Origin of the sequence: Mesobacillus zeae (genome assembly GCF_003570705.1) — a bacterium.
Classification (GTDB): domain Bacteria; phylum Bacillota; class Bacilli; order Bacillales; family Cytobacillaceae; genus Mesobacillus_C; species Mesobacillus_C zeae.
In genome coordinates, this window is record NZ_QWVT01000044.1 from 1 (window position 1) to 57,115 (window position 57,115).

62 protein-coding genes, 1 tRNA gene, 3 pseudogenes and 1 other annotated feature (1 of these 67 cut by a window edge) are annotated in these 57,115 nt (G+C 42.3%); of the genes and pseudogenes, 20 read left to right on the forward strand and 46 right to left on the reverse strand.

Going from position 1 to position 57,115, the window contains the following annotated elements:
- The 5 genes and pseudogenes from D1970_RS23175 to D1970_RS20045 all read right to left on the reverse strand — a co-directional run.
- Positions 1-294 (reverse strand): annotated as a pseudogene (locus tag D1970_RS23175) (transposase); the annotation flags it as partial.
- 270 nt (positions 295-564) lie between these two features.
- Positions 565-1,146 carry a TetR/AcrR family transcriptional regulator gene (locus D1970_RS20030; RefSeq protein WP_119114624.1) on the reverse strand — a complete coding sequence of 194 codons (582 nt, stop codon included), beginning with the start codon at positions 1,144-1,146 and terminating at the stop codon, positions 565-567.
- Positions 1,147-1,345: 199 nt separating this feature from the next.
- Complete coding sequence (locus D1970_RS20035) at positions 1,346-1,729, reverse strand: DoxX family membrane protein (RefSeq protein WP_259339725.1); 384 nt, start codon at positions 1,727-1,729, stop codon at positions 1,346-1,348.
- Positions 1,730-2,093: 364 nt separating this feature from the next.
- Positions 2,094-2,282 (reverse strand): hypothetical protein, encoded by a 189-nt coding sequence (locus D1970_RS20040; protein WP_119114626.1) that lies wholly within the window; start codon positions 2,280-2,282, stop codon positions 2,094-2,096.
- 81 nt (positions 2,283-2,363) lie between these two features.
- On the reverse strand, positions 2,364-2,678 hold the full coding sequence (locus D1970_RS20045) for an N-acetylmuramoyl-L-alanine amidase (protein WP_119114627.1): 315 nt from the start codon (positions 2,676-2,678) through the stop codon (positions 2,364-2,366).
- Between the two features lie 237 nt (positions 2,679-2,915).
- On the opposite strand from D1970_RS20045, the gene D1970_RS23180 reads away from it, so the two are divergent.
- The gene (locus tag D1970_RS23180; protein ID WP_119114629.1) at positions 2,916-3,182 is read left to right on the forward strand and encodes a hydrolase; all 267 of its coding nucleotides are present in this window, start codon (positions 2,916-2,918) and stop codon (positions 3,180-3,182) included.
- 87 nt (positions 3,183-3,269) lie between these two features.
- Here the strand turns inward: D1970_RS23180 and D1970_RS20060 are convergent, their stop codons facing one another.
- Together D1970_RS20060 and D1970_RS20065 are read right to left on the reverse strand one after the other, a co-directional pair.
- Positions 3,270-3,506, reverse strand: a complete 237-nt coding sequence (locus D1970_RS20060; RefSeq protein ID WP_119114630.1) for a phage holin — start codon at positions 3,504-3,506, stop codon at positions 3,270-3,272.
- A gap of 16 nt (positions 3,507-3,522) precedes the next feature.
- Positions 3,523-3,870 carry a hypothetical protein gene (locus tag D1970_RS20065; RefSeq protein WP_119114631.1) on the reverse strand — a complete coding sequence of 116 codons (348 nt, stop codon included), beginning with the start codon at positions 3,868-3,870 and terminating at the stop codon, positions 3,523-3,525.
- 1,135 nt (positions 3,871-5,005) lie between these two features.
- Here D1970_RS20065 and D1970_RS23185 point away from each other — a divergent pair.
- Positions 5,006-5,317, forward strand: a complete 312-nt coding sequence (locus tag D1970_RS23185) for a site-specific integrase (protein WP_259339724.1) — start codon at positions 5,006-5,008, stop codon at positions 5,315-5,317.
- Here the strand turns inward: D1970_RS23185 and D1970_RS20075 are convergent.
- Positions 5,315-5,387 (reverse strand) — tRNA-Val (locus D1970_RS20075). The genes D1970_RS23185 and D1970_RS20075 overlap by 3 nt on opposite strands.
- A 266-nt stretch (positions 5,388-5,653) precedes the next feature.
- Here D1970_RS20075 and D1970_RS20080 point away from each other — a divergent pair.
- Positions 5,654-6,244 carry a DsbA family oxidoreductase gene (locus D1970_RS20080; protein ID WP_119114632.1) on the forward strand — a complete coding sequence of 197 codons (591 nt, stop codon included), beginning with the start codon at positions 5,654-5,656 and terminating at the stop codon, positions 6,242-6,244.
- 49 nt (positions 6,245-6,293) lie between these two features.
- On the opposite strand, the gene D1970_RS20085 is transcribed toward D1970_RS20080, so the two are convergent.
- A complete protein-coding gene (locus tag D1970_RS20085) occupies positions 6,294-6,794 on the reverse strand; it encodes a GNAT family N-acetyltransferase (RefSeq protein WP_119114633.1) in 501 nt (166 codons plus the stop codon).
- A gap of 321 nt (positions 6,795-7,115) precedes the next feature.
- Here D1970_RS20085 and D1970_RS20090 point away from each other — a divergent pair, with 321 nt between their 5' ends.
- On the forward strand, positions 7,116-7,337 hold the full coding sequence (locus D1970_RS20090) for a WYL domain-containing protein (protein ID WP_119114634.1): 222 nt from the start codon (positions 7,116-7,118) through the stop codon (positions 7,335-7,337).
- A gap of 34 nt (positions 7,338-7,371) precedes the next feature.
- Here D1970_RS20090 and D1970_RS20095 read toward each other — a convergent pair whose 3' ends face one another.
- From D1970_RS20095 to D1970_RS20105, 3 genes are all read right to left on the reverse strand, one after another.
- On the reverse strand, positions 7,372-9,327 hold the full coding sequence (locus D1970_RS20095) for a TRAP transporter permease (RefSeq protein ID WP_119114635.1): 1,956 nt from the start codon (positions 9,325-9,327) through the stop codon (positions 7,372-7,374).
- The gene (locus D1970_RS20100; RefSeq protein WP_119114636.1) at positions 9,317-9,847 is read right to left on the reverse strand and encodes a DUF1850 domain-containing protein; all 531 of its coding nucleotides are present in this window, start codon (positions 9,845-9,847) and stop codon (positions 9,317-9,319) included. Before D1970_RS20100 ends, D1970_RS20095 begins: the two co-directional genes overlap by 11 nt.
- Positions 9,848-9,995: 148 nt before the next feature.
- Positions 9,996-10,997, reverse strand: coding sequence for a TAXI family TRAP transporter solute-binding subunit (locus D1970_RS20105; protein ID WP_119114637.1), 1,002 nt, complete (start codon positions 10,995-10,997; stop codon positions 9,996-9,998).
- A 1,926-nt stretch (positions 10,998-12,923) separates the two neighbouring features.
- Here D1970_RS20105 and D1970_RS20115 point away from each other — a divergent pair.
- The 3 genes from D1970_RS20115 (at position 12,924) to D1970_RS20125 (ending at position 14,715) form a co-directional block, all read left to right on the forward strand.
- Positions 12,924-13,646, forward strand: coding sequence for an alpha/beta hydrolase (locus tag D1970_RS20115; protein WP_119114639.1), 723 nt, complete (start codon positions 12,924-12,926; stop codon positions 13,644-13,646).
- 131 nt (positions 13,647-13,777) lie between these two features.
- Positions 13,778-14,290, forward strand: coding sequence for a YjcG family protein (locus D1970_RS20120; RefSeq protein ID WP_119114640.1), 513 nt, complete (start codon positions 13,778-13,780; stop codon positions 14,288-14,290).
- Positions 14,291-14,292: 2 nt separating this feature from the next.
- Complete coding sequence (locus D1970_RS20125) at positions 14,293-14,715, forward strand: GNAT family N-acetyltransferase (protein ID WP_119114641.1); 423 nt, start codon at positions 14,293-14,295, stop codon at positions 14,713-14,715.
- Between the two features lie 40 nt (positions 14,716-14,755).
- Here D1970_RS20125 and D1970_RS20130 read toward each other — a convergent pair whose 3' ends face one another.
- Positions 14,756-15,043: a hypothetical protein gene (locus tag D1970_RS20130; RefSeq protein WP_119114642.1), complete on the reverse strand. Its 288-nt coding sequence runs from the start codon at positions 15,041-15,043 to the stop codon at positions 14,756-14,758.
- 169 nt (positions 15,044-15,212) lie between these two features.
- On the opposite strand from D1970_RS20130, the gene D1970_RS20135 reads away from it, so the two are divergent.
- The gene (locus tag D1970_RS20135) at positions 15,213-17,513 is read left to right on the forward strand and encodes an ATP-dependent helicase (protein WP_119114643.1); all 2,301 of its coding nucleotides are present in this window, start codon (positions 15,213-15,215) and stop codon (positions 17,511-17,513) included.
- 39 nt (positions 17,514-17,552) lie between these two features.
- Here D1970_RS20135 and spoVIF read toward each other — a convergent pair whose 3' ends face one another.
- The 5 genes from spoVIF to D1970_RS20160 all read right to left on the reverse strand — a co-directional run bounded on the left by spoVIF (position 17,553) and on the right by D1970_RS20160 (position 20,352).
- The gene (spoVIF, locus tag D1970_RS20140; protein ID WP_119114644.1) at positions 17,553-17,810 is read right to left on the reverse strand and encodes a sporulation-specific transcription regulator SpoVIF; all 258 of its coding nucleotides are present in this window, start codon (positions 17,808-17,810) and stop codon (positions 17,553-17,555) included.
- Between the two features lie 155 nt (positions 17,811-17,965).
- On the reverse strand, positions 17,966-18,322 hold the full coding sequence (gene spoVAE, locus D1970_RS20145) for a stage V sporulation protein AE (RefSeq protein ID WP_119114645.1): 357 nt from the start codon (positions 18,320-18,322) through the stop codon (positions 17,966-17,968).
- Between the two features lie 40 nt (positions 18,323-18,362).
- Positions 18,363-19,379 carry a stage V sporulation protein AD gene (gene spoVAD, locus D1970_RS20150; protein WP_119114646.1) on the reverse strand — a complete coding sequence of 339 codons (1,017 nt, stop codon included), beginning with the start codon at positions 19,377-19,379 and terminating at the stop codon, positions 18,363-18,365.
- Positions 19,380-19,853 (reverse strand): stage V sporulation protein AC, encoded by a 474-nt coding sequence (spoVAC, locus tag D1970_RS20155; RefSeq protein ID WP_119114647.1) that lies wholly within the window; start codon positions 19,851-19,853, stop codon positions 19,380-19,382. It lies immediately after the preceding gene.
- Positions 19,854-19,869: 16 nt separating this feature from the next.
- A complete protein-coding gene (locus D1970_RS20160) occupies positions 19,870-20,352 on the reverse strand; it encodes a YhcN/YlaJ family sporulation lipoprotein (protein WP_119114648.1) in 483 nt (160 codons plus the stop codon).
- Positions 20,353-20,648: 296 nt separating this feature from the next.
- Between D1970_RS20160 and cysC the strand changes: the two genes are divergently transcribed.
- On the forward strand, positions 20,649-21,242 hold the full coding sequence (cysC, locus tag D1970_RS20165) for an adenylyl-sulfate kinase (protein WP_246370104.1): 594 nt from the start codon (positions 20,649-20,651) through the stop codon (positions 21,240-21,242).
- Between the two features lie 875 nt (positions 21,243-22,117).
- Here cysC and D1970_RS20170 read toward each other — a convergent pair.
- Entirely contained in the window at positions 22,118-22,480 is a 363-nt protein-coding gene (locus tag D1970_RS20170; RefSeq protein ID WP_119114650.1) for a DUF1360 domain-containing protein, read from the reverse strand.
- 124 nt (positions 22,481-22,604) lie between these two features.
- On the opposite strand from D1970_RS20170, the gene D1970_RS20175 reads away from it, so the two are divergent.
- Complete coding sequence (locus D1970_RS20175; protein WP_119114651.1) at positions 22,605-23,108, forward strand: CotY/CotZ family spore coat protein; 504 nt, start codon at positions 22,605-22,607, stop codon at positions 23,106-23,108.
- Between the two features lie 277 nt (positions 23,109-23,385).
- Here D1970_RS20175 and D1970_RS20180 read toward each other — a convergent pair whose 3' ends face one another.
- Positions 23,386-24,261 (reverse strand): hypothetical protein, encoded by an 876-nt coding sequence (locus D1970_RS20180; RefSeq protein WP_119114652.1) that lies wholly within the window; start codon positions 24,259-24,261, stop codon positions 23,386-23,388.
- Positions 24,262-24,441: 180 nt separating this feature from the next.
- Entirely contained in the window at positions 24,442-25,212 is a 771-nt protein-coding gene (gene fabI, locus D1970_RS20185) for an enoyl-ACP reductase FabI (RefSeq protein ID WP_119114653.1), read from the reverse strand.
- Positions 25,213-25,479: 267 nt separating this feature from the next.
- Here fabI and D1970_RS20190 point away from each other — a divergent pair.
- Positions 25,480-25,593: pseudogene (locus D1970_RS20190) on the forward strand (ABC transporter permease); the annotation flags it as partial.
- Here the strand turns inward: D1970_RS20190 and D1970_RS20195 are convergent.
- From D1970_RS20195 to D1970_RS20220, 6 genes and pseudogenes are all read right to left on the reverse strand, one after another.
- Positions 25,586-26,486 (reverse strand): annotated as a pseudogene (locus D1970_RS20195) (cation:proton antiporter); the annotation flags it as partial. The pseudogenes D1970_RS20190 and D1970_RS20195 sit on opposite strands and share 8 nt — an antisense overlap.
- A 15-nt stretch (positions 26,487-26,501) precedes the next feature.
- Positions 26,502-27,881, reverse strand: a complete 1,380-nt coding sequence (mgtE, locus tag D1970_RS20200) for a magnesium transporter (protein WP_246370105.1) — start codon at positions 27,879-27,881, stop codon at positions 26,502-26,504.
- 109 nt (positions 27,882-27,990) lie between these two features.
- Positions 27,991-28,896 (reverse strand): RluA family pseudouridine synthase, encoded by a 906-nt coding sequence (locus D1970_RS20205; protein WP_119114654.1) that lies wholly within the window; start codon positions 28,894-28,896, stop codon positions 27,991-27,993.
- A gap of 23 nt (positions 28,897-28,919) precedes the next feature.
- Positions 28,920-29,714 (reverse strand): NAD kinase, encoded by a 795-nt coding sequence (locus tag D1970_RS20210; protein WP_119114655.1) that lies wholly within the window; start codon positions 29,712-29,714, stop codon positions 28,920-28,922.
- 42 nt (positions 29,715-29,756) lie between these two features.
- The gene (yjbM, locus tag D1970_RS20215) at positions 29,757-30,395 is read right to left on the reverse strand and encodes a GTP diphosphokinase (RefSeq protein WP_119114656.1); all 639 of its coding nucleotides are present in this window, start codon (positions 30,393-30,395) and stop codon (positions 29,757-29,759) included.
- 57 nt (positions 30,396-30,452) lie between these two features.
- Positions 30,453-30,818, reverse strand: a complete 366-nt coding sequence (locus D1970_RS20220; RefSeq protein ID WP_119114657.1) for a UPF0738 family protein — start codon at positions 30,816-30,818, stop codon at positions 30,453-30,455.
- A 117-nt stretch (positions 30,819-30,935) separates the two neighbouring features.
- Between D1970_RS20220 and D1970_RS20225 the strand changes: the two genes are divergently transcribed.
- From D1970_RS20225 to D1970_RS22545, 5 genes are all read left to right on the forward strand, one after another.
- Positions 30,936-31,538, forward strand: a complete 603-nt coding sequence (locus tag D1970_RS20225) for a CYTH domain-containing protein (protein WP_119114658.1) — start codon at positions 30,936-30,938, stop codon at positions 31,536-31,538.
- A 26-nt stretch (positions 31,539-31,564) separates the two neighbouring features.
- On the forward strand, positions 31,565-32,188 hold the full coding sequence (locus D1970_RS20230) for a lytic transglycosylase domain-containing protein (RefSeq protein ID WP_119114659.1): 624 nt from the start codon (positions 31,565-31,567) through the stop codon (positions 32,186-32,188).
- Between the two features lie 168 nt (positions 32,189-32,356).
- Positions 32,357-32,761, forward strand: a complete 405-nt coding sequence (locus D1970_RS20235; RefSeq protein WP_119114660.1) for a globin domain-containing protein — start codon at positions 32,357-32,359, stop codon at positions 32,759-32,761.
- Positions 32,761-33,636, forward strand: coding sequence for a ClpXP adapter SpxH family protein (locus D1970_RS20240; RefSeq protein WP_119114661.1), 876 nt, complete (start codon positions 32,761-32,763; stop codon positions 33,634-33,636). Before D1970_RS20235 ends, D1970_RS20240 begins: the two co-directional genes overlap by 1 nt.
- A gap of 299 nt (positions 33,637-33,935) precedes the next feature.
- Positions 33,936-34,112, forward strand: coding sequence for a hypothetical protein (locus tag D1970_RS22545; RefSeq protein ID WP_181213293.1), 177 nt, complete (start codon positions 33,936-33,938; stop codon positions 34,110-34,112).
- A gap of 30 nt (positions 34,113-34,142) precedes the next feature.
- Here the strand turns inward: D1970_RS22545 and pepF are convergent, their stop codons facing one another.
- From pepF to D1970_RS20270, 6 genes are all read right to left on the reverse strand, one after another.
- Positions 34,143-35,960 (reverse strand): oligoendopeptidase F, encoded by a 1,818-nt coding sequence (pepF, locus tag D1970_RS20245; RefSeq protein ID WP_119114662.1) that lies wholly within the window; start codon positions 35,958-35,960, stop codon positions 34,143-34,145.
- 85 nt (positions 35,961-36,045) lie between these two features.
- Positions 36,046-37,287 (reverse strand): competence protein CoiA, encoded by a 1,242-nt coding sequence (locus D1970_RS20250; protein ID WP_181213294.1) that lies wholly within the window; start codon positions 37,285-37,287, stop codon positions 36,046-36,048.
- 219 nt (positions 37,288-37,506) lie between these two features.
- Entirely contained in the window at positions 37,507-39,018 is a 1,512-nt protein-coding gene (gene cls, locus D1970_RS20255; protein ID WP_119114664.1) for a cardiolipin synthase, read from the reverse strand.
- 99 nt (positions 39,019-39,117) lie between these two features.
- A complete protein-coding gene (gene mecA / locus D1970_RS20260; RefSeq protein WP_119114665.1) occupies positions 39,118-39,789 on the reverse strand; it encodes an adaptor protein MecA in 672 nt (223 codons plus the stop codon).
- Between the two features lie 279 nt (positions 39,790-40,068).
- Complete coding sequence (gene spxA, locus D1970_RS20265) at positions 40,069-40,464, reverse strand: transcriptional regulator SpxA (RefSeq protein WP_119114666.1); 396 nt, start codon at positions 40,462-40,464, stop codon at positions 40,069-40,071.
- Positions 40,465-40,897: 433 nt separating this feature from the next.
- On the reverse strand, positions 40,898-41,467 hold the full coding sequence (locus tag D1970_RS20270; protein WP_119114686.1) for an N-acetyltransferase: 570 nt from the start codon (positions 41,465-41,467) through the stop codon (positions 40,898-40,900).
- Between the two features lie 166 nt (positions 41,468-41,633).
- On the opposite strand from D1970_RS20270, the gene D1970_RS20275 reads away from it, so the two are divergent.
- Positions 41,634-41,819, forward strand: coding sequence for a hypothetical protein (locus D1970_RS20275; protein WP_119114667.1), 186 nt, complete (start codon positions 41,634-41,636; stop codon positions 41,817-41,819).
- Between the two features lie 87 nt (positions 41,820-41,906).
- Here the strand turns inward: D1970_RS20275 and oppF are convergent, their stop codons facing one another.
- The 5 genes from oppF to D1970_RS20300 form a co-directional block, all read right to left on the reverse strand.
- Positions 41,907-42,848, reverse strand: a complete 942-nt coding sequence (gene oppF, locus D1970_RS20280) for an oligopeptide ABC transporter ATP-binding protein OppF (RefSeq protein ID WP_119114668.1) — start codon at positions 42,846-42,848, stop codon at positions 41,907-41,909.
- A gap of 22 nt (positions 42,849-42,870) precedes the next feature.
- Positions 42,871-43,905, reverse strand: a complete 1,035-nt coding sequence (locus tag D1970_RS20285) for an ABC transporter ATP-binding protein (protein ID WP_119114669.1) — start codon at positions 43,903-43,905, stop codon at positions 42,871-42,873.
- A 17-nt stretch (positions 43,906-43,922) separates the two neighbouring features.
- The gene (opp3C, locus tag D1970_RS20290) at positions 43,923-44,951 is read right to left on the reverse strand and encodes an oligopeptide ABC transporter permease (protein ID WP_119114670.1); all 1,029 of its coding nucleotides are present in this window, start codon (positions 44,949-44,951) and stop codon (positions 43,923-43,925) included.
- Positions 44,951-45,880, reverse strand: coding sequence for an oligopeptide ABC transporter permease (opp3b, locus tag D1970_RS20295; protein WP_119114671.1), 930 nt, complete (start codon positions 45,878-45,880; stop codon positions 44,951-44,953). The genes opp3C and opp3b overlap by 1 nt, the downstream gene beginning before the upstream one ends.
- 136 nt (positions 45,881-46,016) lie before the next feature.
- Entirely contained in the window at positions 46,017-47,696 is a 1,680-nt protein-coding gene (locus tag D1970_RS20300) for a peptide ABC transporter substrate-binding protein (protein ID WP_119114672.1), read from the reverse strand.
- A 264-nt stretch (positions 47,697-47,960) separates the two neighbouring features.
- Between D1970_RS20300 and D1970_RS20305 the strand changes: the two genes are divergently transcribed.
- Complete coding sequence (locus D1970_RS20305; protein ID WP_119114673.1) at positions 47,961-48,311, forward strand: DUF3899 domain-containing protein; 351 nt, start codon at positions 47,961-47,963, stop codon at positions 48,309-48,311.
- Between the two features lie 77 nt (positions 48,312-48,388).
- Positions 48,389-48,615, forward strand: a binding site (T-box leader).
- A gap of 57 nt (positions 48,616-48,672) precedes the next feature.
- Complete coding sequence (gene trpS, locus D1970_RS20310) at positions 48,673-49,662, forward strand: tryptophan--tRNA ligase (RefSeq protein WP_119114674.1); 990 nt, start codon at positions 48,673-48,675, stop codon at positions 49,660-49,662.
- 152 nt (positions 49,663-49,814) lie between these two features.
- On the opposite strand, the gene D1970_RS20320 is transcribed toward trpS, so the two are convergent.
- From D1970_RS20320 to D1970_RS20345, 6 genes are all read right to left on the reverse strand, one after another.
- Entirely contained in the window at positions 49,815-50,561 is a 747-nt protein-coding gene (locus D1970_RS20320; RefSeq protein ID WP_119114676.1) for a YjbA family protein, read from the reverse strand.
- 78 nt (positions 50,562-50,639) lie between these two features.
- Positions 50,640-50,936, reverse strand: coding sequence for a YuzI family membrane protein (locus D1970_RS20325; protein WP_374978572.1), 297 nt, complete (start codon positions 50,934-50,936; stop codon positions 50,640-50,642).
- A gap of 128 nt (positions 50,937-51,064) precedes the next feature.
- Positions 51,065-51,820, reverse strand: a complete 756-nt coding sequence (locus tag D1970_RS20330; protein WP_246370106.1) for a DUF2268 domain-containing putative Zn-dependent protease — start codon at positions 51,818-51,820, stop codon at positions 51,065-51,067.
- Positions 51,821-51,986: 166 nt separating this feature from the next.
- Positions 51,987-52,961: a serine hydrolase domain-containing protein gene (locus tag D1970_RS20335; RefSeq protein WP_119114677.1), complete on the reverse strand. Its 975-nt coding sequence runs from the start codon at positions 52,959-52,961 to the stop codon at positions 51,987-51,989.
- Between the two features lie 246 nt (positions 52,962-53,207).
- Positions 53,208-54,449, reverse strand: a complete 1,242-nt coding sequence (gene fabF, locus D1970_RS20340) for a beta-ketoacyl-ACP synthase II (protein ID WP_119114678.1) — start codon at positions 54,447-54,449, stop codon at positions 53,208-53,210.
- Between the two features lie 123 nt (positions 54,450-54,572).
- A complete protein-coding gene (locus D1970_RS20345) occupies positions 54,573-55,505 on the reverse strand; it encodes a beta-ketoacyl-ACP synthase III (RefSeq protein ID WP_119114679.1) in 933 nt (310 codons plus the stop codon).
- A gap of 190 nt (positions 55,506-55,695) precedes the next feature.
- Between D1970_RS20345 and D1970_RS20350 the strand changes: the two genes are divergently transcribed.
- A complete protein-coding gene (locus D1970_RS20350; RefSeq protein ID WP_119114680.1) occupies positions 55,696-55,956 on the forward strand; it encodes a hypothetical protein in 261 nt (86 codons plus the stop codon).
- A 68-nt stretch (positions 55,957-56,024) separates the two neighbouring features.
- Here D1970_RS20350 and D1970_RS20355 read toward each other — a convergent pair whose 3' ends face one another.
- Both D1970_RS20355 and D1970_RS20360 read right to left on the reverse strand, forming a co-directional pair.
- Positions 56,025-56,219, reverse strand: a complete 195-nt coding sequence (locus D1970_RS20355) for a ComZ family protein (RefSeq protein ID WP_119114681.1) — start codon at positions 56,217-56,219, stop codon at positions 56,025-56,027.
- Positions 56,220-56,254: 35 nt separating this feature from the next.
- A protein-coding gene (locus D1970_RS20360) for a BMP family ABC transporter substrate-binding protein (RefSeq protein ID WP_119114682.1) crosses the window boundary here: on the reverse strand, positions 56,255-57,115 show its 3' portion. It continues 90 nt past the right edge of the window; 861 of the gene's 951 nt are visible here — the last part of the coding sequence; its start codon lies beyond the right edge, outside the window; the stop codon is at positions 56,255-56,257.

The following is a 57,115-nucleotide window of genomic DNA, read 5'->3' on the forward strand; positions in this document are numbered from 1 at the left end:
CCGTTTTCTATCTGTTCAGGGGACCAGGTGAGCTGGAGCTTCTCCTGAATCCTATCAGCCATTTGTTGGGTCCACTTTCCCTTGGGACGGCAAAATAGACGCCGATCTGTGTACTCTAATTGTGCTGATTTGCTATCGTAAGATTTTATTGAGTCTGAATTGCTCCCCAACTCTCTTGCAATGGTGGAATGGTGGCGCCCAAGTTGTTTTGCAAAAGACCTTGTGGAATATCTAGTCTGATGAAGTACTTCTTAGTTTACCTCGCTCAAATGTAGTAAGACGGGGATAACTCATACTCATCCCCCATGTAAAAAGTTGTGTGGTAACTTCTATTTTACACGAAGCGAGTATGGGCTTTTTATGTTTTCATTTAACTGTCGCACTTGATATTACAATTCATCTTATTAAAAAAATGGATTCTAATTGAACTAAACTGTACCTTCGTATTACGAACAATTAAATAAATTTAGAACAAAGGCCATATTTAGTTATTCCATTAAAGGGTTCAGCTACTATCGGGATTACAACTCATTAAGTTGAGTAGCATCATTCAGATAAATTCCTCTAAAAATTATTTGAATTTTTTTGTGTAACCCCATTTTGATATATATCCGATATTTGTTCAGCCAGAAATATAGGGCTTTCCTTTCCATTTAATACGAATCGTAAAGTTAAGCTCTCCATCGTTGCTAAAGTAGACTCGGCTAAAATCCCAATACTTACTTCCCTCCTGAGGTATCCATTTTCCTGCTCCTGAGTCATAATTTGGATTAAAGAATTTATTATATCTTTTCTTATTTCTTCAATGTAAGGATTCATTAAATAAACGGCTCGTGTATAATCGGGATTATACGCCATAAATTTGAATATTCCTTCCCACCTTCTACAGATATTAGTTTGATCATTCAGGTTCTTTTTTTCAATTATAAATTGTTGAATTAACTTGTTCTTCCAGTTCTCAAGAATCTCCATATAAAGAATTTCCTTATTCTTAAAGTATATATAGAAAGTTCTTTGCGAAAAACCAGCATTGGCTACAATATCTGATATTTTTGTTTGATGAAAACCAACTCGCGCAAATTCATGAATCGCTGAATTCATAATGCTTTCTCTGCTTTTTTCAGCCTTGTTAGGGTCCCGAGCCACTTAATAATCACCTATCTCCTATATAGAGTATTAATGAATTTATATTTCAGTAACTTTCGAGTTACGTATAATGCATTACATAACTAAGTCTTTCAATACTCTTAAATTTTATTCTTGTGTTTACATCAATGTCAATAAAAAAAGAGAGTGGCAACCCACCCCCTTGTATGTAACACTTATTTAATTAAGCAATAATCGTTTAAGAACGCTTAGATGAATCCGTTTTTCTAAAAAGCAACATAAATCTTTCCCGGTAGTTTAATACCAAAACCAAATGAACTAGGAACATAACTACTCCTAAAACGGTTAATGACGGATTTAGCACTAAAATAAAGAAAAGAATATTTATGGTAATTGGTGCTAATACAGCTAACGCCAAAGGTGCTAGAAGATCAGAGAATAATAAAATACTTCCAACTAACTCTGTAATTTTCACAAAGGTCATGAGACCTGAAGCCACCTCTGCATCTATTAATTGCTGTGCCATTCCTGTCATCGGAGGCAAAGGCATAAAACCAAAAAAATAGCCGAGTGCGGAATAAACATAGAAAATAGCGAATAGATAACGAAGAACCAAAGACACCTTTTTCAAAATAAATTCTCCTTTTTTAATATAACTTTTAATACAATAAAGATTTCAGACAGCACTTTAAAGTGGTCATACTAACTAACTTCTTAGTTAGTAACTCTCGAGTTACTTATATTGTACTATATAAAAACAAGTTTTTCAATACGGATTATTTTAATCAGATAATAAAATATACAAACATATTAAAGATATTGAATTGAATTTAATTTATGATGAATGTTTATTTAAGCCCCTCTCATGGAGAAGGGCTTTATATTTTCATTGTTTGCTCTTTTCCATATGCCAACCCAGAAATGCTTCTTTGACCTTAGCAAAAGCAGTATTAATCTCATATTGATCGATGCCTCCAATGACAATGTCATGCCAATTTTTGCTGGTTTAGCATTTGGCTTTGGTTTAGATACTTGCTCTTGACTGGGAAATACCGAGCTCCTTCCCGCCTACAGGCTGCCCGGACAACACACTCATACATATCCTCTCGATAAGCCTTGCCTTTTAACTTGGCAGCATTCGGACCATCAACGAAATCAAAATCTACAATCGTCATGCCGCAAGCTCCAGTTTCTCTGTGCATGAAATAATAGTCTTTACCATTGGTCCCCTTACGGTCAAATGTTCTTCTTACTGGTTACCCAGCCTTTTCAAATTCCTCAGCTAGAATTTTTTCAAATTTACCGTTGGAAAATATAGAGTGTATAAATTCCGCCCCGGAACCGCCACCAGCATTGAAATGATGGCTTATTTCAAACGGTGATTTAGAATCTCTAACTTTTTTAGTTCTTGGGCCCGGGTCTAAAGTTACATCCATTGAGCGAGATAATCCTGACGTAATGCCATGCTCATTCAATCGCATGTTCACATACAGTGCAGCTTCTAGGCTATATTTCTTTTCCTTGATTCCGTTTGCTCCTGGATCTGTGCCACCATGCCCAGCGTCTTGTATATTTGTTTGTCATTGATAACCCTCTCCTTTTTAATAAAATTGCTCTGTAAAAAAAGATAATGTTGATATTTTTGCAAAAAAAAAGGAATCTTTGCATTCCTTTTCCGATTTCTTCAATATCAGCACTCGTCGAAAAAATGTACGTTGGTACCACTCACTTAGCACATTCGTTTTAATTTCACCTTTCATATGTTATTAACGTAAGACAACATAATTTGATAGGAGGTGTATTTGATAATGAGTAACCAAATTTCAAAATGCTGTCATGGAAGTTCTAGTCGTCGTAGAAATAGATGTAATAAATGTGTATGCGATATTTTAAGAAGGTTGCGCACTAGAACAGAAGTAGACGTTTTCTTATCTGGTGGTGTAGTCCTAGAAGATGTAATCTTCGTAGACTTTGACAACAGAAATTGCTGTGCTACATTTAGGGATGAAGAGGACGAACGAGGTACTATTATTTTTGTAGATTGTCGAGACATTCAAGCTCTTCGAGTCGAGTAAAAAATCAAGGGTTCCTTCGTTTATTGAAGGAACCTTATTGACTGTTTTCACAGAGCCATAAAGTAAAAAGCCGTCCCGGAGGACAGCTTAAAGTTTGTTATTGCGTTCTAAAAATTCCTTTTGTTCTTTCGCCTTCTTGGAAACGTAGGTGTTTTTCCAAATGGCATAAAAGTTAATCGCAAGGGCTGAGCCAGCAGAAACCATGAAAACAAAGGCTTCGATGCTTATTTGTGTAAACCATTCCACCGATACACCTGTTGAGCCCACAAACAAAAGGACAGCTGATAAAAAGCCGCCCAACAAGGTGAAAATATCTTTATTCATGTTTAAACTTCCTCCTCTATTTTGTGATAAAGTACATAACTAAGCTGAAAATGAAGCCAATGGCTGCAGTACCCACTGCTCGCCAAAGCCAAGTAATGTGCCCTTCCAGTTTTGTAATGCCCTCTTTTTGGATGGATATTTTTTCTTCATAGTCTTTTTTACACTCCACCATTTTTTCCGCAAAGTCTGACTTAAGATCATCCAGTCGATTGTGAGCACTCTTTGTACTCTGCTCAATCTGAAGGGCCAACTCAGACACTTTCGTAAAACCGTCCATTTTACTGTTCATGTTCTTGACGTTTTCTTCAAGCCTGGCCAACGCAGTTAATATTTGCTTGCTTTCATCCACGATTTGAGCCTCCAATTCCTTCTCCTCCCAACTTCTCTTTGTTAAATAAAAAAGAGGACTTCTCAGCCCTCATTACAACACGATTATTCAATTAAATCTTCTCTCCCTTGTCCTGTTAAGTATGTTTCAATGCCCACCTGTAGATCGGGCCTTTTTGTAGTGACAAATAGAAATGTGTACGCACCGTCTATGATTCTTTGGGCCATATACGCAGCCATCAAAATCCAATCCACTCCCATCTAGAATAAGATCGTCAAGCGCTGATTGGATCAGCTGAACTTTTTTTTCTAATGGAGACGGTTCTGGTACTGGCTGCGGTGGGTACTTTTCTTCTTCTGTCGCTGTCTCAACCCAGTTTCCAATTAAAAAAACTCCGTTATTCATCTACTGCTTGTATTGATAGGGAACCACAGCCCACGCTGTACAACGATTCAGAAATCGAATACATTTCAATTCTTACATCAAGGCCAACAGACCAACGCGCAAATCTGGAAAGCCCGCTTCCATCCAAGCTTGTAGGCATCGAGAAAACGTGACTTGTCGGTCCTTTTGGCCTATAACCTATCGGCAGTATTGCGATTGTAATTTCATTTGTCCCAATATTTTTCACTGCCCCTCGCAGATAGACAATACCGTCCCTTTTTGCTATTGTAGCCCTGGTGATCCTGCGGCATAAGGCACGACACCATTTTGCAAAGTAGCTGTTTTCCAGTCAAGAAGCTCGGCACTTCCAACCTTTGTCAAGGCGTTCCAGACTCCGCCTGTCATAGTCCTAAAATATTTTGCAAGAGGAACTCCCTCATTGGCGAATTTTCATGTCACTTGCCTTGGCTGCTGGATTAAGACGAGGTGAATTATTAGGACTTGAATGGTCTCATATTGACCTGGGCAAAGGTGAATCCAAGTTAAACAAATTATTACAAGGGATTCGGGCGGGAAATCTAAAAAGTTAAATCGGGTTATATCCCTTTCTCCTTTAATGACAGAGGAACTTAAAAGATTTTATATTCATTGGAAAAAAGAAAAAATGAGGATGCGTGATCTGTGGATTGAGGATGAACATGAGTTTGTCTTTTGCAATGAGACCGGAAAACATTATTACCCCTCTATACCTTCAACCTGATGGAGGCGCTTTACGAATCGGACCGAAGTGCGTTATATTCGCCTCCATGATCTGCGACATACTTCAGCAACACTTTTAATTAGCCAGGGCGTTCATGCAAAGATCATTTCTGAAAGATTGGGGTATGCTGATATTCGGATTACGATGGATACTCATGGACATGCTTTACAGACCGCAGATGAGGAAGCTGCAAAAAAAATTAGACTCTATTTTTTCTCATCAAAAAAACAGCGGATGAAAAATTTCGTCAACAATTCGTCAAAAACCGGGCATTACCCGGTTTATCCAAGAAAATATAAAAAGCCTAGACCCCTTGGGGCTCTAGGCTTTCAACGATGATTCCTACTGGGTTCGAACCAGCGACCTCTACCCTGTCAAGGTAGCGCTCTCCCAGCTGAGCTAAGGAATCGATTTTGTTTGTCCCGGTGAGGACATAAATAAATATATAATGTTTCAGAATGAAAGTCAACAGTTTATGCTAACTTTTTTACCGCCTGTCTTTAGCCACTAAAAATTATAAAGGAAAATTTTATTCATGGTCGTTTTGATGGCCCGTAAGCATATTGTTGGAAAATTCGGACCCAAGTAACTAGAATTGATGTAACTTTGATTGGAGGTTTGATGATGAGTCTAAAGGTGCGCATTTATTCTGATTTTGTTTGACCGTTTTGCTACATAGCGGAGGCTCCGCTTAAGAAAGCAATAGAAGGAAAAGATGTGGAGATTGAATGGATGCCGTTTGAACTGCGTCCCCTCCCGCATGAAACACATTCACCCAAAAGCGAGTATATCCAGTCTGGCTGGAACAGTTCGATTAAACCGATGGCAGAACGCTTTGGGGTAAAGATGGAACTTCCGATGCATCTTGATCCGATGCCTCATACCCATCTTGCACATGAAGGCTTCCAATTCGCCAAAACGGAAGGACTGGGCAATGAATATGCCGAAGCAGTGCTGCAGGAGTTTTGGGAAAATGGGAAAAACATCGGTGATATTGAAACACTTGGAAGTATTGCAGAAGCAGTCGGCCTTGACCGTAAAAAATTTGAGGCAGCATTGAAAAACCGCAGCTTTGAGCAGAGACACAAAGAAACGCTGAGGCACGCCTACGAGGAAGCACAGATTACTGCCGTCCCTACCATTTTTATTGGCAGCAGGCGCGTTCAGGGGCTGCATACGAAAGAAATGCTTGAAAAAATTATCGGACAAGAAGCAGAAGATGATAGCCCAAACACAGGTGACTCATGCGGAATTGACGGCTGCTGATTAAAAAGATAGAACAGACAAAAAGGACCCGCGAGGTCCTTTTTGTCGTTTACACAAGGTATAAATTCATCATGTCTTCATCGTAGTAGCATCCATCAATCTTCAAGGCCCGCCGGTCGTTTCCGTACACCTGAAAGCCACAAGAAGCATACAGTTTTTTCGCAGGTTCATTTTCTGACATCACAGACAGATAAATTTGTTCAATGCCTTCGTATTTCCGGGCTCTCTCGATTATTTCCTTCATAAGTGCTTTCCCCACTCCTTTTCCGCGGGCTTCAGGAGTGACATACATTGCGAAAATGTTTGCCCTGTGCGCAATTTTTTTCTTTTGTTCCCTTACCAAGGTCACCACTCCGAGAAGTCCGCTTTCATCCTTTGCTGCAAGTGTTATAGAAGCTTCGTTACCAAGCCTATTGGCAAAAGCATCGTCGGGCATTTCTTTTTCTTCCTCATAGCTTGAAGAAAATGCTTCCGGATTATTTCTTAATGCTTCCAGCCTTATTTCTCGATACTCATTCACATTTTCCTTACTTAATGCGATTATTTTCATTAACAAACTTCCTCCGTTTTAATTTTTTCTCGGGTCCTCGAGGCTCTGTGTTCCAATTCTCGGTTCCTCTGCGTGGGAAATACTCTATTCTCCCGGAAAATGAGTTCATTCTCCCCAAAATGTCTTAAATTCTCCCCGAAAAGGACGTTACTCTTCCCTAAAAATGTTTGACTCTCCCCACAAAGTGCCTGATTCTCCCCATTAGACAATAATTGTAAAAATAAAACACCTACAATAAGAACAAACATTCGTTTAAAATTGAATAAAGAACACAAGTTCGCATATAATAATTGTATATCAACAAAAAGGAGCTGTATCACGATGAACGGAATTTTACGTCGGGCAATCGAAAATAAACAGCCTGTGGAAATGATTTATGTGTCCTCGGACAATAAAATGACCCAAAGAAAAGCTTTCATACAAGAATTTAACGAGGATTATGTAAAGGCGTATTGCTTTCTTCGAAAGAGCACGAGGGTGTTCAAACTCAGCCGGATCCTTTCCATCTCTCCTTACAAGCGTCCTCTAAGAAAAACGAGTTGAAAAAGGAAGCCCTGTTTCCAGGACTCCCCCCATATCAGCCTGCTTGCTGGACATCAACCCTATCGTCACGCTTGATGACGTATTGCAGGGTCAGAAGCAGAACAAATGAACTTAAACCGATTATATCGGTAATCTTCCCAGGATAAATCAGCATCAATCCGCCAACCACTCCAATGATCCGTTCAAACCAGAAGAGTTTCCGCACCCAGAAACCGATTATTCCTGCTCCGACTGCCATCATACCGGCCAGGGCGGTAAATACGATCCAGACAATGTAGGTCCAGGTTGTATCAATCATTAATAACTCCGGTGAAAGGACAAACATATACGGGATAATAAAAGCGGCAATGGCCAGCTTTGACGAGGCAATACCCGTCCGTATTGGTTCTCCTCCGGAAACCCCGGCTGCCGCAAAGGCTGCAAGCGCAACCGGCGGAGTAATATCCGCAATGATTCCGAAATAGAAGACAAACAAATGTGCAGAAAGATCCGGGACTCCAAGTTTGATAAGTGCAGGAGCAGCGATAGTCGAGGTAATGACATAATTTGCTGTAGTCGGCGAACCCATTCCAAGGATCAACGCTGCAATCATCGTAAGTATGAGTGTTGGGATCAAGAGCCCCCCCGCCAAATCTACCAAGCCATTTGCCATTTTCAAGCCCAAACCTGTTTTGGTGACAACCCCGACAATAATACCGGCAGCTGCAGTCGCTGCAGCCACACCAAGTGCCGATCTCGCACCGTCTACAAGCGCATCAATGATATCCCGGAAGCTCATTCTCGTTTCTTTTTTGAAACCGCTTAATACAACTGCAGCAACGATGGACCACAGAGCAGCATACATGACAGTCATGCCGGTCATCATCAATACCATTACCGCAAGGATTGGCAGCAAAAGATAAACCTTTGACATTACCTCTTTTTTGTTTGGCATTTCATCATCCCGCAGGCCTCGTAGGCCGACCCTTTTGGCCTCGAAATGCGTCATGATCCAAATGCCTGTAAAATATAGCACCGCCGGGATGGCTGCCGCCTTGGCGATATCCCAGTAGGTGATTCCACCACCGATAAATTCCACCATCAGGAAGGCGGCGGCTCCCATGATTGGCGGCATTAGCTGGCCGCCTGTCGATGCTGCTGCTTCAACAGCCCCGGCGAAATCTTTCCGATAGCCGAGGTTTTTCATCATTGGTATCGTAAAAGCACCCGAGGTCACCACGTTTGCAACCGAACTACCGCTGATAGTACCCTGCAATGCACTTGAGAAAATGGCAACCTTTGCAGGTCCTCCAATTCTTTTTCCGGCAATTGATACTGCCAAATCATTAAAGTACTGTCCCACACCTGTTTTCACAAGGAATGCGCCGAACAGCAAGAACAGGAAGATGAAAGTGGATGAAACGGCCAGCGGCGTACCGAGTATCCCTTCGGTTGTAAAGAACATTGTTTGAATCAGTCGTTCAGGCTCTAGTCCCCTATGCGCGAAAAAGCCAGGCATATACGGTCCAAAAACAGCATATCCAATGAATAATAGTGCAATGATCATAATCGGCAGACCCACTGTTCGCCTTGTTGCCTCAAGGACAAGCACAATCGCAAGAAGGCCGATATATAAGTCCATATCCGTCAAGCGTCCGACGCGCAGCACAAGATCATCCATCATCAGCGGCCAGTATGCCCCAACGGCTACTGCACCAAGTGCGAGAACGATATCATACCAGGCAACCTTATGCCGTGGTGCATTCTTCTTTCTTGCAGGGAATAATAGAAAAATAAGTGAGAGGGCAAACCCCAAGTGGATGGAACGCTGCAGCTGGGCAGTTAAAACGCCGAAAATGGCCGTGTAAAGCTGGAATAGTGAGAAAGATAAGAGGCCAAGAAAAACAATCCAGCCTAGAACGCCCTTCAGTTTCCTTGTTCCGGCTTCCGGATCATACTTTTCAAGCAGCGCCTGTTGTTCCTCAAGTGACAGTGTTTTATTATTTTCCATTAAGGATATTCACTCCTTCCAATTGCTGTATAAAGCTGAGTTTTTTTATTTGCACCCGTACCCAAGTACCTGGTTCGATATAATTTGTAAGCGCATACTTTTCGTCAATGCCAATCAAAGTGTGATTGGCCCTTACCTTACCTACTCGAAGATCGTAATAAGGAAAATCCCTTTTCATGTTTTTTATCCTGTACTTTCCATCTTTCACTTCAAATTTCTCACCTTTAGCGGCATCAGCAGGCATGCCAACCGCAAAGTCTTCATATTCCAACTCATACTGCCTTATCATATTATCCCCGGTTATTTTATAGCTTTCTACCACACTCGTTAAGTGTATGGAATGTGTATATTGCATCTTGAACCCATTTTCGTTCCCCATTGGCATAAATGCCAATATATCATCCGTATCTTCATACGAGAATACGAGTGACTGCCTCCAGGGAATAAAAAGAATAATAAGGGCACACGAGATTAGGAGCAGGATGACAAGAATCCTCTTCTTTCTTTTCACTATCCGCATGTCACATTCCGCCTGTTAAATTACTTCCATACAAGGAAAAAATAGACCGACTTTCGGCCTATTCCATCTTTCTGGAAAACTCTTGAATTAGGCTACCGAACGCAGACTTCATCATCTTGGGCCTGCACCCGGAAACCTTTCATTTATTTTACTTGGATGCCTTGATTCCTTTTTCATCAAAGTACTTTTGCGCTCCCGGATGGACATCAATGCCCACACCATTCAGCGCGTTTTCTGGCTTGATCAGCTTCCCTTTAGCATGGGTAATTTGATCAAGGTTTTCAAACAGGGCCTTCGTAATGTCATAAACAGCCTGTTCAGACATATCTCCTCTTGCAACAAGCATCGCCTGGACTGCTACAGTAGGCACTTCTTTGTTCAATTTGTATACACCGGCAGGAACCTTATCAATTGTATAATATGGGTACTTTTTAATAAGCTTCTCCGCTTTGTCTGCTTCAATTGGTACGATAACTACTTTTTCAGTGGCCGTCATTTGCTCAACGGCTCCCGTCGGGGTACCTGCCGTAACGAACGCAGCATCAATTACACCATTCTGTAATCCGTCCACCGACTCATCAAAACTTAAATCCTGCTTTTTGATGTCATCAAATTTCATTCCATATACTTCAAGAATCTGTTGTGCATTGGCAACCGTCCCTGATCCAGGAGCGCCTACCGATACTTTCTTCCCTTTCAGGTCACTCATTTTCTTAATCCCTGATTTCTCAGTCGTAACTAACTGAATTGTTTCAGGGTAAAGAGTCCCGATGGCCTTTACATTATCCACCTTACTGCCTTTGAACATTTCCTCGCCTTCTTTTGCATAGGAAGCGATATCCGTTTGCGTGAAAGCGATTTCGCCATTGCCGTCTTTAAGGGACTGCATATTTTCTGCAGATGCACCTGTCGTTTCAGCATTTGATTTGATTCCTGTCTCGTCAGTAATAATCTTTGCAAAAGACCCTCCGAGCGGGAAGTATGTACCGCCAGTTCCGCCTGTCAGAATGCTGACAAACTTAGGCTTTCCTCCCTTGCCATCGCCACTTGCCTTTTCTGTTTTTCCGCCCTCTTTACCTCCGCATGCCGCAAGTACCATTGAGATGGAAAGAAGAAGAATCATTGACATCACAAAAGATTTTTTCTTCATATTTAGAATTAACCCCCTGTTCTAAATTTTTATAATATTCCAGCTTATATTAAACATGTTTAATAAAGTTGTCAAACTAAACATTATATAATTAGGGAAAAATAGGACTTGTTTCCCTAACTCAGCATCCTTCTTTTAGGAAAATACTAATTTACTATAGTTAGAAGTTCTTTATTAGTTTTATATGGAATTTTCTAATCGATAAATCATATCCCTACTTAATTAAATAAGCTTCGGATTTATAAACAAGGAAGGATCCCGATTTTTTAGTCTGTTTTCGCTATAAGCTTTTGGAGGCAGGTGGTGCCAATAGTATTCAGCTGCTTCATCAGTGAAATCTTTATTTCTTGTATACTGCATTTCAAGACTTTGATTTTGAACCACGCTTTTCAGTTTCTTTATTTCTCCAGTGGCAATTGACTCCACCGGTCCTTTTTAGGCACCCTCTACCGCCTTCATGCCTAATAAAAAGAGATCAACTTCCCTCGCTTGCGGGAGAACATGAAAAAGGATCTTCCCTGAATCAAGTCCTTTACCAAGCAAATGAATAGTTGCTCTACAAAATCAGGTTGGCCATCAAAAAGTGCCCAGAAGTTACAAGAATTTCCCCGGTAATAAGGCGATATACCCATGTGGATATTGATTGGATTATGTTGAACAATCCACTCACACAATTCTCCTTTAATATAACTTGATCCAAATACAATATAGCAGTCGGATTTTTAAAGCTTACTTCACCAGCTTTAAGTGCCAGGGTTTTTACTTTTTAAGGCGTAAACGAAAGTTTACCGAAGACGGTCTCCTCCACTTTTAAGAAGTGAGAAAAATACTCTTTCATAATGTCGCTTCTTTGATAAAATCCTTCTGACCTCCCAGGAAATGCGGAGTGGCATTCCTGAAAAGCATAAACCTCTTCAAATTTCTCAGAAAGCATACGGATCAAATGCAGGTGACGAGGCTGATTACTCGTGAAAACTGTAGGAGTAAGAGCCAAACATTTTCGCCCGGAAACCTAATTTAATCCCGAGATTCTCCAATATTTTTTAATGTATCTTAATTATAGGAATAACAAGGATGTGAAACTGTTAGTGGCTTTTTTGTCCAGAAGGCTGGTGAGGATTTCAAAATTTGACGGTATTCTTCTTTTTGTTCTTGTTTCGTTAAGCGTCCTAAATACGTTGGATGTGTATGTGAATGCAAACCAACAATATGGTCCGTCTGATACCATTAAAAAGCAATCCAGAATGGGGCGGTCACGGAAGATGTCTCCCTCGAAAATTCAAATGATTTCATCAAGATCTATTATGAGACAATGAATCGGAACCGTGCCAATGACTCTTATTTTTTTAAGGAATCCTATTTTTCATCATATGATGAATCAAAGCACTTTTTATCATCTTAAGTTATTGATTGCAAAATACGAAGATCTCGTTATTGGCGGGGCTACTTTGCTTACCGGAAAACAAGCAACTCATTATCATCTTTGAGCATCAAGTACTGAATTTCTTCCATTAAGGGCCATTAACCTTCTTTTCGATTATATGATTCAGCTTTGTATATAGACACAGGCTGATTTCCTTCATTTAGGAGACAGAACAAATGGTAACGATGAACTCTTATGATTTATATTGTCATTTTCAAATAAAAATTACTATGTTTTTTATATTGGCAAACATGTTATTAACCAAGAGGTCTATAACGAATTAAACGAAATGAAGAAATCAACTGAACAATTCCCCTCTTTTTTCCAACCTATCGATATTTCTGATTCTTTCCGTGCTCCCTTCTCTTTAGCCTCAACAAATAGCAAAGTGTAATTAACAGAATCAGAGCATGAGCTGATAAAGGATTTTTCTTACTTGTTATGCTACAATATCTTAACAAGTAAGAAAATTTTGTTATTACCTGTAGCACTGGAGGTCTCCGATGGAATATCCAAGAGGTACTATTCAAGAATTCACATTAAATAGCGAAGCATTAGGGGAAGAAATGACCCTGCTTGTTTACTTGCCGGCTTCCTATACACCTTTATACAAGTACTCTGTCTTAATTGCCCAAGACGGCAGGGATTATTTCCAGCTTGGCCGAATTGGTAGATTAGCAGATGAGCTTCTTGCAAATGAAGAAATCGAAAATATGATTATTGTCGGGGTTCCATATAAATCTGTAAATGATCGGCGCAGAAAATACCACCCAGAAGGCGAGCAGCATCAGGCGTATATCCGTTTCCTTGCTCATGAACTCGTGACGTTCCTCGATCAGGAGTTTCCGACGTACCAAATGGGTAAAGGCAGAGCATTAATAGGAGATTCACTTGCAGCTACTGTATCCCTTATGGCTGCGCTGGATTATCCACACACTTTCGGCAAAGTCATTCTGCAGTCTCCTTTTGTCAATGAAACGGTACTCACTGCCACTTCGGAGTTTTCCGATCCTTCACTGCTTGGCATTTACCATACAGTAGGGCTGGGAGAAACCGATGTGACCACGACTGCTGGCAAGAAAGAAGACTTCCTATCACCTAACCGGGAACTCTCAAAGATTCTAAAGAAACGTTTCAACGCGGAGTATGAAGAATTCAATGGAAACCACACCTGGACATATTGGCAGCCGGATTTGCGCAAAGCATTAAAAAGCATGTTTTCTTAAGTTACTTTTAATAAAACATGCAGTTTTTCATATTATAAATTTTGAAAATTTGTTATAATGCGGGTAAACTTCCCACTTGCAAGACCCTAAAAGTTTTCAAGCTAATAAATAGAGATATTGGAGGTAGTTATATGAAGTTTGGAATTGTTATTTTCCCATCAAAAAAAATGCAGGATTACGCAAATTCTTTCCGAAAACGCTATGACGCGCACTACGCCCTCATTCCGCCACACGTCACACTCAAGGCTGGCTTCGAAGCGACAGAAGAAGAAATCGGGCCGATTACTAAAAAGATTAGCGCTATCGCCGGAAACTTAAATCCTGTCCAGCTGAAAGTAACAAAGTTCAGTTCCTTCTCACCTGTTAACAATGTCATCTATCTAAAAGTTGAACCTTCTCAGGAGTTAGAAAACCTGCATAATAAGCTAAATGCCGCATTTGATAACATTCAAGAGTATAAATTTGTTCCGCATGTCACGCTTGGCCAAGACATGTCTGATGCCGAACATGCCGATGTGTATGGCACTATGCGCATGAATAACATCAATTTTGAAGAGACAGCTGACCGTATCCACCTTCTGTATCAGTTAGAAAATGGCTCGTGGACAGTCTACGAAACTTTTCGGCTTGGCAAGGACGCATGACAATGGAAGTTAAAATCGTCAAGGATGAACAAGGACTGGCTGATACATTCGAAGTTCGAAAAAAAGTCTTTATTGAGGAGCAGAATGTTCCTGAGGATGAAGAAATTGACGAATTCGAGTCCGGGTCTACCCATTTCATTCTTTACCTTGACGGAATCCCGTCTGGAGCAGGCCGATTCCGTATTCTCGATGGAGCAGGCAAGGTAGAACGAATATGTGTCCTCCAGTCCGCAAGAAATACAGGAGCCGGTACAGCCATCATGGATAAAATCGAGGAGTACGCTAAATCAAAAAGTACTGAAACCTTAAAACTCAATGCACAGACCCAGGCAATTCCTTTTTACGAGAAACTCGGATATCAAATTGTTTCCGAGGAATTTATGGATGCGGGCATCCCACACCGAACCATGAAAAAATCTTTATAGTAAAAGAAAAGGCCCTGCATGAAATCGCAGGGCCTTTCTTTTATATGGATACTGAGAAATAATGTCCTTTTCCCGTGACTTCGGCAAAAGTTTTTTTCAAAACTTCATGATTTACCTTGCGCTTGTAAGATTTCTGCTTATTTGCCATTGTTGCAAGCTGCCGGTGCGTATCCGGCTCTGCTAAATCCTGCCCTTTTTGGACAGGGGCAAGTTTGCGGATTGCATCTATATTACCAACTGGAAAAGGGTTGTAATTCGTTCCGATTTCTCTATCAGCGTACTGCATATATTGAAAACTAGTGTTAGTAATTGGAAGAAAATATCCCATCGTTCTCCCCCCCCAAACAATCTATTGGCTCTTTTGACCTATCTATTAAACTCTTCTTCTCTATTCCCTTGTTTATGAGGGTCGTAAACAAGATTTTTAAACTTCTTTTCAATGTACGCATCTGGTATGATTGGAAATGTGTAATTTTGGGCGGAAGAAGGAAGCTGACATGAAAACTGCAAACTATAAAAACCAATATATTAAGCTTGATACCTTCGCTCGCCAGGGGTGGCAGCGGCTCTATGATGATGGCAAACGAGGTTTACTATCATGCCACCAGTGCGGAAGCCCTGTCCGCTTATATCTTGGCATAACAGAAGAGCCATACTTTCGCCATCATGCAGCCAATGGAACTAATTGCAGTGATGCCGATATCATAGAGGCTGATACGATTAGCGATATTCAGGAAGAAGGCTTTATTGAACATAATGGGTTTCGAATTCCCAAATCACGTACTGTCGGAATAAAGGAATCTCCCCTTGCATATAAGGGTGCACAGTCACTTATCGCATCAAGACAATTCACGCCTCCTCTGTCTGTGACACCAGATACCGTAAACAAATATATTCAAAAGCTAAGCAATTCGGGGATTTCTTTTGACAGAAATCAGGAAGAAGCGGTCATTTCTGACTCAGGCCCCCTGCTAATCCTTGCAGGAGCCGGCAGTGGAAAGACAAGAGTCCTTACAGCAAGGACGGCATATATGCTTGAAGAAAAACAAGTTTCCCCAGACTCGCTGATGCTAGTTACTTTCACAGCAAAAGCTGCTGCTGAAATGAAAAACAGGCTTACGCGTTATCCTGAAATGGACCAAGGTCGGGTATCCCGAATTGTAGCTGGTACCTTCCACAGCATCTTTTATCGTATCCTTACCTTCCATAACCGCGGTATGTGGTCGGGTGAACGTCTGTTGAAAAAAGACTGGATGCGTGAACAAATATTGAAAGAGGGCGGAAGGGAGCTTGGTTTCGATGACAAGGAATTTGCCTATGACTTGGCTCTTCAGCAGATTGGTCTCTGGAAGAACTCTATGATTCTCCCTGGAAAAGTAAAATCGGAAACCCCATGGGAAGAGAAAGCGGCTTTATTGTACAAGCATTATGAGGATTCAAAGAGCCGTCAGTCCCTGTTTGATTTCGATGACATGCTGCTCGGCTGCCACCGGCTTTTCACCGAGAATCCCAAGCTGCTGGAACAGTACCAGAATCGATTCGGACACTTCCTAATCGATGAATTCCAGGATATTAACAAAGTGCAGTACGAGCTGATCAAAATGTTGTCAGCAAAGACAAACAATGTTTGCGCTGTTGGTGATGATGACCAGTCGATCTATGCATTCAGGGGCAGTGACCCGTCCTACCTGCTGCAGTTCCGTGAAGAGTTCAAAGGGACAAAGGTTGTCATCCTGGACCAAAACTACCGCTCTCCACATGAAATTGTTGAAACAGCCAATATAATTATTAAAGACAATACAGCTAGGCATAAGAAGGAAATGAAAGCCGGGTTTCAATTAGGTTACAGCCCTGTTGTATTTTATCCTTATGATGAGGAAGAAGAAGCAACCATGATTGTGACTGATATACAGGAACGGATTGAAAAAGGAGCAAGCCCCGGTGATTTTGCGATCCTGTTCCGGACCAATACAGGAGGAAGAGCCATATTTGAACGCCTTGCTTCATCCAGCATCCCATTTCGGCTTGACCAGGACAGCGAATCTTTTTACGAGAGGTTCATGGTGAAAGGAATGCTCGCCTACTTTAGGTTGAGCCTCGATGAAGACGATACTGAGGCGCTTAAAAACATTATGCCTTCGCTTTTTTTGAAGCCTAGTGTTTACCGTGACGTCCAGGCAGAAAGCATCCTTAAAGACTGTTCCATTCTCGCAGCCCTTTCACAAGTGAAGACAGGCTTTGCTTTCCAGGAACAAAAGCTAAAAAAACTGGCAGCTGTTGTCAAAAAGCTTGCGGACATGTCTCCATCCGCGGCAATTGAATGCGTGGAGAAGGATCTTGGCTTTCAGGATTTTATCAAAAAAAGGGGCAGCGAGGGAAACAAAATGGACAAAGGCTCAGATGATATCCGGGACCTCAAAGTCGCGGCCAGGAACTTTGCCACCCTTTCAGATTTTCTTGACCATGCCGACCATATGAAAAAAATGAACAGCGAAATAAAGAAGTTAAGTAAAGCTTTTCAGGAAGCCGTTACGCTTAGCACCATTCACCGTTCAAAAGGTCTGGAATATCAAACTGTATACGTGATCGGCGCAGTCGAGGGGAGCCTCCCTCATGATTTTGCACTGGATTCTCAGCGAAATGGGGACCCTGCCCCTCTTGAAGAGGAACGGCGACTATTATATGTTGCTGTCACAAGAGCCAAAGAGCGCTTGTTCCTTTCTGTCCCGCTTAACAGGAGAGGACGAAAAGCAAATGTCTCACGATTCCTCTCTAAGTTAAAGAAAGCTACAGTCTAAAACAGGACCCGCAATTACCGGGTCCTGTTTCTTTTAGAGCTATTTTTTTTGGTTAATCATCTTTGCAATTGAATTGAAGTCAAGATTCTTTCCATCCTTGACGATCGATTGCACGATTTTTTCTTCCATGTCTTTTGGCACTGGCTTGTTAGCAATTTGCGACACTTTGCGGATAACACCGCGCACGGTATTCTCATCCTTAAAGTTGGCATTTTGCAGCGAGCCGGCCAAATCGAGTATATCCTTCATGTTTACCCCAGTTTTCTTTTCAACATTTTTAAAGAAGTGATTATCCATTGATTCTTCACGCTCCTCCATAAACTACTGATATACTATGAAAGGAGCTTAAAATGGTGAAAAAAGAGCTGAAAAATGGAGCAAACATATCCATAAACTTACTGTATAAATGCTCTTCCTGTTGGATCTGATACAGTAACAACAGGGTTAAAGTGTTATCCTTTAGGCTTGAACAGCAATGCCCCGATAAAACCAAAAACAATTGCAGCTGATATCCCCGAACTTGTCACTTCAAACATACCGGTCAAAACCCCAACTAGCCCGTGCTGCTCTGCCTCCATAAGCGCTCCGTGGGCCAGTGAATTCCCGAAGCTGGTGATCGGAACAGTAGCACCCGCACCGGCAAAGTCCACAAGAGGTTCATACAATCCGAAGCCATCGAGTACAGCACCAGCCACGACCAAGATGCTCATTGTATGGCCTGGCGTCAGATTTGCCACATCAAACATCAACTGGCCTATTACGCAAATCAGTCCGCCAACAACAAAAGCCCAAAAAAACATGGGTAACAATTTCATTCCTCCTATCTTATTTCATTAACGAGATGAACCTTTAATCGCTTATTTCAATTGAAACAGCATGGGCAATGCAAGGTATCGTTTCCTTTTGCTGGAATGATAAAGGGGAAAGGAGCGCTCCAGTTGCAACAACCAGGATTTTTTTAAATACTCCTTTTTGCATCTGCTTCAGCAAATGTCCGTAAAGCACAGTTGCCGAACAACCAGCTCCACTTCCGCCTGACATGACAGGCTGATCATCGCTATAAATAAGAAGTCCGCAATCCTGAAAACGCTCCCGCTCAAGCGGAATTCCATACTTTCTTAGCAGCTCATATGTGGTCTCTTGGCCAACCCTACCAAGATCGCCCGTTACGATTAAATCGTAATAGCAAGGGTCCAGCTCCAAGTCTTTAAAATGGGCAATGATCGTGTCAGCGGCTGCTGGAGACATGGCTCCCCCCATATTAAAAGGGTCAGCCAAGCCTAAATCGATCACTTTTCCAATAGTAGCTGATGTTGTCACCAGCTTTCCGGTTTTATTCTTGCTGTTAGAAAGTACAGCTGCACCTGCGCCAGTCACAGTCCACTGAGAAGTAGGTGGTTTTTGTCCGCCGTACTCTGTCGGATAGCGGAATTGTTTTTCGACAGCGGCATTATGGCTTGAAGCACCCGTTACAAGCTTTTTAGCTCCATCATTATTGATGATGAAAGAACCGAGTGCCAACCCTTCCATCGAGGTCGAGCACGCGCCAAACAGTCCGAAGTAAGGAATCCCTAGCGTACGGGCAGCAAAACTTGATGGAGTGATCTGGTTAATCAAATCTCCTGCAAGCAAAAATTGCATTTCATCGGATGTGCTGCCTGATTTCTTAATCGCAGTAGTGACCGCTTCCTCCAACAGCAGTGTATGAGCTTTTTCATAAGAGTCCTTCCCCAACCAAAGATCTTCATGAAGAATATCAAAATCAGCCGCAAGCTGGCCGTTTGCTTCAAATGGCCCTACTGCAGTAGCCGAAGCCTCAATGACAGGACGATTCCCAAAAACCCAGGATTGTTTACCTTTTAGCATTTACAGAACCCCCCAAATCGATAGCAGTGTTCGTACCAAAGCAACCACGAAAGCCGAAAATACGCCAAACAGCAGGACCGTTCCTGCGAGTTTGAACATGTTTCCTCCAACCCCAAGTACAAAGCCTTCTGTACGATGTTCGATGGCAGCGGAAATGACCGAGTTTCCGAAACCAGTGACCGGCACGGCGCTGCCAGCACCCCCATATTGACCAATATGGTCATACACGCCAAAGCCAGTCAATAACATGGAGATAAAAATCAATGTTGCCACAGTAGGATTTCCTGCTGTTTGCTCTGTAAAATTAAAATAATAGATATAAAAATAAGTGATTGCCTGTCCAACTGTGCAAATTAGGCCTCCTACAAGGAATGCTCTCAGACAATTCTTCAAAATTGGCTTTTTTAATTCATGTTTTTTTTGCAGTTCCTGATATCGCTCCTGAACCGGCGACAATTCTTTTTTCTTCCCCATACGTACTGGCTCCTTTCTATGTCATCTCTTTTTTCAGTTCAATGATTTTTTGAAGCTGTTTCTCAGCCTTATCTTGCGGGTAACCGGGGTCCTTCATTTTGTCCTTAAGCTCAATCGCTTCAATGAAGATTTTAAAATCGCTTGATACGATGAAGCTTTCTTTTGGATAATTTTTTTCCAGCTTTTTGTTGATGTCCGCTTCTATTTGCTTCATCATCATTCTGTGTAAATGCTTCACTTTATAGACAACCAGTGTTTCTTTCTCCCCTTTTATAACTGCCACATCGTAAATTTGGGGCATTGATTGGATGTCTTTCTTAACTGTCGCGGCTAGGTCATGTTCCTTCCGACTCTTTTCATTGATATGAATGGGTTCTGGATTGACCGGCTTTACCATTGATATCCTACTTTCATCCGAGGTTCTATCCTGACAGCCAAGGAGACTGATGGAGACCATTGTACCGAGGAAAGCGCCAATTAGTACCTTTAATCTTCTCATCGTAAATTCCTTCCTATACGTATTCACTTAATCCAACACCTATATTCTCCTCTTCAGTTCATTCTTTTATGAGCCTTTTTTACCCACAAATTTTCCCAAGTTATGTTAAAAGAAAATTGACAGGATAAAATGAACCCCTGCCTTCCCATTGCTTCATGGATTCCAAGCTTCAGTTTTGGAACAATCAAGAATTCCCGAATTAGTGTTTCCGCTTCTAATGTCCATACATAGAGTATGTTAGAGTTTGCTGAAATCTCTGGAGAATTGAAAAAAGATTCATGAAAGGATGCGATCAATTGAAGTCTGAAAATGTAACTTGGCATGCTGCCAACATTCTTAAAGGCGACCGGCAAAAAGTATATGGACATAAAAGTGGCGTACTGTGGCTTACCGGTTTGTCCGGGTCCGGAAAATCAACGATTGCCGTTGAAGTGGAAAAAAGATTATTTGAACGGAACCTAAAAACGTATCATTTAGATGGAGATAATCTCCGTTTTGGCTTAAATAAGGATTTAGGCTTTTCTGCTGAAGATAGAAGAGAAAATATCCGGAGAGTGGGGGAGCTTGCAAAGCTATTTGCTGATGCAGGGATTCTGACCATTACTTCTTTCATTTCTCCGTATCAATCAGACCGCAATCTTGCCCGCGATCTGCTGGAAGATGATTTCATCGAAATTTACCTAAAATGCAGCCTTGATGTATGCGAACAAAGGGACCCAAAAGGACTTTATAAAAAAGTGAGAAACGGAGAAATTAAAGGGTTCACCGGAATCGACGCCCCTTACGAAGTACCAGGAGAGCCAGAGCTGATCATTGAAACAGATCGGCTGACTGTAGAGGAAAGCGTAGAAAAAATCATGGACTACATGGAAAAGCGATGCTTATTCTAAAGAAAAGCGAAAGCACCCGATTAGCGCCGTATGGACTGGAGCCACCCGACTGAGATAAAGGAAAATGAAATACGGAAGCGCCTTGCTAAGGGGCGACAAGCATAAGACGGGCCGGCGAGCAGGTCGTTTTTTGACCTTCTTGACGGATTGGCTTATGACTCGAGCCCCTAGGCGCTGCAGTTGGACAACACGAAGAGCGTTAGCGATTCGATGTTGACTTATAACGCTAAGGGCGCGCACGTCCTGTGCGCAACGCCTTACTTGCACATCCTGTGCTTCGTCGTAGGGAGGTGGGCGAAGTCCACTAGGCGCTGGGTGCTAGCTGGACAAAGAAAAGCGAAAGCACCCGATTAGCGCCGTATGGACTGGAGCACACCGGCTCGAGATAAGGCGAATTTTCAATCAGAGAATGGGGGGTTTTCACTGATTGTTAGATGAGCCGATCGCGCATTAACGGGCAGTTAGGAACCTACTGCCCGTTAATGCGCGATAAAGGAAAACGAAAAGTGGAAGTGCCTTGCTCTGGGGCGACTAGCATAAGGCGAGGAAACCGCTATGCTGAAAAAAAAAGAAAAATTCGGCAGCCTACAAAGAAGCGCTACCGGTTTTTCTTTCTTTGTGGTACACCGCCGCATCTGAGACATGAATTAAAATCTTTGTACAAACGCGGAACCCTTCTCTCTAAGTTTTTCCGGTGTTCCATTATGCTTTGTTAACTCTTTTCCTCTTTCCGCAGCCACATTCTTTTTTTACTTTTTTTGTTTCCTGGCTTGGCTGTGCCTTTTTAACAGAAGAATGACTCTGTTTTCTTCTCATATTACAGCCTCCTTTTCGATCCATAATATTCTATGAACCAAGTACTAAGACTGCTCACTTCACTCGCCTATAAGCTTGGTGACAATCACTTCAATTATTGAGCCTATAGCAGCAACTGACAGGATCATTATGGCTGGCCAGCCTACGTCAGGATACATAAAGAATATCACATACAGAAAAGCGCTTACCCATATTCCTGTACACCAGTGGCAACTCAACAGCTCACCTAGCCACTTTTGCAGGCCCTTTCCTTTTGGCACCAGGTAAATATTCTCATGGCCATCTTCATCCCTTTCCACACTTTCTCCAATGAAAGGGGACCTCAGAAACTCAGTGATTTTATCATAAACAAGTAACCTTGTTAGCCGGAAGGAAGCAAGCCCCAGTATTACGAATGACCAAACATCATTTCCCAAAGACATTTATAACACCTCATTCGAATTATTGTCAGCTATCCAAAAATAGGCTATTTTCTTATTCCACTTTTCGTATTTCATCATAGTCTGATAATGAAAATAACCTAAATCATCCAAGGAGGAAAATCCCATGAGTTGCAATTCCGAATGCTTCACAAACAATTGCGTTTGTGACACTTTGCTGGCAATTGTGGAGGCACAAGATAAAGTCGACGGACCGACCGGCTGCACATTCAGTTGTGACAATGCAATCAACGAATTAGTCGGTGGCGTTGCAAACGGTGGCTTTAATACAATTCCAATCATTCTTACATGCAAAAACACATGCTTGCCATTTGTCGGTGTGGGCGGATTGATTGACCCGAACCCAACCCCACCAGTTTCAGGACGTGTTTTTGAATTCCCTGTCTCACCTATCTTCAGAGTGAATGATGTTGACCCAGAGACATGCTGCGCAACGCTTGAACTCTTAAGTACAGAAGATCCGATCGTTGTCAGTCCCAGCTTTAATCCAGATCCATTTGAAATTCTGAATGACCTAACTGGTGAGGTGCTTGAAGATACAGGATCCTGTATAACTGTTGATTTGAATTGCTTCTGTGCTGTGACATGCCTGTCGCCTATCACAGTTTAACGGAAGGAGAAACGCCAAGCTCGTGCCCTAAAAAAGAGAAAAGCTTGTCAGCCGGCAAATTTAAACAGCTACATGCAGGTTCAAGCTTTTCCCTTTTTGGGTATGGCATGTTAATAAATCAATTCCAAACAACATTTGGAAGGGCTTAGCACAAGCTATCAGAAGCCCTTTTTTGGTCTACCCTTTCCTCCTGTTATGCATATTCTATAAAATAGCAAATTAACACAGTAAAAAGGGATTCCTCTCCATGGAATCCCCTTCTTAGTGTCTTTGCCGCCTACAGAACTCTTAAATCTTGAATATCATCTATTTCCACAATTTTATGCCTTCTCCCGATTTTTAGCTTCACTTTGTTTCCTCTTTTGCTGATCACCTGTGCCCTTAACATTTTCTTGTTATACACTATTTCGCACATTGGCTTGGCTAATACAGGCGGATAACGGACCAGCAGCAAAATTTGTTTCTTAACTGTCTCGGATGAATTGTTTTTATCCTCCACATATGTGTGGCTAAAAGATTCAACGCTTTCCACCTGAAAATCAATTCTCTCACCTTCGAGAACTGGAACTCTCCCTGTCCCATGCTCTGTGTCCGGCACTATGTTAGACTCATCTTCTGGTTCTAAGTCAAATTCAACTTCTTGTTCTCGCTCATTTTCTAATTCCACGCACTTTTCCATCTCTAATTCCAAATTCTGTTCTGTGTCCGATTTATTACACAGCTCTATCTCAGCTCCTTGCTCTGTGCATGGTCCCAACATTATGGTATATTCATCCTCTAACAATCCTTCTGAATCAAATTCAGGTCCCTGGAGGAGAATCGTACCTGCCGTCTCTGTCTTCACAGATAGGGTTGTCTCTTCGTCCCTAGACTCTTCAGCTTCTGTATAGTCAGCCTCTAACACTAAATCGGCAACACTTTTTACATCAATTACATCCCGAACGAGATCTCTAGTATCAAACTCAAACTCGATGGAAAATCTACCACTTTCATTCATTTCCTCAGGGATAATGTCAACGGTGTCCTCAACTGTTCTTTTAGGAACATGATGGTAATTGCCTTGCATCGAGAAATCGTCAATGTTAAAATCAGGATGAATTATATACAACAAGGGTTTTTCAGCCACCTTCTTCCGAGACTGTTCACTTTCCATTTGGCACCCTCCCATTCCTCAAGGTTTCACGCATTGACATTATATGCATTAGACAAGTTTGAGTTGAATCTTACTCTTTAAATAACTGGTTGTACTGAATTACACTTAGAACCAAAATATAGCGCCTAAAGTATACAAAAAAAAATTGTGCCCGCTTTATAGAAAGCGAGCACAATTTTTTTAGCCAAGTATATGGTATCCGGAATCAACATGAATGTTTTCTCCAGTAATTCCGCGGGACAAATCACTGAACAGGAATAGTGCCGTATCGCCAACCTCTTCAGGGGTCGTGTTTCGACCAAGCGGCGCCATTTCTTCAATCCGCTTAAGGATTAGGTTGAAATCACTGATACCTTTTGCTGACAAAGTCCGGACCGGCCCAGCCGAAATGGAATTAACACGGATGTTTTGACTGCCTAAATCCGCGGCCAGGTAACGAACGCTTGCATCTAGAGAAGCTTTTGCGACACCCATTACATTGTAGTTTTCCATGACACGCTCTCCTCCGAGGTATGTCAAAGTTACAATGCTTCCTCCTTTAGGCATTAGTTCTTTCGCTTCCTTTGCAACAGCTGTCAAAGAATACGAACTGATATTGTGGGCAAGCATGAATCCGTCACGAGTGACATTCAGATATCCCCCTTGCAATTCTTCTTTATTTGCAAAGGCAATGCAGTGGGCCACACCGTCGATATTGCCGACAGCCTGCTTAATTTCTGCGAAACACTTGGCCACTTCTTCATCATTTGTTACATCGCATGGAAGTACATGGTAGCTTTCATTCAAAGAAGCTGCCAGATCTCTCACACTGCCTCCAAGCCTTTCACCTGCATATGTAAAAATCAAATTTGCTCCAGAATCATGAAGTGATTTTGCAATTCCCCAAGCAATGCTCCTCTTATTTGCCACACCCATGACAACAAAGGTTTTCCCGTTCATTGAAAGATTCATAACCTCATCCCCTTAATTACCACATGTTATTAGTACCTAGTACTAATATTACACTAACAAGCACAAAAAAGAAAGCCTGCTGGAAGGAATTAAACGGTTCTACTTCAAATTCCTGCGCCATGATTCAAATGGGAACCTTTACAGTTGGACATACGTTCCATAAGTAAATTTTTTCCTTATCAATCCACCAACAGTTGGCAGGCTCCGCCTACATATAAAGCAGTATGGTGTAATACACCTCGGAAAATATTACCTCCAAGAATTATTACGGAAGGGTCCGCGATTATCCTGGCAGGTGCCATACCTTCAGCTCTCATGGCTGTGGCCGCTGATCTGGTAATGGGCTGGCTAGAACGCAGGCTCAGCCCTAATTCTCGCTGAACAGAGACCAAATATCCAGCTAGCCCCTACCATTACAAAGAAAATAGGAATCAAAAATCCATATCCAAAAGAATCAAGCTTTTGTACCATTTCTTGATTGGGAGCGAGCAAAGATACGAGCACGCCTGCCAGAAATGCCCCCAGGATGTTTTCTGCTCCGACCGTTTCCGAAATGGCGACAAGGACAATCAGCAAAGCAAAGACCGCCCGGGTGCTAATCTGGGTTGTCCCTATTGACAGTGCCTCGACAACCTGGCGATTTTTAAATCTTTTCCCTACAAAATAAAGCACTACTCCTGCTTCAAACAGAAGGAGTAACAGCCACATGCTGCTCCCTCCATCTCCGTAAATAGAGACAAAAACGGCAAGCAAAAGCATTGTCGCAAGATCGGCAATCACCGCTACAAGCAGGATGATCTGTCCGATATTGATTTTCATGATATGCGCTTCTTTTAAAGTCGGTACCACTACACCAAGTGATATGGTTGAAATGATAAGATTCATTAATAGCAGATTATCAATAAAGCCAGCTAGGACAAATAAATAGGACAATCCGGCCGAAATAGTAAAAATCCCGGCGAAAATGAGTGCGGAAATGACAAAATTAAGACCATTCGGGAGTCTTTTGCGCTTTTGCCCCCCATGAAAACGCGCTAAAATCAATTTCAAGCCCGCTCAGAAACATGAGAAAAAGAAAACCTAATGTCGAAAGGGTAGCAAGCCATGTATCTTCGTGAACAACATTAAATCCGCCCTTACCAATGACAAGACCTATCAATATTTCCGCAACAACGACAGGAATGAAACGAAGCCTGAAGCGGTGAAGCAAAATGGGTGTTTAAAGCCGTTAAAATGACAATGACCAGAGAAATAATCGATCTTTGCTGCTCCATGGCATCATCCCCTTTCTATTTAGTCAAATACCCCATAAAGGCAGTAGCAATCCCAAAATAAATCAGAATGCTAATAATATCATTTATGGTCGTGATAAATGGTCCGGAAGCGACGGCAGGGTCAATCTTCATCTTATGCATGAAAAGAGGAACAAGAGAACCTGCCAGAGTTGCTACAATGAGTGTGCAAAAGATTGAAATCCCGACAAGCGCACCCAGGAAGAGATCCCCCTGCCAGAAATAAACGACAAACGTGACAAGTATTCCGCACGTCAACCCTGTAATGAAACCCGTTCCTGCCTCTCGCAGAATAATGTTCCATTTGCTTTCCTTTTCCAGGTCGCCTGTAGCGATCCCGCGGACAGCGACCGCCAGCGCCTGCGTACCTGTATTTCCAGCCATGCCTGCGATAAGTGGGATAAACACGGCAAGAATTGCCACTTTGTTCAAGGTTTCCTCAAACCTGCCGATCAAGCTGGCCGTGAACATACCAAGAAACAAAAGGATAACAAGCCATGGCAGCCTTTTTTTAGCTGCAGAAAAAGGGTTTCTATCCATACCGTCAAGGTCCGCAATCCCGGCAAGCTTGGAATAGTCATCCGAAGCTTCTTCATCCATGACGTCAATAATATCATCAACAGTGATAATGCCAAGGAGATGTCCCTGAAAATCAATGACAGGAAGCGCGAGGAAGTTATAATCCCTCATTTTCCGGGCGACTTCTTCCTGATCTTCCCCGGCCATTGCTGCAACCACCCTGTCATACATAACCTTGGATACCATATTGTCATCATCGTTGACAATCAGATCGCGGAGCGAAATAACGCCTACGAGTTTTTTTTCTTCGTCAATTACATACACATAATAAATAGTTTCAGCCCTTGGGGCTTCTTTTTTGAGAATATGCATGGCTGAGCGGATCGTCTGATTAGCCGAGATGGCGATATACTCGGTTGTCATGATACTTCCCGCGGTGTACTCCTCGTAATGGAGGAGATCCTTAATTTCATTAGCAGCCTCTTTGTCCATGATGGTCAAGTAACTGGCAACCTGGTCCTTGTCAAGTTCATTCAGAACATCTACAGCATCGTCTGCGTACATATTGGATAGCATATCTGCTGCATAATCAGGTGACATTTCCGAAAGGACGTCCTGATACTCGTCCTCCTCACCGCCAAGATTTTCAAACAGCCCCGCCATTTCCTCTGGAGAAATGAAATGGTATACCTTCATCCTGGCTTCTTCGTCCAGGGCGGAAAAAAAGGATGCCTGGTCATATGGATGAAGCTCGAGAAACTCTTCCCTGAACCCATCTATATCTTCCCGCCTTAAAGCTTGCAGTAACAACTCAGTATTAAAATTTTTTTTTGACAGCGCATCATTATTGTCGGCCAAATCTCCCGCCCCCTTTCTATCTGCACCTAATACTAGCATTTCTTTTTTTACTTGTCCTATCAAAACTGTTTTCCATCTTTTTTGGATGATAAAAAAACAAGCCGGCAGATTACGACGGCTTGCTGCTGTTTAACAATTCTTGAAGATCCTTGGGCATCGGGGCAAAAAAGTGCAGATCCTTTCCTGTAAAGGGATGCCTGAACCTGATCTTACGGCAATGGAGAGCCTGCCTTTCTATTTTGGAAGAACTTCCGCCGTACAGGTCATCACCTGCCAGCGGGTGGCCGATATGAGCCATGTGGACGCGTATTTGGTGCGTCCGGCCTGTCTTAAGCTCCAATTCAATATGAGAGAAATCCTCATACTGTCCGACAACCTTATAAGCGGTGCAAGCGTATTGGCCTTTTGAATCCACATGACGCTCGATGATACTGTCAGGCTTACGGGCAATGGGCTCCTCAACAATTCCCTCATCTTTATGGAAATGCCCTTCAGCCAACGCTTCATACGTTCGCTTAAGTTCTCCAGCTTTCTGCTGAGTGCTCATCAGATGATGGACGTGCCTGTGTTTTGCTACAAGGACAATGCCGGATGTATCCCTGTCCAAGCGTGTCACAATATGGGTAGTTGCCGCAATTCCGGTTTGTTTGTAATAACCGATCAAGCCGTTCGCAAGGCTTCCGGATGGATGCTCCCTCGACGGAATCGTACTCATGCCGGCGGGCTTATTGATCACAAGAAAATACTCATCCTCATAGAGAATTGAAAGCGGAAAGAATTCTTCCGCAATTCCTGCCGAAGGCTTCTCGAGGGGAAAAACAGTTTCTGCCCTGTCCCCTTCTTTCAAGCGGTAACGGACTGTCACTTCTTCGCCATTGACAAGAATTCTTCCGCCTTTGAACTTAATATCAGTCAAAGCGGTTTTTGAAATTCCCTGCTCTTGCAAAAACTCCCGTAGTAGTTTTCCGCTGTCGGCAGCGGCGGCCTCCCAAATCAATTTGAACCGTTCTGTCATGAGATACTCCTGTTCTGTCTTCTTTAATCGGAAATAAAAGAATCATGGACTCTTTTCCAAAAAGGGAAAGGGCGGAAACGTGCAAAACGCATTTTCTCATCCGCAACTCTGAACTGGATGGATTTCACATCCTTGTGCAGGAGTGTCAAGTGATCGACAGTCATATGAAAATCCGTACGGTTCACGGGCTTTAAAATACAGGTATGGTGGGCAGGAAGGATGAGCGGCGACCCAACTGTCCGGAACACTCTGTTATTAATTGATGCCATTTCAGCGACCTGTATGGCCGAAAGAGAAGGATGGAGGATTGCTCCGCCAAGCGCCTTATTGTAGGCTGTACTGCCTGAAGGAGTAGATACGCATAAACCATCTCCCCTGAATCTTTCGAAATGCTGTCCGCGAATTTCCACATCCATGACAAGGGTGCCTTCAACTGCTTTTACTGTCGATTCGTTCAGGGCAAGATAACGTGTTTCCCTGCCACCGTGCTGATAACGGATGATGACTTCAAGCAGCGGATATTCCACGACCTGATAAGGTGTCTTGGCAATGGCGATGACCAGTTTTTCGATTTCCTCAGGGACCCAGTCAGCATAAAACCCCAAGTGGCCGGTATGGACTCCTACAAATGCAGTTTTGTCCAGTCTGCTGCTGTACCGGTGGAATGCATACAGAAGGGTTCCGTCCCCACCTACCGAAACGCAAATGTCCGGCTGGTCTTCATCATAAACAAGATCGAAGTCCTGAAGATATGTCCTCATTTTTTGCATGAGTGTATTTGACCTAGCATCCCCTTTGGATGTAACCGTAAACTTCATTTTCACAGCCCCCCTTGTCTTAGTAAATTAAGGAGCGTTTTACTATTGCTCCCCGTCCTTTTTTATTTCCTTCTTTCTTGTGAAAAATGCCTGTGCTTCCTGAATTTCATTCCGGATGATAGACATTTCCTCATCAAGGCGGAAGGCTGCTTCTGCAGCGCGCTGAAGCCTTAACTGTATATCTTCCGGAAACTGGCCTTCATATTTATAGTTCAGGGAATGTTCAATCGTTGCCCAAAAGTTCATGGCAAGTGTCCTGATTTGGATTTCAGCCAATATTTTCTTTTCTCCATTAATTGTCTGGACGGGGTATTCTATCACAACATGGTAAGAGCGGTAGCCGCTTTCTTTTTTATGTGATATATAATCCCGTTCTTCTATCAAAACAAAGTCGTTGCGCTTACGAAGCATTTCCACCAGAGGTTTAATGTCGTCTACAAACTGGCACATCATGCGCAAGCCGGCAATATCCTGCATTTCAGTTTCAAGCTTCTCAAGAGGGATGCCTTTCTGGTTTGCCTTGTCAAGAATGCTGGCAATAGGCTTTACCCTGCCAGTGACAAATTCAATCGGTGAGTGTTCGGAATTCAGCTCAAATTGGCTTCGCATTCCCTTTAACTTCACCTTTAGTTCTTCAACTGCTTGTTTATATGGTTCAAGAAACAAATCCCATTGTTTCACCTTTGTTCACCCCATCTGATTCTGATCAATTAGCATGGTTCATGGTGCTCACGTTTTTTAAAAAACGTTTTCTACGGCCGCGACCATGATCTCTCCATAATTGCTGTTTCCTTTTATGTTTTCAGTGAGGTATTCCATTTCTTCCTTCAGGCCCGACAGCAGCAAAAGGCTGCTCCCATCGCTTACGTATGTCTGGAAGCCCTCATTGAGTGCTGTTTTAAGGTCAGGCCATACCTGAGCTGGAATTGAGATGTATGTATAGGCTCCCCCTTGCTCACAAATATAAATAAAGGCTAAATTGTCGGAATCAACCAGCATGTTTCCGCCTGCAGTCAAATCGGATATAGCTACTGACTTTTCTGCAGTTAGAATAAGCTGGCCATTTTCAATGGCTCCATGTTCAATATTTATTTTCTGTGTCATGTTTTCAACCTCCAATAATTCTTTCCTATTTTACCATACTGATTTAAATTTCTCCTAAAGATTGAAGCTTTGCAAAATAAACAGCATAATGGAGATGTATGAGAAAGGAGTCACACTATGACTGAGAATATCGAGATTGAATTTAAAAATATTCTTTCATTTGCGGAGTTTGAACTTCTGAAGTCATTTTTTAATATTGGGCCAGAAGACTTTTCTACACAAGTCAACCATTATTTCGATACCCCATCCTTTTCTTTAAAAAACCACGGATGTGCCTTAAGAATCCGCCAAAAGGCGCAGTGTCTTGAGCTGACATTAAAGCAGCCGGCTGAAATAGGGCTCCTTGAAACCAATCAGAAAATCGACGAAGCTGCCATGATGATAATGAAGGAATCGTCCATCCTGCCGGAAGGACCCGTAAAGGAAGGTGTATCACGCCTCGTAACAAACCCGGTTGAATTGTCATGCTTCGGGTCGCTGGCAACAGAGCGCGCTGAAAAGGCTTATGAAGGCGGCCTTATAGTCCTTGACCATAGTACCTATTTAAATTCAGAAGACTATGAAATAGAATACGAAGTGACAGATGAGAAAAGAGGGTTTGAAATTTTCAGGGAGCTTCTTGAAACACTTAAAATTCCTATGAGGAAAACCGATAATAAAATTAAGCGTTTTTATAAGCAAAAGTATTCAGACCTGCGCCAGCAGGATAAAATCCTATAAAATTTCAAGATAGTCAGGTGAGCACTATGGATGTAAATCAGCTAAAGATTATGCTTGAGCTTCACGCATTGCAGAATTTCAGCAGGAACCCCGCTTCCGGACAGGCAGGAGACTTCAGCAGCCTGCTGGAGGATTTCCTAGGGGCGACAAAGGCCGTCGCATATGGCGCCAGCGGGCCTCTCAATCAAGGGGACATTCTGCCTTCTGTTTCGGGAATGCAAATCACCGGCCCTGCCCTTCCACCAATCCAATTGACCAAGCTTTCAGGCAAGAAAACCAATTTTGATGCCATTATTGAAGATGCTTCAGCGAAGTATAACATTCCCGCCAAGCTGATCAAAGCAGTGATTGAAAAGGAATCCAACTTCAATCCAAACGCAGTAAGCCAAGCTGGCGCTTCCGGGCTAATGCAGCTCATGCCCCAAACTGCAAGGGGACTCGGTGTCCAGAATCCGTTCGATCCTGCTGAGAACATCCACGCAGGTAGCAAGTATTTGCGCCAGATGCTTGACCGTTATAATGAGAACATTGAGTTGGCCCTTGCAGCCTATAATGCAGGCCCCGGCAACGTGGATAAATACGGCGGTATCCCGCCATTTAGCGAAACACAGAATTACGTCAGAAAAGTGACTAATTCTTACACTGGATAAAATTCCATTCTCCGCTCCTCTGCCTATAAGTGGTAAGGAGCGGCTTTTTTGTGTACATTATTAGCGAAGGCTTTACGACTGCTTGTGGGTCGCATAAGCTGTTTGTTTGAGATAAATATTTTGCATTGCTAAAATATATAACATAAAACATAAAAAGGAGTTATCTAAATGGTCGAGAATACGCCTGTACCGTTCGAAGCCATCGGCGAAGCCATGCTGCACCAGCTTATTGACCTTTTTTACAGCCGGGTAGCACAGCATCCTGATCTTGCTCCTATTTTTCCTGATGACCTTACGGAAACAGCTCGAAAGCAAAAGCAGTTTCTTACTCAATATTTAGGCGGACCGCCTCTATATACAAATGAGCATGGGCACCCTATGCTTAGAGCACGCCACCTGCCGTTTGAAATCACGCCAAAAAGAGCGGCCGCATGGCTAACATGCATGAGGGAAGCCATGGATGAATGCGGGCTTGAAGGAGAGCTAAGGGAATATTTTTTCCACAGGCTCGCTTTGACAGCCCAGCATATGATCAATACGCCAGATCAAGGGAAAAATGGTGAGGGTCCGTGATGTGGAAACGAAAAGAATTATTGAATCCAGATGTTCCCCACTGCTCAGGGCCGGAAAAAAAACCGCTTGAGATTTATATGTTTGTGGATCCGCTCTGTCCCGAGTGCTGGGCTTTGGAGCCCATCATGAAAAAGCTGCAGATAGAATACGGTAAATACTTTTCGCTTCGTCATATACTAAGCGGCAAGCTGGCCACCTTAAACATGGGAAGAAAGAAACGCTATGATACAATCGCGGAGTTATGGGAAAGGACAGCAAGCAGGACAGGGATGTCATGCGATGGGAATCTTTGGTTTGAAAACCCAGTGTCTTCTCCTTACCTCGCTTCTATCGCAATCAAGTCGGCGGAACTGCAAGGCAGAAAAAAAGGAATCCTCTTTTTGCGAAAGCTTCAAGAGGTCCTGTTTCTTGAAAAGCAAAATGTCTCCAGCTTCGATATATTGAAGTCATGCGCAAGAAGTGTAGGGCTTGATGTTGAGGAGTTCGTTACTGATATCCATTCCGACAGCGCAGCACGTGCTTTTCAATGCGACATGAAAATCACTTCAGAAATGGATGTTGAAGAGATCCCGACCCTTGTGTTCTTCAATTCAAATATTGAAGAAGAAGGAATTAAGGTTACTGGCTACTACCCATACGAGGTCTACGTTCAAATCCTCGAAGAAATGCTTTCCGAAAGGCCTGAACGCTCCACTCCTCCGCCCCTGGAATCTTTTTTGAAGCATTATCGTACTGTCGCGACGAAAGAAGTCTCCGTTGTGTATGATATCACTATGAACAAGGCAGAAAAAGAACTGAAAAAATTGCTTCTCAAACAAAAAGTAGAGCAAATTCCAGCTAAATATGGAATGTTTTGGCGATATAATGATATTTAACCGCACTTTGGAAGTGCGGTTATTTTTCAAATAAAAATGCAGAAAAAGGCCTTGCAGCACCGGTTGCTGGCAAGGCCTTTTTCTATATTAATACGAACAAAGGGGATGGGAGAAATTTTTCACGGTCAAACAAAGGGGTATATGTTTGCTTGTGATCAACTTCACGAGATAAATATACCATGCATATGGCTGTTAAACAATACGCATGTACACTATTTCACAATATTGTCATAAAGCGTACATGCATGTGTACGGAACAGCATAAAATTTACAGTATCATCTTTTAGGAGGAATGTGAAATGAAACGAAATCTCCACCTGGCAATCATCCTCATTTCAATCCTGTTTTCTCTTTGCCTGCAGCTATTGGGGCTGATGCACATCGTTCCGCTATACATCAGCTCCCCCATCCTGTTTTTGTCTTTGCTCGTATTTTTCATTTATATGACTGATCGAAAAAAATTCAAAGGTTTTTGAGAGACCTCCCATAGGAAACGCAGCCGGGACTTAGGAGAGAATATCCTCCATTTCTGCAAGCTTTTTCTCAAAAACCTTGCAGGCATCCTCAACTGGCTGCGGGCTTGTCATATCGACACCTGCTCTTTTCAGGACTTCAATCGGATAGTCCGAACTCCCTGATTTCAGAAACTCAATATAGCGATTTACTGCCGGACTGCCTTCTTCAAGAATTTGTTTGCTTAAGGCAGTAGCTGCACTGAAGCCAGTGGCATATTGGTATACGTAATAATTATAATAAAAATGTGGAATCCTGGACCATTCGAGGCCAATTTCTTCATCGATTTCCATGCATTCAGTCCCAAAATATTTCCTGTTCAGTTCATAATAATCTTTTGTAAATGATTCGGCAGTCAACGCTTCATCATTCTGCGCCTTTTGATGGATGAGGTGTTCAAACTCGGCAAACATCGTCTGACGGAAAACTGTCCCTCTGAATCCTTCAAGGTAGTGATTCAGCAGGTAGAGGCGCTTTTGCTCATCATTAATGGTCTTCAGCAGATACTCATTCAGCAATGCCTCATTGCAGGTTGAAGCTACCTCGGCTACAAAAATGGAGTAATCCCCATAAGCGTATGGCTGTGTCTTTCTTGTATAATAGCTGTGGACAGAATGCCCGAATTCATGCGCCAGTGTAAACAGGTTATTTACGTTGTTCTGCCAATTCATAAGAATATATGGATTCGTTCCATAGGCTCCTGATGAATAAGCGCCACTCCTCTTTCCTTTGTTCTCATGGACATCTACCCAGCGATTTTCAAAACCTTCCTTTAGGACTGCATTATATTCACTTCCGAGAGGTTCAAGCCCCTTGAGGATCATTTCCTTAGCATCGGAATAGGAGATATCTATCTTTACATCCTTTACTAACGGTGTGTACAAATCATACATATGAAGACGGTCGACACCAAGCACTTTTTTGCGCAGCTTTAAATAGCGGTGCAGAAGAGGCAAATGATCATTCACTGTTCCAACAAGATTATCATAGACTGCTTCCGGGATATTGTCCGCAGATAGTGCAGAGTGCCTGGCGGAATTATAATGATGTACCCTTGCATTGAAATTATCTTTTTTTACTGTCCCGCTGAGCGTACTTGCCAATGTATTTTTAAATTGGCAGTATGTTCTATAAACAGCATTAAAAGCATTTTCACGTACAGCACGGTCTCCGCTCTCAAGAAAAGTAATATAGCGCCCGTGAGTGATTTCTACCTCATCCCCATTTTCATCCTTAATGGACGGGAACTCCAAATCGGCATTGTTCAGCATTCCATATGTTGAAGACGAAGAATTCATCACCTCGGATGCCTGCGCCAGGAGTGCTTCCTCCCCGGCAGATAAAATATGGGGCCTTTGCAGATTAATTTCCTCGAGCGCATGGCTATATAGCTTCAAATCTGGTTTTTCTTCAAGAAAGGCTTTTATTCTCTGCTCATCAATTGAAAGGATTTCTGGTACAATGAAAGCCAGTGCCGCCCCGGCCTGGGTATATAACGTCTTGATTCGATCGTCAAGGCCCTGGTAGAAAGCATTCCCTGTATCCTGGTCATATCTCATATGGGCATAAGTATGCAATCTCCCCAGCCGCTCAAGGAGCCGGTCCTGGTATTGGAGAGACTGATGCAAACTGTCTGCAGATTCGCCAAGTTTCCCTTGAAAATCCTGGATGCCCGGCACTAACTCTTTTACATCTGAAAATTCTTTTTCCCATTCCTGGTCATCTGGAAAAATATCTTCCAGCCTCCATGTATCTTCCACTGGAACTTCATTTCTTGCCGGCAGTTTTTTCACATTAGCTTCGCTGGCCATCTTCATCCTCCGTTCTGCTTCATCTCACAGTAGATCTATATTTCACAATTAAGACAGGAACTCCTTCTATAGGGAATTCGTATGTTTATTTTACACTTCTTTTGAAGGTTTCATTAACGAAATGGCTTGAATTTAGAAACTTAAGTATCGTGCTTCCATGCAGAGCATAAAATTTTTTCGCCGAGCTCTCCCAATCCGGAGAAGTTTGTTCTAATAAAGAATCAGCAGGCTGAAAGAAATCAGAACTACATTTCAGGAGTGAATCAGTTTGGACGAGAAGCTCCAAGTAATCATCAACAGCAAACCGAAAGTGGCTTTCCTTTTCAAGCGGCAATTGTCTGATTGCAATCTCCCCCTTCCGGATCCTAAGTAAAAATGTGCTGTAAATAGCCGAGCGTGACACACGGCCTTTCTCATAAAATATACGCATTAAATCGATATACAAATAGGATTGCCATATAACTGGGGGAGTTTCGATATACAGAGAGGATTGCAATGGCAGGCCAACTTCAGTGGGGAGTAGGTGAAGGTTCAAACGGTTGATATACAGTTCATTTAAAAATTTACTCAGCTTTCCTCTATTATTGTAGGCTGTAAGGCTTCTTTTGAATCGATGTACCTCGCGGTTCCATTCAAAAATCGAGCATATGTGAAAGGGTTTAGGATCAATTAAATATGATGGGTCCATGCTATTCGGGGGTACGGCCGAAAATCCGGCAATCATTCTTCGTTCGGAGACAGGGAGAATTCCTGTCAATAAAATAAATACATCCGCTTCCGGGCAATAGGAAGGAATGTACCATCCCATTCTGTTCCTCCTTAAAAACAATGCTTCAAAGCTATTAAGTGAAACGGTTTTAGCAGATGTTCTTTTCAAGCTTTTACCCCCGGGTATCCAAATGGGTGTAATGCCGCTTTCCACATAACCATCCGTCCGCTTTTTGAACAATTCCTCCGAGACCGGGGAACATTGAAACTCCAAAGCCCATTTCTTTCCCTTCCAGTCTATCAGGATATCCGCCCTTTGACCGCTCGAGGGATCATACTTCTCCAGTTCTGCATCCAGGCCTGATTGTATCAGCCATTGGTAAAGCTTTAGCTTCCCGTTAAGGTGGTAGTCTGTTTCGTTCTCCCACTCAGCAGGGCAACCTTCACCCCTTTGGTGAGCAAAATGCCTCACTCTTTTTGTACCAAGCTTCATTAACATTTTTCCACCACATTCAGGGCAGAAGAACACTTCAGAATTTCTCCGGTTTTCCAATTCAGCTTTTTCCCAGCGTTCCCCAAGGGAAATGCGCTTGCCATTTTGCTGTTGTGCAACTAGCATCCAATTTCTCCTCCTTTCTCCAAATATCATTCTCTGGATTGGTTCAAAATCCTTCCTGCCATAAAAATTTCACAGATTGAGAGATTTTGAAGAAGCTCGATAAAAGTACGACAAAAAAAACGCCATCACTTTAGCACAAACTGGCTAAGTAATGACGATCCTTGAATATACCGCTCCATTCCCTTTTAAACAATGAGAAGATGGATGCTAATATGACGTTTACAAAAGTGGCGATAGCAGCCTTGCTGTAGACTCAATCAAGCGATATCCGAAATGGCGGCGGTTAAACTCTTCTCCATTAATTTGCACTGCATCCAATATATCTTTTTCAAACTCATCAGAGAGACGTTTGACACTGTCGGTCTGATACAGGAACGCATTCACTTCAAAGTTCAGGTGAAAGCTGCGCATATCCATATTTGAAGTACCAATCGAAGCTAGTTCTCCATCAACTATGACAATTTTGCTATGCATAAACCCCTTTTTATATTCATAAACTTTGGCTCCTGCATCAAGAAGAGCTGGGAAGTAAGATCTGGAAGCATGGAAAACAATCTGCTTGTCAGGGCGCTGCGGAACGAGCAGCCTGACATCTATTCCGCTCAATGACGCAACTTTAATGGCCGTTAATATGTCCTCATCCGGAATAAAGTATGGTGAAGCAATCCAGACTGTCTTTTTTGCTGAAGCAATCATCGAGAAAAAAATATGCTTTATGACACTCCATTCATTATCAGGCCCTCCGGCAATTAATTGCACCCCTCCATCATCCTGTCCGTGCAAAAGCGGTGAAAGGTACTCAGGGGTCAAAAAGCTTTCGTTCGTCATATAGTACCAGTCCTGAAGAAAAATCAACTGAAGGCTCCGAACAGCTTCCCCTTTAACCAGCATATGCGTATCCCGCCAAAAACCAAAATGAGTATCACGGCCTAGGTATTCATCTCCAATATTGAGACCGCCTACAAAGCCGACAGATCCATCGATAACGATAATTTTCCGGTGGTTTCTAAAATTAAACTTGCTGTTTAGGAAGGGAAGCGTCACTGGGCCAAATTCAACCATTTCAACTCCTGCTACGCGTAAACCCTCAATATACTCTTTTGATAACTTCCACGAGCCAACAGCATCGTACAGGAACCTGACTTTCACTCCCTGCTTCGCTTTCTCAATGAGAATATCCTTGATTTCCTCACCAATCCTGTCGTGGCGAACAATATAATATTCAAGATGAATATGATTGGTAGCTTTTTTCAATTCTTCAAGAATACAGCCAAATGTTTCTTCGCCATTTGCCAGTACTTCAGTTGAACTGGCAAATGAAATCGGGCTGTTTCCTATTTTTTGTGCAAGGCTGAAAAGTTTTTGGTGCTGTCCGCCCATTTTCATCAATTTTTCCATATTCGCTCTTTCCGAATCACCTTCAACCATTAAGAAAGCCTGCTTATCAAGAAAATATTTTCTCCGGAACATTCTTTCTTTCCGGTAGCTCCGTCCAAAAAGCAAGTAAAAAATAAAGCCCACAAGCGGAAAACTTCCGAGCACAACCAGCCACGTAAGCGTCTGAGTTGGATGACGGTTCTCAATGAAAATCACAAACCCGATAAAAATTACGGAAAGAGACATAAATAGACTGGCATAGCCAAGAAAATTGTTTTTCAAAGTATCATTAATAAAATAATAAACAGCCCCCAGCAGGACCAAAAATATAATAATTCTAACTGTGTTTTTCATGTGATCTCCTTTATTTCTCAATCAATTGCCGCTCATATCAGCAAGCATGTTAAATTTATATATTAAAAAACCGATTTCATTGCTGAAATCGGCCTACCATCAGGAAAAGTATTCCCTTAATACGGTAAAGACATCCTTTTCAATGATTTTTTTACCGTATTCCTCAAGGCGATGGATGGTTACACTTGATTCCTGTCCGTATTCCAGGAGAACACTAAGCAAATCATCAATTTCTTCCTCGTCCTCAAACTCTTCCTCCGGGAAATCAACATATAGATAATACCTTCCCTCAAAACTGAACAGCGATGTACTTATACTATCCAGGAACGAACGTTTCGACAGCGATATGAGATCCTCAAAATCCTTGAACACAAGCAGAAAGTCAAGCTCATCTTCAAAAACTGCTTCCTCCCCGTCAGGGCCTTTCGGATTAAAATGCTGGTCAAGAAGTTCTTCTATCCTTTCATCAACCGGATAATCCTTTAACTTTTCATCCGGGATGGGCAACTCAAATTTTTGGCCATCTTTAGTGAGCTGGGCGCGGGTTACGAGAACCTCAAGGCCTCTTTCCAGTGCCTGGACCTGAATCCATAATGGCCCTTCGACAGCAAACTCTTCTTCATGATGAATTTCATCCATCATTTCCCAAAAAAGTTCTTCACTCCGTTCGCGATTGTACCATATTTCCTCACGGTCAAATCCGCGTTCCTCTATATCCATATAAGAAATATAAAACTTTACCGTGTGGTCATTAATGCGTTCAATTTCCATTCTTTATCTCTCCCTTCCAGGTCAAGGATTGAAGGGACAAAATACCCCCGTAAAGCTTATTTATATATCTTTACCCATATTGCCGTTTTTCAAATCAAAAGAACTTTAATATAGGAAACGCAAATAGAGTACCAATCTTGTACTTCTATTTTATGATAAAAAACACCTTTTGGGAAATAAAATCTCCTCTGAATAAAAAAACCCGCTGGTACCCAGAAAAAGATCTTTTCAGTCTGAACATAAGGAAAGCCCCGGTTAATAAAAACCGGGGCAAGTCTTTTAATTAACTAAACGCTGAGCTTCACGAAGCTGGTACGTGCGGACTTTTCTCGGCAGGAATCTGCGGATTTCATCCTCATTGTATCCAACCTGCAGGCGCTTTTCATCAATAATGATTGGCCGCCTTAGCAATCCTGGATTATCTTTAATTAATTCAAACAAATCCTGGAGTGGCATTGTTTCAAGATTGACATCCAGCTTTTGGAATGTTTTAGAGCGGGTTGAAATGATTTCATCTGTTCCATCTTCTGTCATTCTGAGAATTTCCTTGATTTCATCGATGGACAAAGGTTCTGAAAAAATATTTCGTTCCTGGTATGGAATTTCATGTTCTTCAAGCCATGATTTTGCTTTTCTGCACGAGGTACAACTTGGTGAAGTGTATAAAGTGACCATTGGCTAATTCACACTCCCTTTAAGATAACATATATAATTTGCTTGTTTGCAATTGTGCGGCATTTCCACATTAAAATTAATTTAATATAGTAATTTCTACATTTAAATTATACACCAACAAAAGAATTATGGGTATCCTTTTCGATAAAATTATAAAAAAGTTTTTATGTAACTTTTTGCCGCCCTACTATAAGACGGATGGGTTCACAAAAAGTTTCATCTTTTTTTATTTTTTCTCCACGCTACCCTCTTGTGTCATTAAACTATTCGTGGAATGAAGCACATTTAGGGAGGTGATACCGGTGATTGTCACATATTATTCTAATCTTCCCTTTACATGTACCCGCCAGATCATACGATTAAACATTAGATCCCAGGTTTTCATTCTCAATTACAATAGTGAGAATGAAAACCTAATCAGCTGCTGATTGACTTATACTTCCTCAAGCAAATTTTCAGCTGGAGTCTTGATGGAAAGTACTTCCTCAACCGGATCATAGGATTCTCCATAAATTTCGTTATCTTTATAGGTGTGAATCAAATGATACGTTTTTTTCATTGCTTCGTATACAGCCACTTCAGAACTCTCAACAGGAGTCCAATAAAGAATTTCCATTGTGTTTATTTCCCCTGTGGCAAGCGACCTTCTCTTATACCCAACTGTACTAGCATGCTGGAATTCTTCTCTTTTATAGAACTTCAGCCTTTTTTCTGTATCAGTGTCCTCATAATTTATGGGCTCAACTTCCAAAATGACTGGTTTCCCTTTTCCCTTTAAGCTATTTAACAGCTTGTGTCCCAAGCGCTGGCCCCTGGCATTTTTTGATACAAACAAATAATCTATAAATACGAAGTCCTCGAGCTCAGCATACATCATCACATGGTTAGGTCCCTCGTCTTTGTGATACATTTCAGGATGTTCTTTCAACAAAGTTTCCATATGCTGTTGTGACTTCATTTCCTCTATAGGAAAATACTGATTTAGCTTTTCATACCAATGCATTGTATTGCTCCCTTCGTTTCTTTTTTTCTTGTTGTGCTTTTCCACCGACATAGTATTTGCCGCTTTCAAATACCAGCCCAATCCGCTAAAATAAAAGGGAAGAAACAAATTGAATATTGTCACGGGTCATTTATCATAAATCAGACAAATGTTGGAGGTATGTCGAATGGGTGGATACATTACAGATTTGACGATTGTCGCACTTCTTGTTATTGGCATCACCGCTGTAATGGGTGTAGTAACCAACGGTATTGGCGAAAAATTGTTTGGAGGCAAACGCAAATCGGAATTTGTGGACCAGTCTGCCAGAATGCAAACCGGATGGAAGACTGTTGGAGGTCAGAAAAAGTAAACGTCCCAGATTTTTTATATACCCTGCATTAAGAAAAATAAACCATTAAACTAAGAAAAAACGATCTCAAATTTGAGATCGTTTTTTTTAGCTCTTAGACTCTTCCTTGTATTTTTTCAGTTCCAGCTCTGAGCAATAAACAAAATGTCCTGGTCTCACTTCCTTCATGCTCACTTCTTCATTCTCGCTATACTTATGGGAGGATGGATCATAGGCAAACCTACGGCGTGTACGCTCAGTTTCAGGATCCGGGACTGGTATCGCTGACAACAGGGACTTTGTATAAGGATGAAGCGGATTGCTGTATAACTCTTCAGCTGGTGCAAGTTCTACGAGCCTTCCGAAATACATAACCCCTATGCGATCACTTATATATTTCACCATCGAAAGGTCATGGGCAATAAACAAGTACGTTAACCCTTTTTCTTTTTGGAGTTTCCTCATCAGGTTGACAACTTGTGCCTGAATGGATACATCTAAAGCCGAAATAGGCTCATCAGCTATGATAAATTCTGGTTGGACAGCAAGCGCCCTGGCAATGCCGATTCTCTGTCTTTGTCCACCGGAGAATTCATGCGGATACCTGTTTGCATGCTCTCTATTCAGCCCTACTGTTTCCAGCAGTTCATAAACTTGATCCATCCGTTCCTTATTGCTTTTCGCAAGGTTATGGATGTCGATTCCCTCTGCTATAATATCCGAGACTTTCATCCTAGGGTTTAGCGATGCATAAGGATCCTGGAAAATCATTTGTATGCTTCGGTTAAACTTTTTCAGATCTTTCCTGGACTTTTTCCCATGGACATTTTCTCCCTTGAAAAACACTTGGCCGTCTGTCGCTTCATACAGCCTGATGATTGTCCTGCCAGTTGTCGACTTTCCGCATCCTGACTCACCGACAAGTCCAAGCGTCTCTCCTTTATAGATGTCAAAAGATATTCCATCTATCGCTTTTACTTCATTCGGTTTCCCGATATTAAAATATTGTTTTAAATTTCTAATCTCGAGCAATTTCTCTTGATTCTGCATTTGGCTGCTCCTCCCTGCTCCTTTATTTCATCTCAGAAAACTTGCGCATTCTCTTTACCACTGCTGCAGGCGGCTCGACCTTTGGAGCATCGGGATGCAGAAGCCATGTAGCTGCGTAGTGTGTATCGGAAATTTTGAACATAGGAGGCTGTTCCTCCAGATCAATTTGCATCGCATATTCATTCCGCGGCGCAAAAGCATCACCTTTAGGCGGATGAAGCAGATTGGGAGGCGTTCCTGGGATTGCATAAAGTTCCTCTTCCTTTGCATCAAGGCTTGGCATCGAACTGATCAAGCCCCATGTATACGGATGCTGCGGATTATAGAATACTTCATCAACGGTACCAATTTCTACAATCTTTCCACCGTACATAACAGCAACACGATCGGCAACATTGGCCACGACACCGAGGTCATGGGTGATGAAAATAATGGAAGTATCAATCTTGTTTTGCAAATCCTTCATCAACTCAAGAATTTGGGCCTGAATCGTAACATCAAGGGCCGTTGTCGGTTCATCAGCAATTAATACCTTCGGATTACAGGCGAGTGCAATCGCAATGACAACCCTTTGTCTCATCCCCCCAGAAAATTGGTGGGGATACTGCTTAATCCTCTGCTCAGGCTTTGGTATTCCAACTAGGCGAAGCAACTGGAGCGCTCTTTCCGTTGCTGCCGCTTTGCTCATATCCTGGTGCCTGATCAATGGTTCCATGATTTGCTTCCCGATTGTCATTGTCGGATTCAGGGATGTCATCGGATCTTGAAAAATCATTGAAATATCCTTACCACGGATTTTTTGCATTTGGCGGTCTGTAAGCTTTGTTAGATCTTTGCCGTCAAATAGAATTTGACCAGCTTTGATTTCCGAGTTACCCGGAGGAAGAAGTCTCATAATAGCTTTAGTTGTGACCGATTTCCCTGAACCGGATTCCCCAACAATCGCCAAAGTCTCTCCCTTTTTCAGCTCAAAGTTAACGCCTCTGATAGCTTGCACCTCTCCTGCAAACGTATGGAACGAAATATTTAAATCTTTCACTTCTAGAATATTAGTCATTTTCTCCACCTGCCTTATTAATCACGCATTTTTGGATCCAGAGCATCTCTAAAACCGTCTGCCAGCATATTAAAGGTTACCATTAAAATACTAATGACCGTTGCCGGTACAATCATTTCATGCGGATGCAGACGCAGCACTTTAAATCCTTCATTAACAAGCGTTCCAAGTGACGCCTTCGGATCCTGGAGTCCTAGACCGATAAAACTCAGGAAAGCTTCGAAGAAAATAGCGTTTGGAATAGAGAACATTGTGTTGATGATAATGACGCCTGCAAGGTTAGGCAATATATGCTTATATATGATTGATTTATGTGAATTCCCCAACGTCCTTGATGCAAGAACGAATTCTTGTTCTTTTACCTTGAGCACTTGAGCACGGACAACCCGCGCCATACCGACCCAGCCAGTGACAGACAACGCGACTGCAATGGAGATTATTCCTGGTTCCAGCACGAGGATCATCAAAATGACAATGACCAGTGTTGGTATCCCAATCAGGACTTCAGTAATCCTCTGCATGATATTATCTAGCCTGCCGCCATAGTAACCTGATACCGCCCCATAGGAAACCCCGACAACCAAGTCAATGATAGCAGCCAGAAAAGCTATATAGAGGGAGATTTGCGTCCCTTTCCACACACGTGTGAAAATATCCCGGCCAAGTGTATCGGTTCCAAACCAGTAGTACTCGTCGATTCCTCTTTTCTCATACACGTTCACTTCTTTGCCAGCCCTGTTCACTTCTGTTCCGTCAAACGGTAGCCAGCTTATCTTCTCTAATCCCTGAATCCTTGGCGGAAGATGGTTATGCGATACGTTTTGTGTGTCAAACTGCTTGCCGCTAAAAAGAGGGCCAACAAAAGCAAGAAAGATTACGATAAACATAATGATGATACTTGCAATGGCTGCTCTATTCTTTCTTACACGGAGCCAGGCGTCCTGCCAAAAATTCAGGCTGGGCTTGTTGATTTCTTCACTCTTGGATGAATCAATAATGGCTGGCTGGAAGCGTTGCTTTTGGTTATTTGTTTCTGTTTGTGCCATTATTTGCTACCCCCTGACAACCTGATCCGCGGATCAATAATACCGTACAAAATATCAACTACCAGAATAACAATGACGAACAGGAATGCAAACAACATGGTGGTCCCCATTATTACTGGATAGTCATTGACGCTTACAGCTTTTACGAATTGTTCTCCGAGTCCAGGAATCGCAAAAATTTGTTCAATAACCAGCGAACCTGTCATCATTGATACCGCAAGCGGTCCAAGAACGGTCACCAAAGGAATAAGAGCATTCCTTAGTGCATGCTTGAATGCAATTTCAAAGAAACTCGCTCCTTTTGCTTTTGCGAGAGTTATATAGTCAGTGCCGAGAACATCGATCATTTCCGTCCTCATAAAACGGGCAGAAATGGCAATTGGGAACATGGAAAGCGCAATGGTCGGCATAATTGTATACTCAAAGCCTTTCCAGAACAATACAGGTAGCCATCCAAGTTTAACACCCACATAATATTGGAGGAGTCCTGCAAAAACAAAGTTTGGAATAGACTTTCCGAGTACTGCCAAAAATGTCGCACCATAATCGACCCAGGTATTTTGCCTTAATGCTGCAAATACACCGAGTACAAGACCCACCAAAGTCCCGAAGAACACTGCCTGAAATCCGAGCTGGGCTGAAGGTCCAAGGCGCTTGAACATTAACTCACTGACTGGCGTATTGTTGAACTGGAAAGAAATCCCTAGGTCTCCTTTTGCCATTTTTCCTATATATGTTACATATTGGACTGGCACTGGCTTATCAAGGTCATATTTAGCTTTCATGATTTGCATTTGAGCTGGAGAAAGTTTGTTGGCACTCGCGAATGGCGTCCCTGGGATGATTTTCATCAGGAAGAAAGTCAGGGAAGCGATTAGAAAAAGAGTGATAAACATATATAGAAACCTTTTTGCCAGGTATTTTCCCATATGTGCACCTCCTATATTATTTCAAAATTTCCTTTATTCCGACATTTAGCTTACAGGGAAAAAGAGAGTATATTTTCACAATATACTCTCTTCCGACTAATAGTAATTTATTTACTCTGCGAGAAGAATTTGCTTACTATTCGCCTTTTACTTCTACCCACTTGAATCCGTAGTCTGGGCCATAGTTGTAGATCGCAAGGCCTTTAACATTAGGGTTTAGAAGGATGTTAGCTGCACGCTGGTAAACTGGAGCAACGCCTGCATCTTCCAGCATGATTTTTTCAGCTTCTTGCTGTGCTTCCCAGTTTTCTTTTGGCTTAGTAGCATATTCAGTTTGAGCTTTCTTAACCAGTTCATCATACTTAGGGTTGGAGTAATCCATTCTGTTGCTTCCTCCGCCAGTCAACCACAGGTCAGTGAAGGAAATTGCGTCACCATAGTCTGGTCCCCATCCAGCAAACTGGAGATCATAGTCTTGTGAGTTGTCGCGCTCAAGGCGGACAGAGAACGGAACGCTTTCAAGCTTGACAGTCAATCCTGGAAGGTTCTTTTCCAATTGGTTTTTCATGTAAGAGTCAGTCTTCTTGGCAGCTTCAGTATCTCCGCCAAGGTAACGGATTTCAAGTTTGTCTACGCCAAGTTCTTTCAAGCCTTTTTCCCATGCTTCTTTAGCAGCTTTTACATCATATTTAATCAAATCGCCATTCTTTTCGCGGAAATCTTTGCCATCGAACTCAACAAAGTCTTTTGGTACAAAGTAGTTCGCTGGAATGGATCCGTTGTTCAAAATGCTTGAAGCAAGGTCTTTCTTATTGAATCCTTGAGCAATCGCTTTACGGATATTTACGTTCTTAAGCGCTTTGTTCTGCTGGTTCATTTTCAGCCAGAACACAGTTGGCTCAAGCCAGCTGACCATACGGTCGTCACCTTCGTACTCTGGAACGATGTCAGAGGATAGAAGGCCAGTCATATCAGTTTCGCCTGCTTCAAAAGCATTGACAGCAGAGTTGGAATCTTTAACAACGTTTACAGAAATCTTTTCTAGCTTAACGTTTTTGGCATCCCAATAGTCTTCATTCTTTTCAAGAACCCAGTCGGTAGCAGCTGTGCCTTCCCACTTAGTCAATTTGAACGGTCCGTTGTACAGAAGGTTTCCGGCATTGCTTGCATAAGCTTTGCCTTTTTCTTCAACAAACTTTTTGTTTTGCGGGTAGAAAGTAGGGAAAGCGAATAAATCTTCCCAATATACAAATGGCTGTTCGAGAGTTACTTCAAGAGTCTTCTCATCTAGAGCCTTAATTCCAAGTGTGTTAAGATCGTACTCTTTATTTGCTGCACCAGCTTCAGTGATTTCATTAGCACCTTTGATCTTTCCATTCATCATGTAAGGGCCATAAGGAGAAGCCGTATTAGGGTCAATTGCACGCTGCCATGCAAAAACGAAGTCTTCTGCAGTGACAGGGTCTCCATTGGACCATTTTGCTTCACGCAGTTTGAAAGTGAAGACTTTCTTGTCTTCAGAGATTTTTGGCTTTCCATCAGCCAATGCCGGAGCTGGCTTGTGATCCTTGTTCAGGCGGTACAGGCCTTCACCTACGTTAGCGATGTAAGTAAAGCTTGTTGAACCTTCTGCAAGGCTTGTATCCATTGTAGGAATTTCCGAGGTATCAAGCATTTTGATTTCCTGTTTGACATTGCTTGCTGATTCACCTTTTTCCTTATCTCCCGATGTATCCTTGCTGCCACTGCACGCTGACAGGAACAAAGAGAATACTAGGGTAAGGACTAAAAGCAGCGAAAATTTTGACTTCTTCAAGTGTAATCCCCCTTTTATTTATTTTTCTGAAAACTTTTTACATTCCCTATTATACATTTAGTCAAAAAAATGTTCAATATTTTTTCTACAAAAATTTACACACTTGAAATATTCGAAATAAATTAACGGCGAAAAATATGCTATAATAGTGACTTATAAGCATCAATAAGGTTTTCATTCGTCTAAAAAATATTGTAATATTTAAGTGCATTACCGAATTAAAGCTTTAAACAAAATAATAATTTAAAGGTGAAATTCTTCGCAATGAGAAAAATCATTTATTTAATTGGTGCCTCACAAATCCTGACATTCCTGTTTTCTATCGTTTTCCAGCGAGAAATCAGCCTGCTGCACTATATCAATTACTCTTTTTATATCGCAAGCAGCTTGCTGTTCGTTTCCCTGATCGTCTACACAGTAAATACCGGCTTTTTCGATAATGTTTCGAAATCATTCAGGCAGATTTTCGCTTCACGGGAAAAACTTGATACTGGACCTAAGGAAGAAATGATGCCATTATCCGAGATCATATCTTTTAATTATTTCCCTCTAGCCTGGGCTGGACTCGGAAATATGCTGCTTATGCTAGTGGCATTAGCTGCCTATTATATGTAAGTTCATGGGGCATCTCTTGATTTACTCTATACCAAACATTATAATTTCTCTAAACACGAAAAATTGTAAACCTATTTGAAGAAGCCATGACGAAGAGTAGTACTGCTGTTTCCGGTTTTCAGAGAGTTTGTGGGCGGTGGAAACAAACAGCCATACAGCAGGAATGGACTTTAGAGCTTCCGCAGGGAATATCAGTATCTGCGGCCGTATGCCTTGCGTTAAAAGGTCCATGTGCACTTTGCACATGGGAAAGTGGCCCGGCTTCGGGCAATTAGGGTGGCACCACGGACCATTCGTCCCTATCGTTATAGGGACGAATGGTCTTTTTTATATCCAAGACCATAATAGGAGTGAAGATTCAATGAAAACGATTTTTTCGGGAATCCAGCCAAGCGGAACCATTACCCTTGGCAACTATATCGGAGCACTCAAACAGTTTGTCGAGCTCCAGAACGAATACAATTGTTATTTCTGTATTGTTGATCAGCACGCGATTACGGTGCCCCAGGACAGGCTTGCGCTTAGAAAGAACATCCGCAGCCTGGCAGCACTGTACATTGCATCGGGAATTGATCCCGAGAAAGCAACCCTGTTCATCCAGTCGGAAGTCCCGGCACATGCCCAGGCCGGATGGATGATGCAGTGTGTCGCCTATATCGGGGAGCTTGAAAGAATGACCCAGTTCAAGGACAAATCCGCCGGTAAGGAAGCTATTCCTGCAGGATTGCTTACGTACCCTCCGCTGATGGCTGCCGACATTCTTCTCTATGGCACAGATCTTGTTCCTGTCGGCGAGGACCAAAAGCAGCATCTTGAATTGACCAGGAATCTTGCCGAGAGATTCAATAACAAATACAACTCAATATTCACAGTGCCTGAAGTCAGGATTCCAAAGATTGGGGCTAGGGTTATGTCCCTGCAGGAACCGACAAAGAAAATGAGCAAATCTGATCCTAACCAAAAAGCATTTATCTCAATGCTCGACGATCCGAAGCAAATTGTGAAAAAAATAAAAAGCGCAGTTACCGATTCTGACGGCATCGTAAAATTCGACAAAGAAAACAAACCTGGAATTTCCAATCTTTTATCCATTTATTCCATTTTTTCAGGAAAAACAGTGGAACAGCTAGAACAGGAATACTCTGACAAGGGATATGGCGAATTCAAAGCAGACGTTGCTGATATTATCGTTAATGTTGTTGAGCCGATCCAGGAAAAATACCGCAGCCTTGTAGACTCAAAAGAGTTGGATGATATTCTTGACCATGGTGCGGAAAAGGCCAACAAAGCTGCAGGAAAGATGCTTTCGAAAATGGAAAATGCAATGGGGCTTGGAAGGAAAAGAAGATAATGCACGGCTGTTCAGGGGACGCTTAGAACTCAAAATGGTCTTCCTGGAAAAACATAAAAAGATCCAGCCCTCTCCTGGTGAGTCCGGCTGGATCTTTTTATGTTTTTCCAGAGTTTTTTCTTATGATGAGCAAGCGTATAAGTTTCTTTCACTTAATTAACTTTCGGGCCATGCTCCATTTCCCAAAGCTTTTCGAAAAATGGCTGCCCTTTTATGATATTCTCACAGAATGCTTCATGTTTCTTTGACCAACTGTACCTCGTTTCGTTGAACAATTGCTCCCAAGCCTGCTCGAATGACTGCTGCTGGATATCTTCATATTTCTCAGGACACCATTCGGTAAGCCAATATCTTACCTCTGCCGTGTTACCCGATGACTGCAGCTGGTCTAGGGCCATAAAAAGAAGCTGCTTCAGCTGCCTTTCTTTCCGTGTAAGCCCTTGCATTAATTCTGGGGCTGGAGAAAGGATATGGAAATTTTTCAGTGCTGATTGGTCATTAAAATTATAAGTTTTTGTTTCCTGGCTTTCAATCATTTCATAGACAAGCTGCTCCTGCCTTGGAATCAGCCGGCTTTTCCTGATGGGAATATTGTATCCAATGGTATCTACAGCCAGGATTCCAACTCCATCCGAAACAACGAAACAATGATCAAGTTGTTTCCGTTCATGGTTTTTTCTTAGAAATGCCTTACGGTAAATATCATCGAGGAGTTGCTGCGGCAATTCAGATAAATCGTTTTCAATATAGCGGAACAGGACAGAATCGATTTTCAGCAACGGTACCTGATCCAGGAGCTCTACGCCGTCATCTTTTCGCCACTCATGGAAATGGCAAATATTGTAGCCATTTTCCTCTCCTTCAAACCAATTCACCCAAACATCATGAAGATACAACATATATAACCCCTCGCTTCAGCATACTGTTTGGTAACAGTATGGTCAGCTGCAAGTAAAATTATTCCTTATATGATATGTTTAGGAAAAGTGATTTTCATCCCGGTTCCCTGTAATATATATCCCTAGCCAAATGGACAAGATCCCCGCCGGAAGGAGATAACACTCAATTCTGCCGGAGATAAAAAGAAGATATTCTGCTACGCCATTTCCTGCCGGCAGCATATTTAAATAGGCAATGACACTGATTCCACCGATAACTGCAAAGCCAAATCCAGTGAGAAGGAAAAACAACCTAACCACTGCCGATCTGCCTTTCTTTCCAATTGCCTTGTAACTGCCGCATCGCTCTCCACCCCGGCCTGTCCTTTTTACCATATATATGAAGAAACTTGTGAGGTATGTATTAAATATAAGTTAATATCCTAGTCAGTGAGCCGTCATATCCGGGGAGAGAGAATCCCAATCAGGATTCTCTCTTTCCATTCGCGAATATGCGGGAGCATTTAAGGAACAAACTCTCTGAAGGTGACTGCTGGCAAGTCAATTGAATCTTTTATTGTCAGTTTTTTTTTCTGTTTATATTTTCTGATTAAATCATAGCCAGCTGCGTACCCTAGCAGCGTTGGATATCTCCCTATCCCAAACAGGATTTTGTCATGAAGCGGCTCATGTTTTTTTACTTCGAGATTTTTAGAAATAGATTGTTTCCAATAAGGCAAAAGCTGTTCCTCACTATAACGGTCACACCACTGAGCGCCATTCTCTCTTCCAATTTCCAATTCCACGATATGCTCAGCTAGCCCTTCGAGGACAATGGAATCCAGAAGGGTATTATCCCGAATACTTTTCTTTTGGGCCTGCAGCCTGCATACATGATGATATTCATGGATAAATAGGGCTTCCAGCTGCTTTTCATCCTCAATTGGAGTTAAAAATAGGAATAGACTGTCGCGAAAAGACACACCAGACTTCCCTCTTCCCTCATTCATCAATCTTTCATTGGAGAGATCCATAGGAAAGATATTTACCGGGATGTCCGGTCCCTTCCACCGGGACTTGTATTTTTTATAAATCCGATCGGTTTTACCCCAAATGTCTTTCTCTTTTAATTCCTCAAAAGTTGCCCAGCTTCCTCTTCCTGGTCTGTACATGCCAAAACCACGCATAAACTCATACTTATTGAATCCCTTGTCTGACCTGAAGTCAGGCATCAGCTTTTCACAAAGTTCTTCTGGATTCTTAAAATGCTTATTGAGCAATAAATCAGTCCGCGTTACCCCATTGATTTCTCCCCCTGTGTCGTAGTTCCTTATATATTTATGTATATCCCACCAAGGAAGTTAGGATTTTTTTAATGGATAACCAATAAATATAACCATTGTTAAAAAAAACTGCCCCCATAACCTAAAGGGGGCAGTAGCAATATCAAATAAATGACTCAATTTCACTTATTACTTCATAAGCACCACTGCCCTTGTTTGAAAGCACAACGAGCTTCAATCCCAAATCGGGATAAACTGCGGAATGGAAGCTGACTCCCGGGTCATACCCCATCACGTGATACTTGAAAATATTATTTTCCCTTTTATTGATCCACAATCCATATCCATAAAAAACGTGATCTTTGACTTGCACATGGGGGTTGAACAAAGCATTCGTATTCGCCTCACCCAATAATTCATAGTTCAGTAAACCTTCCCATAACCTGATCATCTCGGGTGCTGTAATGAAGGCTCCTCCGTCAGCACCGCCTGTTACGGGTATTGAGAATATATTTGTTCTCCAGGTTCCATCCTTTTTATTATCGATATATCCATAGGCGGTATTTTTCGGAAGGCTGTCCAATGAAAAATAACCTGAAGACTCCATCCTGCACGGCCTGAAAATTTCCGATTGAACATAGTCGGTAAATTCACGACCAGTCTGCTGTTCAATAATCAGCCCTAGTATGATAAAACCAGCATTATTGTAATGAAATTTTTCTCCGGGATTGAACATCATATCGTTGTCTTGAAACATAGGAAGAAAATCTTTTGGGCTTTTCATCAAATATGTTGGTCGCGCTTTCCAAAGGTCTTCATAATCAGCCATGATCTCTTCATTAAAGTAGTCCGGAATGCCAGAGGTGTGTGTTAAAAGATGATGGATCGTTATCCGTTCATCAAAATTCGGAAAATTGATATCCAAACAATCTCTTAGCCTGGTTTGAAAAGAAAGAATCCCCTTCTCAACCAGCTGGCAGATTGCAATGGATGTGAACAGTTTGCATCCAGAGGCAATCCCAAATCTTGTGTTGACAACGTTCGGCAATCCTTCCGCCCTGTTGGCATAACCATTGGCCTTGCTATAAATGACCTCATTTCCTTTAGTTAACCATATGGCACCTGAGAATTCTTCCATCCTATTGATTGCTTTTTCAATATTATCTATCGCAAAATCTTTTTTCAGGTTAATCCCCCCATATACACTATCTTATTAGAGTATACCATTCTTCATGCAGCTGATAGTCCCTTAAATGTAACTGATTTGAATGCAACCTCCCCGAAAGAAAAGCAGAGCGCCAAGTAGCTGGAACTAGTCTTGGTTAAGAATGTTTTACTTTCTTACCTTATAAAAAAAAAGAACGGGCAAAAAGCCCGCTCTCTATTACCCATTATATTTTCGGAATGCAAGCGTTGCGTTATGGCCTCCAAAGCCTAGTGAATTGCTTATTGCTGCCTCGACCTGCACTCTTCTTGCTTCATTTGGGACATAGTCAAGGTCGCAATCAGGATCTGGCGTTTCATAATTGATTGTTGGCGGTAAAATACCTTCTTTCAGTGTTAGAGCCGTAAAGATGGCCTCGATTCCGCCTGCAGCACCAAGAAGGTGGCCTGTCATTGATTTAGTGGAACTTACTGCAAGCTTATAAGCGTGTTGCACAAACACACTCTTGATTGCCATTGTTTCATATTTATCATTGTATCCCGTGCTTGTTCCATGCGCGTTGATATAACCGACATCTTCAGGGCTTAAACCGCCGTCATCCAGGGCCATTTTCATCGCCCGGGCACCGCCTTCGCCTTCCGGAGCAGGGGCGGTGATGTGGTAAGCATCTCCTGTAGCTCCATATCCAACGATTTCAGCATAAATGTTTGCGCCTCTTGCAATTGCATGCTCAAGCTCTTCAAGGACAACAATGCCAGATCCTTCTCCCATAACGAATCCGTCGCGATTTTTATCGAAAGGCCGGCTCGCTTTTTCTGGATCTTCATTTGTCGACAGTGCTGTGTTTGCACAGAACCCTGCAAAAGACATCTTTGTGATTGGCGCTTCAGCTCCGCCTGTTACCATCGCGTCTGCATCCCCGCGCTGGATGACTTTAAAAGCATCACCAATTGAATTGGTTCCTGTCGCACAAGCAGTTACAGTACAAGAGTTAAATCCCCGTGCACCTAGTGTAATGGAGACTTGCCCGGCTGCCATGTCAGGAATCATCATTGGAACAAAGAAAGGGCTGACGCGGCGATATCCTCTCTTCATGAAGGTCTCATGCTGCTGTTCGAACGTTTCCATCCCGCCAATGCCCGAACCAATCCAGACGCCGACTCTTCCCGCGTTATCTTCATTAATATCAAGCCCTGCATCCTTAACTGCCATTAGGGAAGCGGCTACCGCATAATGCGTAAACCGGTCCATTTTCCGGGCTTCCTTTTTTTCAATAAACTGTTCTATATTAAATTCTTTAACCTCAGCCGCAACTTTTGCCGGGAAATCATCTGCATTCAAACGGGTTACTCGTCCAACCCCGGAAATACCTGAAGTTGCCTTTTCCCAGCTCGTCCGTGCGTCATTGCCAAGTGGGGTTACTGCCCCTATTCCTGTCACTACTACTCTTCGTTTTTGCATTACCACTGCAGCCCCTTTTTCAAATGATAAGGTGAGATATTCTTGTTTTGTACTGAATAATAAATTGAGAAAAACTCAATAAACTTTTTTCATCAACGGAGGTTGGTCAATTCCTGGTTACGGTTAGCGACCCCAGCGCATGAGGATAGCTCCCCATGTCAGTCCTCCGCCAAATCCGACCATGACAACAACGTCACCATCCTTGATTTTACCAGCTTCTAGTTCCTCGACCATCGAAATCGGGATGGATGCTGCTGATGTGTTCCCATATTTTTGGACGGTACACGACATTTTTTCTACAGGCAGTTCAAGCCGCTGCCTTGCCGATTCCATGATTCGGATATTGGCCTGATGCGGGATAAGGAAATCAACATCTTCCTTGGAAAGACCTGCTTTCTCCAATACATTCAGGCTGCTTTCACCCATTTGTCTCACGGCAAATTTGAAAACCTCGCGGCCGTTCATGACGATGTAATCTTCCTGATAAAGATGCTTACCGCCAGATCCGTCTGCACCCAACTCAAAAGACAGTATCCCTTTTCCATCACTGACCGGTCCCATGACAGCCGCTCCTGCACCATCACCGAATAATACAGCAGTATTCCTGTCATTCCAGTCGGTTACTTTTGAAAGCTTCTCTGCCCCAATAATTAACACATATTTATAAGTTCCGCTTTCAATAAATTGCTTTGCCGTCACCATCCCATACATGAATCCGGCACAGGCTGCACTCACATCCATCGCAGCTGCTTTCACTGCACCTAAACGATGCTGAAGCATACACGCTATACTTGGAAAAGGCTTGTCAGGAGTAACAGTCGCAACAAGAATCAAGTCTAATTCTTCCGCCGCGACACCCGCATTTTCAAGTGCATTGACAGCTGCCCTGTAAGCCATGTCTGAAGTATCCATGCTCTCATCCGCAATCCGTCTTTCTTCAATTCCTGTCCGGGTGCGAATCCACTCATCAGACGTGTCCATTACTTTCTCAAGATCCAGGTTGGTGACCACTTTTTCAGGCACAAAGCGTCCGGCCCCGATGATTCCTGCGTTCATGGTATTCAACTCCTTTTACTAAGGCTTTATAAGACATCTATTTATTATCAATTATTATGACTTGGTACTAATTTTAACACTCAAGGTTCATTTTCTGCAACTGTAAATTCACTTCTCCGCTTTTGTCTATATCAACCGAGCAAATTCATCATAGATTGTTAGCAAAGAGATATTGGGAGGCATGGTTGAAATGAACGGAGATTTTCAAGATGAGTCAGCAGATAAAAGCAATATGCAGAAAGACCCTTTTTCCAGAATGATGTTTGGGCCTGTTGAAAGATCAAATAAGACAGCAGTAAAGGAACGCCAGGGGAAAAGCGAATTACTTGAAAATGTAAATATGGAAGAACTGATGCACCACGTGGATAACCTTTTGTCAGCAGCACATGGACTAAAACCTATATTCCAAAAAGCTCGCCCTCTGCTTGACCAGTTCCTGGGCAAAAAATAACGCTTAAGCTGTACGGATTGAAAGGAAAAATTAAAAGCTGCGGAATATATCTGCAGCCTTTAATGTATTTATCGATTGTTTCCTGAACCAGCTTCTGCTTTACCAAGCTCATACGCTTCGCTCATGACTTTTGTAAACAGTTCCATGAATGGCCCGATAAGCTCTGGCTTTAGTTCAATGCCTGAATCCTCAAGCTGCTGCTTGGCTTCCGGTAAATACTTCATCGCAATTTGCATGAATTGCAGGGTTTTATCGTTATTCATTTTGTTCCACGGCTCCTTTTAACGCAGGACCGAATCTATTGATTCGGGAGCCTGCCGGTTTTTTTATATTCTTTGATTTGTTTGTTCAAAGCCTTCCTAAACTCGGGATCTACTTTCGGGCTGAACTTGCCAAGAGTGATTACACCATCCTGGAAGTCAAAGCTCAAATTGCCGGAATCCAAATTTCCTGCATCAAATCTCTCTGCGGCAAGCTCGTACAATTCATCAACATGCTGAACAGTGCTCGTCAAAACCGTTGATTCACCCAAATCAGACTGATCTGATATGTACCCGATTACATATAGCCCTTTTTCCTTGGTTCTTTCTATAATCGGGACATTGTATCCGTCACCAGCGGGGTAAATAACGTCGGCTCCCTCATTGACAGCTTCATCGAATATTTCAATTGCTCTTTGGTCATGGTCCCAATGCCCGACGTAGCGGATGTCAACCTCCACATTTTTGTTTTGGAAAATTGCCCCTTCATAAAAGCCCTCAATCTCAGGCTGCCATTCATAGGCGGCTAAAATGGATACTTTTCCAGTCTTGGTCATATGGCCGGCCACCATTCCTCCAAAAAACCCCATAGAATAAGCCTCAAAGTTAAGGCTTGTGGTGTTTTTTTTCTTAGCATCTCCATTAAAGCTGACAAAATGGATTTCAGGATACTTTTCAGACAGTCTGTTAAAATATTCGGCGTATTCATTGCCATGCCCAAATATAAGATTGACCCCTTTTTGCTGGAATTCCTCAACTGCTTGTTCCACCTCAGTTACCGAATCCATGCTTTCCTTATAAAAAACATCTGCATTAAAGCGCGACTGTATCTTAAGCAGCCCGCGGTACCCCTTTGTGCCCCATACCTGGTCATTGATCGTTTCGGGCACAAGGAGGCC

Bases quoted from the DNA above. Each gene is read 5' to 3' on its own strand.
- D1970_RS20240 (WP_119114661.1), top strand. From the start codon at position 32,761: ATGTGGAAACGAAAAGAATTATTGAATCCAGATGTTCCCCACTGCTCA.
- D1970_RS20130 (WP_119114642.1), bottom strand. From the start codon at position 15,043: ATGGGATATTTTCTTCCAATTACTAACACTAGTTTTCAATATATGCAG.
- D1970_RS20105 (WP_119114637.1), bottom strand. From the start codon at position 10,997: ATGAAGAAAAAATCTTTTGTGATGTCAATGATTCTTCTTCTTTCCATC.
- D1970_RS20060 (WP_119114630.1), bottom strand. From the start codon at position 3,506: ATGAATAAAGATATTTTCACCTTGTTGGGCGGCTTTTTATCAGCTGTC.
- D1970_RS20085 (WP_119114633.1), bottom strand. From the start codon at position 6,794: ATGAAAATAATCGCATTAAGTAAGGAAAATGTGAATGAGTATCGAGAA.
- D1970_RS20160 (WP_119114648.1), bottom strand. From the start codon at position 20,352: ATGAGAAGATTAAAGGTACTAATTGGCGCTTTCCTCGGTACAATGGTC.
- trpS (WP_119114674.1), top strand. From the start codon at position 48,673: ATGAAAACGATTTTTTCGGGAATCCAGCCAAGCGGAACCATTACCCTT.
- D1970_RS20090 (WP_119114634.1), top strand. From the start codon at position 7,116: ATGAACGGAATTTTACGTCGGGCAATCGAAAATAAACAGCCTGTGGAA.
- D1970_RS20220 (WP_119114657.1), bottom strand. From the start codon at position 30,818: ATGACACAGAAAATAAATATTGAACATGGAGCCATTGAAAATGGCCAG.
- D1970_RS20170 (WP_119114650.1), bottom strand. From the start codon at position 22,480: ATGTCTTTGGGAAATGATGTTTGGTCATTCGTAATACTGGGGCTTGCT.
- D1970_RS20275 (WP_119114667.1), top strand. From the start codon at position 41,634: ATGGGTGGATACATTACAGATTTGACGATTGTCGCACTTCTTGTTATT.
- D1970_RS20180 (WP_119114652.1), bottom strand. From the start codon at position 24,261: ATGGAAAGTGAACAGTCTCGGAAGAAGGTGGCTGAAAAACCCTTGTTG.
- fabF (WP_119114678.1), bottom strand. From the start codon at position 54,449: ATGCAAAAACGAAGAGTAGTAGTGACAGGAATAGGGGCAGTAACCCCA.
- D1970_RS20095 (WP_119114635.1), bottom strand. From the start codon at position 9,327: ATGGAAAATAATAAAACACTGTCACTTGAGGAACAACAGGCGCTGCTT.
- opp3b (WP_119114671.1), bottom strand. From the start codon at position 45,880: ATGGGAAAATACCTGGCAAAAAGGTTTCTATATATGTTTATCACTCTT.
- D1970_RS20100 (WP_119114636.1), bottom strand. From the start codon at position 9,847: ATGCGGATAGTGAAAAGAAAGAAGAGGATTCTTGTCATCCTGCTCCTA.
- pepF (WP_119114662.1), bottom strand. From the start codon at position 35,960: ATGGCCAGCGAAGCTAATGTGAAAAAACTGCCGGCAAGAAATGAAGTT.
- D1970_RS20210 (WP_119114655.1), bottom strand. From the start codon at position 29,714: ATGAAGTTTACGGTTACATCCAAAGGGGATGCTAGGTCAAATACACTC.
- D1970_RS20335 (WP_119114677.1), bottom strand. From the start codon at position 52,961: ATGGAAGAATTCTCAGGTGCCATATGGTTAACTAAAGGAAATGAGGTC.
- D1970_RS20040 (WP_119114626.1), bottom strand. From the start codon at position 2,282: ATGACGATTGTAGATTTTGATTTCGTTGATGGTCCGAATGCTGCCAAG.
- cls (WP_119114664.1), bottom strand. From the start codon at position 39,018: ATGAAAAACACAGTTAGAATTATTATATTTTTGGTCCTGCTGGGGGCT.
- oppF (WP_119114668.1), bottom strand. From the start codon at position 42,848: ATGCAGAATCAAGAGAAATTGCTCGAGATTAGAAATTTAAAACAATAT.
- D1970_RS20230 (WP_119114659.1), top strand. From the start codon at position 31,565: ATGGATGTAAATCAGCTAAAGATTATGCTTGAGCTTCACGCATTGCAG.
- D1970_RS22545 (WP_181213293.1), top strand. From the start codon at position 33,936: ATGAAACGAAATCTCCACCTGGCAATCATCCTCATTTCAATCCTGTTT.
- D1970_RS20320 (WP_119114676.1), bottom strand. From the start codon at position 50,561: ATGTTGTATCTTCATGATGTTTGGGTGAATTGGTTTGAAGGAGAGGAA.
- opp3C (WP_119114670.1), bottom strand. From the start codon at position 44,951: ATGGCACAAACAGAAACAAATAACCAAAAGCAACGCTTCCAGCCAGCC.
- D1970_RS20135 (WP_119114643.1), top strand. From the start codon at position 15,213: ATGAAAACTGCAAACTATAAAAACCAATATATTAAGCTTGATACCTTC.
- D1970_RS20355 (WP_119114681.1), bottom strand. From the start codon at position 56,219: ATGAATAACGATAAAACCCTGCAATTCATGCAAATTGCGATGAAGTAT.
- D1970_RS20250 (WP_181213294.1), bottom strand. From the start codon at position 37,287: ATGCTAGTTGCACAACAGCAAAATGGCAAGCGCATTTCCCTTGGGGAA.
- D1970_RS20235 (WP_119114660.1), top strand. From the start codon at position 32,357: ATGGTCGAGAATACGCCTGTACCGTTCGAAGCCATCGGCGAAGCCATG.
- D1970_RS20350 (WP_119114680.1), top strand. From the start codon at position 55,696: ATGAACGGAGATTTTCAAGATGAGTCAGCAGATAAAAGCAATATGCAG.
- D1970_RS20120 (WP_119114640.1), top strand. From the start codon at position 13,778: ATGAAGTTTGGAATTGTTATTTTCCCATCAAAAAAAATGCAGGATTAC.
- D1970_RS20345 (WP_119114679.1), bottom strand. From the start codon at position 55,505: ATGAACGCAGGAATCATCGGGGCCGGACGCTTTGTGCCTGAAAAAGTG.
- fabI (WP_119114653.1), bottom strand. From the start codon at position 25,212: ATGAATCTTTCAATGAACGGGAAAACCTTTGTTGTCATGGGTGTGGCA.
- D1970_RS20205 (WP_119114654.1), bottom strand. From the start codon at position 28,896: ATGACAGAACGGTTCAAATTGATTTGGGAGGCCGCCGCTGCCGACAGC.
- spoVAD (WP_119114646.1), bottom strand. From the start codon at position 19,379: ATGCTAAAAGGTAAACAATCCTGGGTTTTTGGGAATCGTCCTGTCATT.
- D1970_RS23180 (WP_119114629.1), top strand. From the start codon at position 2,916: ATGAGTAACCAAATTTCAAAATGCTGTCATGGAAGTTCTAGTCGTCGT.
- D1970_RS20270 (WP_119114686.1), bottom strand. From the start codon at position 41,467: ATGCATTGGTATGAAAAGCTAAATCAGTATTTTCCTATAGAGGAAATG.
- D1970_RS20125 (WP_119114641.1), top strand. From the start codon at position 14,293: ATGGAAGTTAAAATCGTCAAGGATGAACAAGGACTGGCTGATACATTC.
- D1970_RS20175 (WP_119114651.1), top strand. From the start codon at position 22,605: ATGAGTTGCAATTCCGAATGCTTCACAAACAATTGCGTTTGTGACACT.
- D1970_RS20325 (WP_374978572.1), bottom strand. From the start codon at position 50,936: ATGGTAAAAAGGACAGGCCGGGGTGGAGAGCGATGCGGCAGTTACAAG.
- D1970_RS20285 (WP_119114669.1), bottom strand. From the start codon at position 43,905: ATGACTAATATTCTAGAAGTGAAAGATTTAAATATTTCGTTCCATACG.
- spoVIF (WP_119114644.1), bottom strand. From the start codon at position 17,810: ATGGATAATCACTTCTTTAAAAATGTTGAAAAGAAAACTGGGGTAAAC.
- D1970_RS20225 (WP_119114658.1), top strand. From the start codon at position 30,936: ATGACTGAGAATATCGAGATTGAATTTAAAAATATTCTTTCATTTGCG.
- spxA (WP_119114666.1), bottom strand. From the start codon at position 40,464: ATGGTCACTTTATACACTTCACCAAGTTGTACCTCGTGCAGAAAAGCA.
- mecA (WP_119114665.1), bottom strand. From the start codon at position 39,789: ATGGAAATTGAACGCATTAATGACCACACGGTAAAGTTTTATATTTCT.
- D1970_RS20115 (WP_119114639.1), top strand. From the start codon at position 12,924: ATGGAATATCCAAGAGGTACTATTCAAGAATTCACATTAAATAGCGAA.
- spoVAC (WP_119114647.1), bottom strand. From the start codon at position 19,853: ATGGGGAAGAAAAAAGAATTGTCGCCGGTTCAGGAGCGATATCAGGAA.
- D1970_RS20305 (WP_119114673.1), top strand. From the start codon at position 47,961: ATGAGAAAAATCATTTATTTAATTGGTGCCTCACAAATCCTGACATTC.